The sequence below is a fragment of the Streptomyces corallincola genome (genome assembly GCF_019104725.1).
Lineage (GTDB): Bacteria > Actinomycetota > Actinomycetes > Streptomycetales > Streptomycetaceae > Streptomyces > Streptomyces corallincola.
Genome location: NZ_JAHRXF010000050.1, coordinates 1 through 44,498 on the forward strand (window position 1 = coordinate 1; position 44,498 = coordinate 44,498).

Consider the following 44,498-nt stretch of genomic DNA (forward strand, 5'->3'; position numbering starts at 1 on the left):
GAGATCGAGAAGTGGCTCGCGTTCGCCGAAGCGCCTTCAACGGCTCTTCGCCACCGCCACAAAGCCGAACCTCCACACGCCGCCAACATCCAGCAGCACGGATCTCGCACCGTTCCTCGCGCACAGCAAGCGTTCGCGAACCGCACTTTCCCTCACTCGCAAATGAGGCGATAGCCGACAGCGCTGCACCAACAAGCAACAAAGGCGGGGCGGCAAGACTTCACGCCAGACCCCTGTCATCTGGAGGACTCGCGCCTGACACTCCATGCGTCATTTGAGCGTCAAAAATGCGCACGCAACGCAGATAGAGCCCATCACGCGCACTCGACAAACCGCAGCTCAGGCGCCCTCCTCCACCGGCTCCAGCAACGCCACGCACTCCACATGATGCGTCATCGGAAAGATGTCGACCTGGGCAAGTCGCGAAAACGCCCAGGTCAGAGCCGGATCATCGACTCTCTGCCGCGTCCGCGGGCGCCCAGAGCGTCATGCCCAACGGTCCGACCCTCTCCTTTGGGCGAAAGAGGCCTCCAAGACCAGCTCACCTGCACGAGCCTGCTCCCGCACTCAAGCTGTGGCCGGTGCTGCGCACACTCATCGGCCGCACCGTGCGGAAAAGACGCTTTCCCCAAGCTCGCATCAAGCACCCCAGCGGCTGCCTGGCGACCGACGGCGAGCGCGTGGTGGAGGAGGTCCGCTTCACCTGGGACGGCCTCACCCTGTGCGAACAGACCAGCCACCAGCCGGATGCCGCGAACACGGTCGCCCTCACCTGGGACCACCGCGCCGACGTCCCCCTGGCCCAGACCGAACGCATCCTCACGGCCGACGACCGCCAAGAGGAGATCGACCGCCGCTTCTTCGCCATCGCCACCGACCCCGTCGGCACCCCCACCGAACTGATCGACGAGACGGGCGACATCGCGTGGCGCACCCGGAGCACGCTCTGGGGCACCACGGCCTGGTCCCGGAACAGCAGCACCTACACCCCACTCCGCTTCCCCGGCCAGTACTACGACCCCGAAACCGGCCTCCACTACAACTACTTCCGCCACTACGACCCCGAAACCGGCCGCTACACCTCCCCCGACCCCCTCGGCCTCGCTCCCGCCCCGAACCACGTCGCGTACGTGGACAACCCGCACAGCGAGCGCGACCCGCTTGGCCTCATGCCCAAGTACACGAAGGAGGAGAAGGCCCAGCAGGCTAGGGAAAAAGCCATCCAGACCGCGGACGAGGTCGTCGAGAGGGCCCAGGGCGACCGGATGAGAAAGGCCGGCAACTACCACGCCGATTCCATGCACGGATTCAGTGACGAACGGGTCCTGGAGATCCTCAAGAGCCCGGACGCTGTATACCACTCGACGGCGGGCAGCGGAAGGCTGATCTTCCGGCAGGGGGAGGACATCGTGATCGCGGAGGGTGGCGGCGCCGGGGCAGGAAATGTCATCACAGCGTACGGCCCTTCCGGCATCAGGGGCGACTCCGGCGTGACCGCGCTTGGTGGCCTGCCCACCGATCCAGGTGGGCCGATTACCCACGCAGACGTGGTGGAGGGCAGGATTCCAGCCAGGAACGGCTACATGGCTCCCGGAGTGCAGATTCGATGAGGCGGCATTCACCATGAGACTCACCCTCGATGGCGACTGGAACGCGACAGTGACGGGCGATCCACTGCGCATCACCCCGCGGTTCGACTTCCCGGGCCAATGTGTGCGCATTGCGGAGTTCGCGGACGTGGAGGAATGGCAGCGGTTCCTCGTGGACACTTTCGGCAGCCAGGAATGGCTGTGGGACGATCCCGATGAGCTCCGCTTCGACCCGGACAGCCGGGAACTGATCGGCGCCGGGTTCCGATTGCCGTATGAGTCCGCTCCCGCCGAAGACTGCGCTCGCGTTCTCGTCACACCCCCCGTTCATCCGGGCGGCCTTCGCGCGGACGAGACCCGAGACTTCCGCCTGGAGGCAACCGCAGAACTCTGCCGCGCCCCCGGGGACGCCGTGCTGACCTGCCTGCGCGACCTCGACGTCTTGGACGAGCCGCTGGAGGCCCGCATCGGCATCGCACCCGACGTGGCTCTCCTCGTCCAGCACGGCACCGTTGTCGGCTGGAGCCTGACCGACCCGGCCCGGTACTTGACCACGGGGTTCGCCGCCCCCGATCCCAGCCCGTCCTCTCCCTCCACCCGTCTTCTGCTCACCGAATGTCTGGACCTGACCACCACGCCGCTGCTCTACGAGATCAGGAACCGGAACCCGGCCGCCCTGGCCCGCCTCCGGGCGCTCGACGAGGCCCTGCGCAACCAGCACGAGGACCGGCACCGAGCCGACGCCCTGCTTGCGCTCATCGCCAACCTGGTCGAGGACTACGCCGACCGGCCGACTGGGCAGTAGCCGTGAACCACTGGCCTGCCGGCCGCGCCCAGGCCCGGCCTGGCCATCACGCCGTACGAGCCACCGGGCTTCAAGGACGAATCCGGAGCGGAGGCGGAGTCCGCCTCGGCCGAGGACTCGGCCCGCCTTCCCGTCCCGCCCGAAGTACGCCCGGGCGGGCTCCGCGCGGACGAGGTCAAGGACTTCCGGCACGAGATGTGCACGATGCTGTGCCGCGCTCCCGGCGATGCCGTGCTGACCTGCCCGCGCGACCTCGCCGTCCTCGACGAACCGCTGGAAGCCGGCATCGGCATCGCCCCCGACGTGGCACTCCTCGTCCAGCACGGCACCGTCGTCGGCTGGAGCCTCACGGACCCCGCGCGCTACCTGACCACCAACTTCGCCGCCCCCGACCCTGCTCCCCCCGTCCCGGCCACGCGCCGCGTGCTCACCGAATGCCTGGACCTGGCCACCACGCCGATGGTCGACAGACCGGGTCCATGACCTGTTCCGGCGTTGGCAGCGGGACGGTACCTGGGCGGCACTCTCACCCAGCTCCAAGCCGAGTCGGACGCGAAGGGCCTGATCACCTGGGACGTCAACGTCGACTCCACCGTGCGCCAAGCCCACCAGCACGCCGGCGGAGCGGCGTTAAGGGGTCCCGCAAGCGTCATCCGAGCGTCAAGAAGCTTCCAACCACGTGCGAGGATGTCGCCGAATGCGTACGCCTCCCTCACGAAGTCGCAGGTCAGGCAGCGTTCACAAAGCGTCCAGCCCGCTCGACCCGCCACACGAAAGAAACAGGTCGAGCGACCACAACGCGCTGCAAAACCGCAGCTCAGGCGCCCTTCTTCACCGGCTCCAGCACCGCCACGCACTCCACATGATGCGTCATCGGAAACAGATCGAACACCCGAAGCATCCGCACCCGATACCCCCCCTCCCGGAAGTACCCGAGATCCCGGGCCAGCGCGGCGGGGTCGCAGGCTACGTAGGCGATTCGGCGGGCGCCCAGGGAGGCGAGGTGGGAGACGGTTTTGCGGCCGGCGCCCGCGCGCGGGGGGTCGAGGACGATGAGATCGACCTCGGTGATGCCGGTGCGGGGAAGGACGGACTCGACCTTGCCCTGTTCGACACGGACGCGGGGGAAGTCGGCGAGGTTGTGGCGGGCGTCCTCGACGGCGCGCTTGCCGGACTCGATGCCGAGGACGGCGCCGGTCTCGCCGAGGCGGTCGGCGAGGGCACCGGCGAAGAGGCCGACGCCGCAGTAGAGGTCGAGGGCCATTTCGCCCTTGCGCGGGAGAAGGCCCTGCATGACGGCCTTGACCAGGGTGTCGGCCGCCTGCGGGTGGACCTGCCAGAAGCCGCCGTTGCCGACGCGGTGCGTACGGCCGTCGGCGCGCTCGCGGACGAAGGCCCGGCCGTGGACGCGGTGGACCCCGCCGTCCTTCTCGTCCACGCGCAGCACGGACACCGGACGGTCCAGCTCCACCAGCGGGAGTCGGCCGCCGGGGCGCGGGGTGAGGATGACCTGGCGGTCCTGCGAACCCGTGGCCGCGATCGCCTCCACCGACGCCATACCGGGCCACACGCGCTGCTCCACGCCCAGCTCGCTGACGCCCTCGGCCGCGATCATGCAGTGCTCGATCCGCTCCACGTCGTGGGAGCGGTGGCGGCGCAGACCGGCGTGGCCCTCGGCGTCCACCGCGTACTGCACGCGGGTCCGCCACTGCGGGACCTGGCCCGCCGGGAGCTTGTCGCCCTCCGCGGGCATCACCGTGCCGTCCCAGCCCGCCTCCTCGGGCGTGAGGCCCGCGAGCCGCTGGAGCTGCTCCGCGACGACCTCGCCCTTCAGCCTGCGCTGCGCGCCCGGCTTGGCGTGCTGCCAGTCGCAGCCGCCGCAGCGGCCGGGCCCGGCGTACGGGCAGGGGGCCTCGACGCGGTCCTTGGAGGCGTCCAGCACCTTCACCGCGTCCGCGCGCAGGAACCGCGCGCCCTCCTCGCCCTCGGTCACCCGGGCCACCACCCGCTCGCCGGGCAGCGCGTGCCGTACGAACAGCACCTGGCCCTCGGCGGTACGGGCGATGCAGTGGCCCCCGTGGGCGACGGGGCCGATCTCGACCTCGTACTCCTCGCCCACCAGAGACTTCGTCGGTTCTGCCTGCATGGTGGGAGGGCTCCAGATCAAAGGGGGGTCAGAGAGTCGGGGTGAAGGTCGGGATCGGGGGCGGTGGTCCACAGCCCCGCCGACCCGCCGGTCGTCAACAGCCCACCAGTCTACGGGCTCCCCGCCGCCCCCGCGCCGACCGCCCCCGCGGCACACACCCGACCGACGGCCCCGGCCGCGCCCCGCCCTGCCTCTTGCCCGCCCCCTACCCCTTGCCCGCCCCCTCCTTGTGCCGGTCCGCCGCCGGTCCCCGGCGCACCGCGCCCGGCGCGCTCCACTCCGAGCGCCTGCGCGCCCGCAGACGAGCCGCCTCGGAGGACGCGAGCTGGTAGGGCACCGAGGTCACCATGACGCCCGCGGAGAACAGCAGGCGGCCCTTGAGACGCAGGGCGCTCTGGTTGTGCAGGAGGTGCTCGTACCAGTGGCCGACGACGTACTCGGGGATGATCACGGAGACGGCGTCGCGCGGGGACTCCTTGCGGAGGCCCTTGACGTACTCGATGATCGGCCGGGTGATCTCGCGGTAGGGGGAGTCGAGGACCTTGAGGGGTACGTCGATGCCGCGCCGCTCCCACTCCTCGCGCAGGGCCCTGGTCTCGGCCGGGTCCACGTTGACGGTGAGCGCCTCCAGGGTGTCCGAGCGCATCAGCTTGGCGTAGGCCAGGGCGCGCAGGGTGGGGCGGTGGATCTTGGAGATCAGCACCACCGAGTGGACGCGGGACGGACGGGCCATGTCGTCGGGGCCGGACTCCTCGTCGGCGGCGATCTCCTCGGCGACGCGGTCGTAGTGCTTACGGATCGCGGTCATGGTCGCGTAGAAGATGCACATGCCCAGCAGGGCGACCCAGGCGCCGTGGGTGAACTTGGTGACCAGGACGACGACCAGCACCAGGCCGGTGAAGAACGCGCCGAAGGTGTTGATCGCGCGCGAGCGGATCATGTGACTGCGCTTCGCCTGATCCTTCTCGGCCGCGAGATGGCGGTTCCAGTGCCGGACCATGCCGATCTGGCTGAGCGTGAAGGACACGAAGACACCGACGATGTAGAGCTGGATCAGCCGGGTGGAGTCCGCGCCGTAGATCACCACCAGCAGCATCGCCGTACCCGCCAGCAGCACGATGCCGTTGGAGAAGGCGAGGCGGTCGCCGCGGGTGTGCAGTTGCCGGGGCAGATAGCGGTCCTGGGCGAGGATCGAGCCGAGCAGCGGGAAGCCGTTGTACGCGGTGTTGGCGGCGAGGAACAGCACCAGCGCGGTCGCGGCGGCCAGGACGACGAACAGGAAGCTGCCCTTGCCGAACACCGCCTCCGCGACCTGCGAGATCACCGGGTTCTGTACGTAACCGGAACCGATCGGGGTGCCGCCGCGCAGCAGGTCGGCGGCCGGGTTCTCGGCCATGCGGACGCCCGTGACGGTGGCCAGCACGATGATCCCGCAGAACATGGTGACGGCCAGCAGGCCCATCATGGCGAGCGTGGTCGCCGCGTTCTTCGACTTCGGCTTGCGGAAGGCGGGCACACCGTTGGAGATGGCCTCCACACCGGTCAGCGCGGCACAGCCGGAGGAGAACGCCCGCAGCAGCAGGAAGACCAGCGCGAAACCGGCCAGCCCCTGGTGCTCGGCCCGGATCTGGAAACCGGCCGTCGGCGCGCGCATGGTGTCGCCGAGGACCAGACCCCGGAACGCGCCCCAGGCGATCATGATGAAGACACCGCCGACGAAGACGTACGTCGGAATGGCGAACAGCTTCCCGGACTCCTTGACGCCGCGCAGGTTCATCAGCGTCAGCAGGACGATCACAGCGACCGCGCAGAGCACCTTGTGCTGGACCACGAACGGGATCGCGGAGCCCAGGTTCTCGATGCCGGAGGCGATGGAGACGGCCACGGTCAGCACGTAATCGACGAGCAGGGCGCTCGCCACGGTGAGACCGGCGCGGGGGCCGAGGTTGGTGGTGGCGACCTCGTAGTCACCGCCGCCGCTCGGGTACGCGTGCACGTTCTGGCGGTAGGAGGCGACCACCGTGAACATCAGGACGACGACCGCGAGCGCGATCCAGGGGCTGAAGTGGTAGGCCGACACGCCCGCGATGGACAGGACCAGCAGGACCTCCCCCGGCGCGTAGGCGACGGAGGACAGCGGGTCGGAGGCGAAGACGGGGAGGGCGATGCGCTTGGGCAGGAGGGTTTCCCCCAGCCGGTCACTGCGCAAGGCGCGCCCGATGAGAATCCGTTTGGGCACGTCGGTCAGTTTGGACACGACAGAGGATCGTAGGGCTTCGAACAGGCAGCCGCCCACCCGGTGCCCGCGTTCTGCCTCATGAGTGAAATCACCGGGGCGCGGACTTGCGGATTCCGTGGTGCGCGCTCCGTGCGTGTGTAGATGGCGGACACCGCCCCCACCGCCCGTTCCACCGCACCCCGGAGGTCCCATGCCCCCGACCGCAGAGCTGATCGGCGCCGTGGCCGGCCTCGTCGGCCTCGGAATCCTCACCCTGTACAGCGTGCGCAGCATCACGCGCCGGGACCGGCAGCCGTCCCCGGACCGCCGCTGACATCCCGGGGGCGCCCCGGCCCCCCTGGACGCCCCGGACCCCTTGGGCACCCCGGGCTCGGGAACCCGTACCGCTCATGTGCAGCTTTGTGCGCCGATCTGAGACCCTGATGGCGAGCAGTGACTCTTGGACACCGGAAGGACGGTCGTGCACATCGTCATCATGGGCTGCGGACGAGTGGGTTCCGCACTCGCCCAGACCCTGGAGCAACAGGGCCACACGGTCGCCGTGATCGACCATGACCCCACCGCCTTCCGCAGGCTCGGCCCCGGTTTCGGGGGCCGCCGCGTCACCGGCGTCGGCTTCGACCAGGACACCCTGCGCGAGGCGGGCATCGAGGAGGCCGGCGCCTTCGCCGCCGTCTCCAGCGGCGACAACTCCAACATCATCTCCGCCCGCGTGGCCCGCGAGATGTTCGGCGTGGAGAACGTCGCCGCCCGGATCTACGACCCCCGGCGCGCCGAGGTCTACCAGCGCCTCGGCATCCCCACGGTGGCCACCGTCCGCTGGACGGCCGACCAGATGCTGCGCCGTCTGCTGCCCTCGGGCGCCGAACCGCTGTGGCGCGACCCCACCGGGGGCGTCCAGCTCGCGGAGGTGCACGCCTCCGCGAAGTGGGTCGGACACAAGATCAGCAGGCTGCAGGAGGAGACGGGGGTCCGGGTGGCGTTCCTGACCCGGCTCGGCGAGGCGGTGCTGCCGACCTCGCAGACCGTGCTCCAGGAGGGCGACCTCGTACACGTGATGATGCGGACGGACGAGGTGGACAAGGTCGAGGCGACGTTCGCCGAGGGCCCCGAAGAGGAGGCCGGTCACTGATGAGGGTCGCCATTGCCGGTGCCGGTGCCGTCGGCCGCTCGATCGCGGCCGAACTGCTGGAGAACGGCCACGAGGTACTGCTCGTGGACAAGGCCCCGACCGCCATCTCGGTGGAGCGGGTGCCGCAGGCGGAGTGGCTGCTGGCCGACGCCTGCGAGATCACGTCCCTGGACGAGGCCGCGCTCCAGCGCTGCAACGTCGTGATCGCCGCGACCGGCGACGACAAGGTCAACCTCGTCGTCTCGCTGCTCGCCAAGACGGAGTACGGCGTGCCGCGCGTCGTCGCCCGTGTCAACAACCCCAAGAACGAGTGGCTGTTCAACGAGTCCTGGGGCGTGGACGTGGCCGTCTCCACCCCGCGGCTGATGTCGGCCCTGGTCGAGGAGGCGGTGAGCGTCGGCGACCTGGTCCGGCTGCTGCGCTTCAGCCACGGGGACGCCAACCTGGTCGAGCTGACGCTGCCCGAGGAGTCGGCGCTGGCCGGTACCCAGGTCGGGGACGTGGAGTGGCCCGAGGACACCTCGCTGGTCACGATCATCCGGGGCACCCGGGTGCTCACCCCGTCCCGCGAGGACTCCCTGGAGCCGGGCGACGAACTGCTGTTCGTCGCCGCGCAGGCCCGCGAGGAGCAGCTGGAGGAACTCCTCTCGGTCCGCCGCCCGGAGGAGGACTGACCCTCCCCGGTCCACGTCCACGCTGTGCACGCTGTACGGCGTGGACGACCGGCCGGTCCCTGTACGACGTGTGGGGCGCCGCTGGAGGCCAGGGGCGCCCCACACGTCGTCATCCGTCCTACCGCCGGTGGCGGCCTCCGCGGGCCTCCTCGGCGGCGGCAGCAGCGGCAGCGCCGTCGGGGGCGTCGGCACCGCCCGGCGCACCGGCGGCGGCCCGCTCGCGCTCGGCCTTCTCGGCCTTCTCCGCCTCCTCGGCGGCCTCCATCTCCGCGAACACGTCGATGGGCGCCGGTGCCTTCGCCAGGAAGACCCAGGTCAGCCAGACGGCGAGCAGGAACGGCGGGATCTTCAGGGCGACCAGCACCCAGCCGAGCTGCGCGGTGTTCGCCCACCAGTAGAGCGGGAAGAGGATCGCGCACTTGGCGAGCAGGATCAGCCCCCACGCCCAACTGGCCTTGGCGTACGCCTTCTTGCGGCCGGGGTTGCGGGTCCGCCAGGAGAGGTTCTCCTTGAAGACCGGGCCGAGGATCAGGCCGATCAGCGGCACTCCGGCGAGCGTGGTGATGATGTACGCGAGCGCCAGGCCCAGGGTGTAGATCATGCCGGGCAGGTAGAAGTCCTTGGCGTTGCCCGTGAACATGGCGAACACCACGCCGAAGGCCACCCCGAAGACCCCGCTGAACGCGTGCTTCACGGTGTCCTTGCGGACCAGCCGGACCACGACCAGCACCAGGGACACCGCGAGCGCCGCGATGGCCGAGACGTGCAGGTCCTTGTTGACCGTGAAGATGGCGACGAAGAGCAGGCCGGGCAGGACGGTCTCGACCATGCCGCGGACCCCGCCGAACGCCTCGAACAGCGCGGCCTCGGTGACCGCGCGGGCGTCGTCGTGGCCACTCTGTTCGGTGTCTTCGGTCGGCTTGTCGAGGGACGTCACCGGCTACTCCCGTCCGAGGGGTCGCAGTTCGTATTTCGGGTTGAACAGCACCCGGCGGCCCCGGCTCATGGAGATCCGGCCCGATGCGATCAGCTTGCGCCCCGGCTCGATGCCGACGATGGAGCGCCTGCCGAGCCACACCACGTCCAGGGCGGCGGAGCCGTCGAACAACTCGGCCTCCAGGGCGGGGACTCCGGCGCGCGGGCGCAGGGTGACCGTGCGCAAGGTACCAGTTACGGTCACGATCTGCCGGTCGTGGCAGTCGCCGATGCGGGTGCACCCGGTGGACTCGGCGTCCTCCCGCAGCTCCCTCGACTCCAGATCCTCCTGCGAGGAGGAGAGCCGGTCGAGCATGCGCCGGAACCGGCCGCCCGGCTTGTCGGAACGAGGTGCGGCAGTCATGTCCCCAGCGTACCGGGGCGGGCGGTGCGGGCAGAGCGGGCCGCGGCCCCGATCCCGCCCGCCCCACGCGTCCCGCCCGCCCCGCACGGCACACGTGCCCCACCGGCGCCCGGCACCCCGCTCACTTCTCGAACCGGTACCCCATCCCCGGTTCGGTGATGAAGTGCCGGGGATGCGCCGGGTCGGTCTCCAGCTTGCGGCGCAGCTGCGCCATGTAGACGCGCAGGTAGTTGGTCTCCGTGCCGTACGACGGTCCCCACACCTCCTGGAGCAGCTGTTTCTGGCTGACCAGGCGGCCGGTGTTGCGGACCAGCACCTCCAGCAGGTGCCATTCGGTGGGGGTGAGCCGTACGTCCCGGCCCGCGCGGTGCACCTTCTTGGCGCTGAGGTCCACGGTGAAGGTCTCGGTCTCCACGCTGGTCACGGCGTCGTCGCCGGGCCCGACCGGTTCGGCGCGGCGGACGGCGGCGCGCAGCCGGGCGAGGAGTTCGTCCATGCCGAACGGCTTGGTGACGTAGTCGTCGGCGCCCGCGTCCAGCGCCTGGACCTTCTCGTCGGACGAGTGCCGGGCGGAGAGCACCAGGATGGGCACGCGGGTCCAGCCGCGCAGGCCCCGGATCACCTCGACGCCGTCCATGTCGGGCAGGCCCAGGTCGAGGACGACGACGTCGGGGTGGCGGGAGGCGGCGAGTTCGAGGGCGGTCCTGCCGTCGGGGGCGGCGTCCACCTCGTACCTGCGTGCCCTGAGGTTGATCACGAGCGCGCGGACGATCTGCGGTTCGTCATCGACCACGAGCACCCTGGTGCTGCGCGGGGTGTCCCCGGCCGGGCTCAGCATGGGGTCTGCCTCTCTGCTTCGGTGCCGGGCTCCCCCGCGGGGACCGGCTCGGGGCGCGGGCGGGCGGCGCGCAGGCTGAGGACCATCGTCAGCCCGCCGCCGGGGGTGTCCTCGGCGTTCAGCATGCCGCCCATCGCCTCGGCGAAGCCGCGGGCGACCGCGAGCCCGAGGCCGACGCCCGCGCCGCGCGGTGCGTCGCCGTGGCGCTGGAAGGGTTCGAAGATGCGGTCCTTGGCCTCGTCGGGGACGCCGGGTCCCCGGTCCACGACGCGGATCTCGACGCGTTCGGCCATCGTGCTCGCGGCGACCAGGACGCGCCGCCCGGCGGGGCTGTACTTGACGGAGTTCTCCACCAGATTGGCCACCGACCGTTCCAGCAGGCCGGGGTCCACGGCGACCATCGGCAGCGTCTCCGGCACGTCCAGCTCGACGCTGTCCTCGGGTACGCCGCCCAGCGCCATCGGTACGACCTCGTCCACGTCGATCTCGCGGATGAGCGGGGTGACGGTGCCGGTCTGGAGGCGGGACATGTCCAGGAGGTTGCCGACGAGGTGGTCGAGCCGGTCGGAGCCCTCCTCGATGCCCTTGAGGAGTTCCGCCCGGTCCTCCTCGGACCAGGCCACGTCGGCGGAGCGCAGCGAGGACACCGCGGCCTTGATACCGGCGAGCGGGGTGCGCAGGTCGTGGCTGACGGCGGCGAGCAGCGCGGTGCGGATGCGGTTGCCCTCGGCGAGGGTGCGGGCGCGGTCGGCCTCCTCCTCCAGGCGGCTGCGGTCGAGGACGACGGCGGCCTGGGCGGCGAAGGCGGCCAGTACCCGGCGGTCCTCGGCGGGCAGCACCCGGCCGGTCAGCGCGAGTGCCATGTGGTCGCCGACCGGCATGTCCACGTCGGCGTCCTCGGGCCGCTCGGGCACCCGTCCGGGTCCGGCACCGGCCGCGCGGGTCCAGGGCGCGACGTCGCTCTCCCGTTCCAGCAGGGCCGCGGCGTCCATGCCGAAGGTCTCCCGGACCCGCTCCAGCAGTTCTCCGAGCCCGGTCTCGCCCCGCAGTACGTTGCCCGCGAGGAAGGACAGGATCTCGGACTCGGCGCGCAGCCGGGACGCCTGGTGGGTGCGGCGGGCGGCGAGGTCCACCACGGAGGCGACGGACACCGCGACGCCGGTGAAGATGGCTATGGCGACGATGTTCTTCGGGTCGGCGATGGTGTAGCGGTGCAGCGGCGGTGTGTAGAAGTAGTTCAGCAGCAGCGAGCCGAACGCCACCGAGCCGAGTGCCGGGAGCAGTCCGCCGAGCAGCGCGGCGGCCACCGTGACGCCGAGGAACAGCAGCATGTCGTTGGCGAGGCCGAGATCGACGCTGTTCAGCAGCAGCGCGAGCACCGCCGGTCCGGCCAGGCTCATCGCCCAGCCGCCGATGATCCGGGACCGGCCGAGCCGGGCGCCCCGTGCCACGGGCAGCCCGCGCCCCTTGGCGACCTCCTCGTGGGTGACGATGTGCACGTCCAGGTCGGGACCGCACTCGCGGGCCACGGTGGCGCCGACACCGGGGCCGAAGACGTACTGCCAGGTCTTGCGGCGGGAGGAGCCGAGGACGATCTGCGTGGCGTTGACGCCGCGCGCGAAGTCGAGCAGCGCGGCCGGTATGTCGTCGCCCACCACGTGGTGGAAGGTGCCTCCGAGGTCCTCGACCAGGGTGCGCTGGACGGCGAGTTCCTTCGGGGAGACCGAGGTGAGGCCGTCGCTGCGGGCTATGTAGACAGCCAGTACCTCGCCGCCCGCGCCCTTCTCCGCGAGCCGGGCGGCGCGCCGGATCAGGGTGCGCCCCTCGGGCCCGCCGGTGAGGCCGACGACGATCCGCTCGCGCGAACCCCAGATCCGGGAGACCCGGTGTTCGCTGCGGTACTCGGTGAGGTACTCGTCCACCCGGTCCGCCACCCACAGCAGCGCGAGTTCGCGCAGGGCGGTGAGGTTGCCGGGGCGGAAGTAGTTCGACAGGGCGGCGTCCACCTTGTCGGGCTGGTAGATGTTGCCGTGCGCCATCCGGCGGCGCAGCGCCTGCGGCGACATGTCCACCAGCTCTATCTGGTCGGCCCGCCGCACCACCTCGTCGGGCACCGTCTCGCGCTGCCGCACCCCGGTGATCGACTCCACCACGTCCCCGAGGGACTCCAGGTGCTGGATGTTGACGGTGGAGACGACGTCGATTCCGGCGGCGAGCAGTTCCTCGACGTCCTGCCAGCGCTTGACGTTCCGGGAGCCGGGCACGTTGGTGTGCGCGAGTTCGTCCACCAGGGCCACGGCGGGCGCCCGGCGGAGTACGGCGTCCACGTCCATCTCGTCGAAGACGGCGCCCCGGTGCTCCAGCCGACGGCGCGGGATGCGCTCCAGGCCGTGCAGCATCACCTCGGTGCGGGTTCGGCCGTGGTGCTCCACGAAGGCGACGACGCAGTCGGTGCCCCGCTCGGTGCGGCGGTGCGCCTCGGCGAGCATGGCGTAGGTCTTGCCGACGCCCGGTGCCGCACCGAGGTAGATCCGAAGCTTGCCGCGTGTCATGACCTCATTGTTTCCCGTGACTGCCGTCCGGGCCGCGTGGGACGACGGGCCCGTGCAGCGACGACCCTAACGGCACGGGATCGGGGCATACGGGGCACGGGGGCGGCCCGTGGGCATCCTTGACGCAACCCTGACGGGTCCGGCGGGACACGCGTCCAACAGGGCGGGAAAGGGGCAGGGCTACGCCTGTGGAGAACTTCACCGCACAGGGCAGGGGCCGTACCCGAACGGGTACGGCCCCTGCCCTGTGCGGTGGGTGCGGAGGTCAGCGGACCTCGGTGATCTCCGGGCCGCGCTGGAGCTGGCCCATGCCGCCGGAGAAGCGCGAGGACTCCTCCTGCTGGACCCCTTCGGGGACCATCTGCGCGTCGTTGGGCAGCTTGAGGACGATCGGGTCGCGGGGGGCCATCGGGCCCTCGCCGCGCACCACGACGGTGTCGCGGAAGATCTGCTCCAGCAGCCCGGCGGCCTGCGGCTGCACGGCGCCCTGGCCGGAGATCACCCCGCGCAGGAACCAGCGCGGACCGTCCACGCCGACGAACCGGACGACCTGGTAGCCGCTGGTGCCGTCGGGGAGCTGGACGGGGACCTGCGCGCGCAGCTCCCAGCCGAGGGGACCCTCGACCTCGTCCACGATGCCGCCCTGCTGGGTGATGCCGCCGCCGATCTCCTCGCGGACCTCGCCCCAGATGCCCTCGCGCTTGGGGGCGGCGAACGCCTGGAGCTGCACGGCGCTGTCGCGGAGCACGACGGTGGCGGCGACGATGGCGTCACCGGCGACCTCGACCCGCAGTTCCATGCCGTCCACGCCGGGCACGAACAGTCCGCCGAGGTCCACCCGGCCCTCGCCGGGATCGCGTACCTCGGTGCTGTCCCAGGGGCCCTCGGGACGGGGACCGGGCTCCAGCCGGAGACGCTCCGGCGCCACGGCCTCCCCGTCCGCCTCGTCGCCGACGCTCTCGACGACCTGCTCGGTCTCGCCGGCCGCGTTCTCGGCGGCATCCTTCTTGTTGCGACGTCCGAACACGTCACTGTCCTTCCCGGTCGGATACGACCGAAGCGTATCGATTCCCACTCGCCAGGCCACTGTCGGCGGCCTGACCGCCTGTGCCGCTCCCGTCGCCCACCGAGGCATGGCCCCCGGTGGACCCGAAGCCCCCCTCGGCCCGCGCCGATACGGGAAGTTCCGCGACCTCCTGGAAGCGGACCCTCTCGACCTGCTGGATAACAAGTTGGGCGATCCGGTCGAAGCGCTCGAACCGTACGGGCTCGTACGGGTCGAGATTCACCACGATCACCTTGATCTCTCCACGGTACCCGGCATCGACCGTCCCCGGGGCATTCACCAGGGCGACTCCGCAGCGGGCGGCGAGGCCGGAGCGCGGGTGCACGAAGGCCGCGTACCCGTCCGGGAGGGCGACGGCCACCCCGGTGGGCAGTACGGCACGCTCACCGGGCTTCAGTTCGCACGCCTCGGTGGTGCGCAGGTCGGCACCGGCGTCGCCGGGGTGCTCGTAGGCGGGCAGCGGCACGTCCGGGTCGATGCGGCGCAGCTGTACGTCGAGGGGGGTCACGGGGTCACCTCGCGGGCGCGGGTGCGCCGGGTCGGGGCGGATTCCCGCCGGGCCGCACCCGAAACAGTGTTCGCGGTGGGCAGCGGGCGGCTCGCCGGATGCGCGGCGTGCGGGTGCCGGGCCGGTGCCGTCGCGCCGACGGGAGGCTGAAGGATGGGGGAACTGCCGCTCACAGCCGCAGACCTTACCCGCCCGTCCCGTGAGCGCCACCGCGCGCCCGCGGCGGGGGCGCGCGCGGGGGCCGCCCCGGCTCCGGGAGCCACCGGAACGCGTGGCAGGCTTGACGCCATGCAGCTCTCCTCCGCCCCCTACGACGAACGCCTCACGGCCCCCCGGTCGTGGTGGCTGATCAGCTTCCTCGTGGGGGTCTCGTTCGCCCTGATCCTGCTGCCCTTCGGCGGTCTGCCGATGCTCGGCGGCCTGGTCGGGGGCACCGCGGCGGCGGCCGTGATGGCCAGTGCCTACGGCGCGATGCGCATCCGCGTGGTGGGTGACTCCCTGATCGCGGGAGAGGCCAAGCTGCCGGTGTCGGCACTGGGGGCGTCCGAGGTACTGGACGCCGAGGAGGCGCGCGCCTGGCGCACGTACAAGGCCGACACCCGCGCGTTCCTGCTGCTGCGCGCCTACATCCCGACGGCGCTGAAGGTCGAGGTCACCGACCCGGCGGACCCGACGCCCTACCTGTACCTCTCGACGCGCGAGCCGGAGAGGCTCGCGGCGGCGATCGAGGCGGCGAAGGCGGCGCGCACGACCGCGTAGCGCGGTGCGGCGGCGCGCGGTGCGGCGCGGTCAGCCGTCCAGGCCGCCGGGGAGTTCGCGCAGCCGCAGCGGATCGGCGGGCTCCTCCAGCGCGGGCTGCTCGGGCAGTTCGTCCCAGGGGACCTGCGTCCGGCGCAGGTCGGCGCGGATCTTCGCGGCGAGGCGTCGGGTGTCGCGGCGGTTCATCACCGCTCCGACGGCGGCGCCCACCATGAAGGGCATCAGGTTGGGCAGGTTCCGGACCATGCGCTTCATGATCTGCTGGCGCATCTCGCGCTTCATCCGCCCGCCGAGGGCCGCGTCCACGGTGGCGGGTTTCCTGACGTCGATGCCGCGCTCCTCAGCCCAGGAGGAGAGATACGCGGTGGTACGGGCCTTCAGGCCGCCCGGTGGCCGTGCGCCGTAGACCTCGTGGAGTTCGGCGATGAGCTTGAGCTCGATGGCGGCGACGCCGGTGATCTCGGCGGCCAGTTCGGTGGGCATGGCCGGGGGCACCGGAAGCATGGCCGCGGCACCGATCCCGGCGCCCACGGTGGACGTCCCGGCCGCCGCGCCGGCCACGAGCTTGTCGGCGAGCTGCTCCGGGCCGAGGCCGGGGAAGTGCCGCCGCAGTGTGGCGAGGTCGCGTACGGGGACACGCGGGGCGATCTCGATGACCCGGTCGGTGAGGTACGCCAGGCCCGCGCGAGCGCGGCTGCCGCCCCTACGGGCGCCTTCACGGGCCATGTCCCGCACGGCCGCGGCCCGCCGTCGGGCGAGGGGCGCGGGGTGGGGGGCGGGAACGGCCGTTCCGCCCTGGTCCCGAGCGGCGCCGTCCTGTTCGTGGTGCTGGTCGTGGTGCTGGTCCGGGACCGGCCCGTCCTGGCCGGGGGCCGGTCCGAGCGAGGCTCCCGTTTCGGGAGAGCCCCGCCCGTCGTCACGCGTGTCGTACGGGCCGTCCAACGGCCCCTGGTCCGCCTTCCGCAGGGAAAAGCGGCGCTTCCGGGGAGGGGTCGAGCCAGTCACGGCCGACCCGCCCTCAGTCGCAGTCGCGGCAGATCGGCTGGCCGTTCTTCTCGCGGGCCAGCTGGCTGCGGTGGTGCACCAGGAAGCAGCTCATGCAGGTGAACTCGTCCTGCTGCTTGGGCAGCACTCGGACGGCCAGCTCCTCGTTCGAGAGGTCGGCGCCCGGGAGTTCGAGGCCCTCTGCGGCCTCGAACTCATCGACGTCCACCGCGGAGGTGGACTTGTCGTTCCGCCGTGCCTTGAGTTCCTCCAGGCTGTCGGAATCGACGTCGTCGTCGGTCTTTCGTGGGGTGTCGTAGTCGGTTGCCATGTCGCTCTCCCCCTCTGGGTGTCTGCGGTGTCTCCAGCGCACGTAACGCGTGAGAGGCCGGACTTGTGCCCGACCTGAGGCGGAGATTTTGCCTCACATCAAGGTCTGTTACTCAATCGACACCCAATCCGATCTCCCGTGGGTGATCGGCTTGGATGGCGGTGAGGACCGTACACGGTTCGAATGCCGCACCTCAAAGGCGCCTCACCGTGTACTTCCCGTGATCAGGAGTACCGAAAACCCGGATTTTCCGGGCTTTGCGGAGCCTGTCATGATCACAGAGAGTAGATGACTAGAAATCCCTTCATGTGATCGATCACACAGGGAAAACCGGGCACGGGGGTTCTAAAATTCCGCGCAAAGCGAACACCCCCCGCGTGTGTCCGTCCGTGCCCGGCCGGTCACAGCGGGAGAGTGACCCGCATCACCAGCCCGCCCCCCTCGCGCGGTACGGCCCCGATGTGACCGCCGTGCGCGCGGGCCACCGAGCGCACGATGGACAGGCCGAGGCCCACGCCCTTGTCGCTGCCGGTGCGCTCCGTACGCAGCCGGCGGAACGGCTCGAAGAGGTTGTCCACCTCGTACGCGGGCACCACCGGACCGGTGTTGGAGACGGTGAGCACCGCCTGCCCGTGCTCCACGTCGGTGGACACCTCGACCCATCCGTTCTCGGCCACGTTGTAGCGCACCGCGTTCTGTACGAGGTTCAGCGCGATCCGCTCCAGGAGCACACCGTTGCCGCGCACCACGGCGGGCTTGCGCGCGCCCCGCAGGACGACACCCTTGGCGTCCGCCTCGGAGCGCACCTGGTCGATCGCGCGGGTGGCCACCTCGGCGAGATCGACGGGCTTGCGCTCGACGATCTGGTTGTCGCTGCGGGCCAGCAGCAGCAGGCCCTCCACCAGTTGTTCGCTGCGTTCATTGGTGGCCAGCAGCGTCTTGCCCAGCTGTTGCAGTTCCACCGGCGCGCCGGGGTCGGACAGCTGCACCTCCAGCAGCGTGCGGTTGATCGCCAGCGGGGTGCGCAGTTCGTGCGAGGCGTTGCCGACGAACCGCTGCTGCGCGGTGAACGCCCGCTGGAGCCGCTCCAGCATGTCGTCGAAGGTGTCGGCCAGTTCCTTCAGCTCGTCGTCCGGACCGTCCAGCTCGATCCGCCGGGACAGATCGGATCCGGCCACCTGACGGGCGGTGCGGGTGATCCGGCCGAGCGGTGAGAGCACCCGGCCTGCCATCGCGTAGCCGAACGCGAAGGCGATCACGGCGAGGCCGAGCAGCGCCAGCAGCGAGCGGCTGAGCAGGTTGTCCAGCGCGGCCTGGCGCTGGTGGTCCACGCACCGGCTGATGGCGTCGTTGAAGTCCTGGAGCGACAGGCTGGAGGTGTTGATCGCCGGGCAGTTGTCACTGGCGACCTTGAGCTGCGAGAAGCTCACGATCTTGAACAGCGGCTGATTGCCCGTGCTGATCGCCTGCGCGGCCAGCAGATAGATGATCGACAGCAGCAGGATCCCGGCGATCAGGAACATGCCGCCGTACAGCAGGGTCAGCCGTATGCGGATGGTGGGACGCAGCCACGGGAACGGCGGCTGCGGGCGGTCCGGGTCCCAGGTGGGCTTCGGGGGCGCCTGCGGTGGTGCGGGGGACGCGGCCACGGCGCGTCAGATCCGGTAGCCGGAGCCGGGCACGGTGACGATCACGGGAGGTTCGCCGAGCTTGCGGCGCAGCGTCATGACCGTGACCCGTACGACGTTGGTGAAGGGGTCGGTGTTCTCGTCCCAGGCCTTCTCCAGCAGCTGTTCGGCGGAGACGACCGCGCCCTCGCTGCGCATCAGCACCTCCAGGACCGCGAACTCCTTGGGCGCGAGCTGGATCTCCCGGCCCTCGCGGAAGACCTCGCGGCGGTTGGGGTCGAGCTTGATCCCGGCCCGCTCCAGGACCGGCGGCAGCGGCACGCTGGTGCGTCGGCCCAGCGCGCGCACGCGGGCGATCAGCTCGCTGAAGGCGAACGGCTTGGGCAGATAGTCGTCGGCGCCGATCTCCAGGCCCTCGACGCGGTCGCTGACGTCGCCGGAGGCGGTGAGCATCAGCACCCGCGTGGGCATGCCGAGTTCGACGATCCGGCGGCACACGTCGTCGCCGTGCACGAGCGGGAGGTCCCGGTCGAGGACGACCACGTCGTAGTCGTTGACACCGATGCGCTCCAGGGCGGCGGCGCCGTCGTAGACGACGTCCACGGCCATCGCCTCACGGCGCAGTCCGGTGGCCACCGCATCCGCGAGGAGCTGCTCGTCCTCGACGACGAGTACGCGCACGTCGCTTGTCCTTCCTGCTGTCCGCCCGCGGGGCGCCGGAGCGGGCGCGGGCAGAGGTGTCTTGCGTGGTTGGGACCCCCATCCTGCCCGTTTCGGCCATAAGTCGGCGGTAAGCCGTGGTTCGGGGCGCGCGACCCGTTCACCGGCGGCGCTTCCGGGGGGAGCGCGGGCCAAGTTCGCGGGGCCCGTGAGGTTTCCCCGGCGGGCAGCGGGGGGAGGACGGGTTTACACCCCACGATCACGCTCCGCGCGTGCCGTCGCACCTTGCGGCATCCCGTCATCCGCTTCCGCGGGCGGGCGTGGGAGGTCCGGCACCGTCGCCGCCCGGCGTCCGGCGCTGGGCACCCGCGAGCGATGTGATCGACCTTCCGTACGGCACTTCCCGTGCCACCGACCCACGACCCAGGACGAGGGGGCGCAGCATGGACGCTTTCACCGCAGGACTTCTGCAGCGCATAAAGACGACCGAGTCCGACCTGTCGCGGGCCCGTGACGAGGGCGACGACTTCCTCGTCGAGGTGGAGCAGGGAGAGCTGGACGACCTGCGCCGCCTCGCCGCCGAGCACGGCGTGGAGGTCAGCACGTCACGCGCCTGACGGCCGCGCACGCACCCGCACGGCGGGGCCCCGGCGAATCCAGTGCCGGGGCCCCGCCGTGCGTCCCGCGCCGGTCCGTACGGCGTGCGGACGGCCGCGCGGACGGGCCGTCAGTCGTGCCAGGCGCCGAAGTCCTCCAGGAGCCGCTGGAGGGGCTCGAAGACGCCGGGCGGTGCAGCCACCGTCAGCTCGCGCGACAGGGGCTCTCCGGGCCGTCCGCCGGTCAGCGCGCCCGCCTCCCGGGCAATGAGGTCACCGGCCGCGAAGTCCCACGGGTTGAGGCCGCGCTCGTAGTAGCCGTCCAGCCGCCCGCAGGCCACGTCGCACAGGTCGATCGCGGCCGAGCCGCCGCGCCGGACGTCCCGCAGCAGCGGGATCAGCCGGGCGGCCACGCCTGCCTGGTGGGCGCGGACGTCGGTGACGTAGTTGAACCCGGTGGAGACCAGGGCCTGCTCCAGCGGGGGCGCGGTCCGGCAGGCGAGGGCGCGCTCGCCCTCCCAGGCACCGGTCGCCCGGGCGCCGCCGCCCCGCACCGCGTGGTACGTCTCGCCGCGCATCGGCGCCGCGACCACCCCGACGACGGTCTCGCCGTCCAGCTCGGCGGCGACCGAGACGGACCAGGTGGGCAGCCCGTAGAGGTAGTTCACGGTGCCGTCGAGCGGGTCGATGACCCAGCGGACGCCGCTGCTGCCGGGGGTGTCGGCGCCCTCCTCGCCGAGGAAACCGTCGTCGGGGCGGCGGGCGGAGATCAGATCGGTGATCAGTTTCTCCGCCGCGATGTCCATCTCGGTGACGACGTCGATCGGGCTGGACTTGGTGCGGGCGACCGCCAGGTCGGCCGGGCGGCCGTCGCGCAGCAGTTCACCGGCGCGGCGGGCGGCCTCGCGGGCGAGGCCGAGCAGTTCCGCGTACGGGGCGTCGGTCACGGTTCTCCTCAGGCGTAGGGGCTGTCGGCACCGGCGGCGGCCGGGCGGGGGGCGCGGGCCGGGCAGCAGCCGACGGGGCAGACGTCGTGGCTCGCGCCGAGGGCGCCGAGGGCGCACGGGCTGGTCTTCTGCCCGCGCTCGGTGGCGGCACGCTCCCCGATCAGCTCGCGGACGGCGGCGGCGAACCGGGGGTCGGCGCCGACGGTGGCCGAGCGGCGCACCGGGAGGCCGAGTTCGGCGGCCTTGGCGGTGGCCTCGGTGTCGAGGTCGTAGAGGACCTCCATGTGGTCGGAGACGAAGCCGATCGGCGCCATCACGACGGCCGGGACGCCCGCCGCGTGCCGCTCCTGGAGGTGGTCGCAGATGTCCGGCTCCAGCCACGGGATGTGCGGGGCGCCGGAACGGGACTGGTAGACGAGCTGCCAGGGGTGGTCCACGCCGGTCCGCTCGCGCACCGCGTCCGCGATCAGCCGGGCCACGTCCAGGTGCTGTGCCACGTAGGCACCGCCGTCCCCGTGCGCCTCAGACGGGCCGGAGGCGTCGGCGGCGGCCGTCGGGATGGAGTGGGTGCTGAACGCGATGTGGGCGCCGTCGCGGACCTCGGCCGGGAGGTCGGCCAGCGAGCGCAGCACACCGTCGATCATGGGCTCGACGAAGCCGGGGTGGTTGAAGTAGTGCCGCAGTTTGTCCACGCGTGGCGGCTCCAGGCCCTCCTCGCGGAGCGCGGCCAGGGAGTCGGCGAGGTTCTCGCGGTACTGACGGCAGCCCGAGTAGGAGGCGTAGGCACTGGTGGCGAGGACCAGGACGCGGCGGTGGCCGTCGCGGACGATGTCGCGCAGGGTGTCCGTCAGGTACGGCGCCCAGTTGCGGTTGCCCCAGTAGACCGGGAGATCCAGCCCGGCCGCCGCGAAGTCGGTGCGGAGGGCGTCGAGGAGGGCGCGGTTCTGGTCGTTGATGGGGCTGACCCCGCCGAACAGGAAGTAGTGCTGCCCGACCTCCTTGAGGCGTTCCGTGGGGATGCCCCGGCCGCGCGTGACGTTCTCCAGGAACGGGACCACGTCGTCGGGTCCTTCGGGGCCGCCGAAGGAGAGCAGGAGCAGGGCGTCGTAGGGGGTGGGATCGAGCTCGTCTGGCATGGTCCCGATCCTGCCACCCGGCACCGACAAACCGGACGCGCGGGGTCCGGGTCGGGTCGCGGCGGGTCCGGACCGGCGGACGGACCGGGGCGGGCGATCCGGACCGGCGGCCGGACGGCGGTCGCGGGACCGCACGGCCGCAGGGGCACAGGGGCACAGGGGCACAGGGGCACAGGGGCACAGGGGACGCGATTCATCCGACTCGTAATCTTTATCCGCGACTGTCGTCCCCGACAGCCGCGGATCTCACAGAATCGCCGAACCGCCCCGCCCCCGAGCCACCCCGCAGAAGCCTCCCGGAGACCCCGTGCCCAGCCCTTACCGCGCCCTGTTCGCCGCACCCGGCGCCCTGGCCTTCTCCGCGGCCGGTTTCCTCGGCCGGCTGCCGATCTCCATGACCGGCATCGGCGTGGTCACGATGGTCTCCCAGCTCACCGGCCGCTACGGGCTCGCCGGGGCGCTGACCGCGACGCTCGCGCTGTCCGCCGCCGTGCTGGGCCCGCAGGTGTCCCGGCTGGTGGACCTGCACGGGCAGCGCCGGGTGCTGCGCCCGGCCACCCTGATCGCGCTGACGGCCACCGCCGGGCTGCTGCTCGCGGCGCGGTACGGGCTGCCGGACTGGGTGCTGTTCGTGTGCGCGGCCGGGGCGGGCACGGTGCCGAGCCTGGGCGCGATGGTGCGGGCCCGCTGGGCGGCGCTGTACCGGGGCACGCCCCGACTGCACACGGCGTACTCGTTCGAGTCGGTGGTGGACGAGATGTGCTTCGTGGTCGGGCCGATCGTCTCCATCGGGCTCTCCACCTCCTGGTTCCCGGAGGCCGGGCCGCTGGTGGCCGCCGTCCTGCTCGCCGCCGGGGTGTCCTGGCTGACCGCGCAGCGCGCCACCGAACCGGCCCCGCACCCGCGCGGCCCGCAGCGCGGCCCCGGCCTGCTCCGCTCCCCCGCGCTGCGGGTGCTGGTGGCGGCCTTCACCGCGACCGGCGCGGTGTTCGGAGCGGTGGACGTCGTCACCGTGGCCTTCGCCGACGAACGCGGCCACAAGGGCGCGGCCAGTGTGGTGCTGGCGCTGTACGCGGCGGGTTCCTGCGCGGCCGGGCTGGTCTTCGGGCTGCTGCGGCTCTCGGGGGCACCGGAGCGGCGCTGGCTGCTGGGCATGGCGGCGATGGCCGTGAGTATGATCCCCCTCCTACTGGTCGGGAGCCTGCCGCTGCTGGCCGTGGCGCTGTTCGTTGCGGGGCTGGCCATCGCACCGACGATGATCACGACGATGTCCCTCATCGAGGAGCACGTACCTCGCGCGCGGCTCACCGAGGGCATGACCTGGGTGAGCACCGGCCTCGCGGTCGGTGTGGCGCTCGGCTCGTCGGTGGCCGGCTGGGTGATCGACGCGGCCGGGGCACGGGCCGGGTACGGCGTCCCGGCGGCGGCCGGGGCGGTCGCGGTGGCGGTCGGTCTCCTGGGTTTCCGCCGGCTGCGCAGGCCGGCCGCGGTTCGGGGAGGCACCGTTGGGCAGCACGCCACGCATACCGAGCACGATGCGCACACCGAGCACGACGCGCGCGAGGAAGGGAACCTGGCGTAACTGGGGCGGCAATGTCACCGCCCGGCCCGCACGGCAGGTCGCGCCCGCCTCGGTGGCGGAACTGGCGGCCGAGGTGCGCCGCGCCGCCGAGGACGGGCTGCGGGTGAAGGCGGTCGGCACCGGCCACTCCTTCACCTCGCTGGCCGCGACGGACGGGGTGCTGGTCCGGCCGGACCTGCTGACCGGTGTCCGCGCGCTGGACCGGGACGCGATGACGGTGACGGTGGAGGCGGGCACCCCGCTGAAGCGGCTCAACGCGGCGCTGGCGCGGGAGGGCCTGTCGCTGGCCAACATGGGCGACATCATGGAGCAGACAGTGGCCGGGGCGACCAGCACCGGCACCCACGGCACCGGGCGGGAGTCCGGCTCGATCGCCGCGCAGATCAGGGGCCTGGAACTGGTCACCGCCGACGGCACGGTCCGTACCTGCTCCGCGACCGGCACGCCGGAGGAGCGGGAGCTGTTCGCCGCCGCGCGGATCGGGCTCGGCGCCCTCGGCATCGTCACCGCGCTCACCCTCGCCGTGGAGCCGCTGTTCCTGCTGACCGCGCGTGAGGAGCCGATGCCGCTGGAGCGGGTGCTCGCGGAGTTCGACCAACTGTGGGCGGAGAACGAGCACTTCGAGTTCTACTGGTTTCCGCACACCGGCAGCACCAACACCAAGCGCAACAACCGCAGCGCGGGCCCGGAGAAGCCGGTGGGCCCGTTGCGGGGCTGGTTCGAGGACGAGTTCCTCTCCAACGGGGTCTTCCAGGCGGCCCAGTGGGTGGGCCGCGCGGCCCCGGCGGCCGTCCCGGCCCTCGCCCACGTCTCCAGCCGCGCGCTGTCCGCGCGGACGTACACCGACATCCCGTACAAGGTGTTCACCTCGCCGCGCCGGGTGCGGTTCGTGGAGATGGAGTACGCCGTGCCGCGCGCCGCGCTGGCCGACACCGTGCGGGAGCTGAAGGCGGTGGTGGACCGGTCGGGGCTCCGGGTGAGCTTCCCGGTGGAGGTGCGCACCGCCCCGGCCGACGACATCACGCTGTCCACCGCCTCGGGCCGGGACTCCGCGTACGTCGCCGTGCACATGTACCGGGGCACGCCGTACCAGGCGTACTTCACCGCCGCCGAGCGGGTCTTCACCGCGCACGGGGGCCGCCCGCACTGGGGGAAGGTGCACACGCGGGACGCCGCGTACCTGGCGGACGCCTATCCGCGCTTCGCCGAGTTCACGGCGTTGCGCGACCGCCTCGATCCGGAACGGCTGTTCCAGAACGACTACTTGCGGAGGGTGCTGGGGTCGTAGGCGCCGTCGTGGGGGTGGCGCCGTCCGTGGGAGTGGCGGTGGGCGCCGGGGCCGTGGCCGGCCGCGTGGTGCCGGGCCGCCCGGTCGGGCCGGGGTCCGGCGCGGTGTCGCGGGGCGTGGGGCTCGGGCTGGCGGTGTCGCCGGGCGTCCCGGCACCGTCGCGGGCCACGCCGTACGAGGGGTACGCGGGTGCCGGGCGGGTGGTCCTCGGGGTGCCGCCCGCCACCGCGTCGCCCACCGTGGTGCCGGTGCCGCCGCTGAAGCTGCTGCCGGAGACCGTCTCGTAGACCGTGATGCCGGTCATGGTGACGCCGAAGACCAGGACGGCGGCGAGGAGCGGGCGTCTCCGGCTCCGGGTGCGGGAGCGGTACACGGTGCCGGCGCCGAACTCGCCCGGCGCGGGCGCCGGTCCGGCCGCCCGGCCTGCGCGCGGCGGGCGGGGCGTTGACGTCGCCTCGCGGAGCTGTTCGCCGGTGTGCCGGAAGAGGTGCTGGAACAGGGTGCCGCCGCAGGTGGCCACGACGCTGACCACCCCGGCGCCGAGGATCGTGCCGTACACCCCGAAGTACGCGGCGAGTTTGGCCGCCACCACGGCCGCCAGGGCACTGCCCGCGACCTGGGGCACGTTCAGGTCGATCCGCCGACGACCCCGTTCGGGCTTCTCACGCATACCCGGAGCTTTCCGTCCCTTCCCGTACGTAGGTGACACGACCGTCCTGATCGTCCTACCGCACCGGAAAAGGACGTACCGGCGAAACCATTGGTTCCGATTCCGGCGAATGCGTGAGGTTGCCCACGTTTGGGGAACTGGTCATCGGGTGACGCCCGCCGAAGTCCGTTCCTGGACGAGAAGTTGAGCGGCGCGCCATCCACGCACATGGTCCAAATGGAGTAGTGTGACGAGCCCTGGGTCCGGACTCCCACCAGGATGTCCGCGGCCTCGCTGGACCGCCTGGAGGGGGCCAGTTGCTCAGGGTGAGGAAGTTCGTCACTCACCGTGGCGAACGGGTAACCGTGACATGACGGCGCATCAGGGCCCATGCCCGACACGCCGGGCAACTCGGCAAGGTTGTGGCAGGCTGCACCCGGGCAGGCCACACTCGACTAGCGGAAGCAGCGACGCACGTGACGTCGGCAGGCACCATCCGGGAGGTCCCCATGCCCGAACTGCGTGTCGTGGCCGTCTCGAATGACGGCACACGGCTGGTGCTGAAGGCTGCCGACGCGACGGAGTACACACTCCCGATCGACGAACGGCTGCGTGCCGCCGTGCGCGGCGACCGTCCGCGCCTCGGACAGATCGAGATCGAGGTGGAGAGCCATCTCCGCCCGCGCGACATCCAGGCACGTATAAGAGCGGGCGCCACCGCCGAGGAGGTCGCGCAGCTCGCCGGTATCCCCGTCGATCGGGTCCGGCGCTTCGAGGGCCCCGTGCTGGCCGAACGCGCCTTCATGGCCGAGCGCGCCCGCAAGACCCCGGTCCGCCGTCCCGGTGAGAACTCCGGCCCGCTGCTCGGCGAGGCCGTGCAGGAGCGGCTGCTGCTGCGCGGGGTGGAGAAGGACACCGTGCAGTGGGACTCCTGGCGCCGGGACGACGGCACCTGGGAGGTCATGCTCGGCTACCGCGTCGCGGGCGAGGTGCACACCGCGAGCTGGACGTACGACCCGCCCCGGCGGCTCGTACAGGCCGTGGACGAGGAGGCGCGCTCGCTGATCGGCGAGTCCGAGGACCTCGCCGCGCCCGAACCCAGCTTCCCGTTCGTGCCGCGCATCGCCCGGCTGCCGCGCGAGCGCGGGATGGACCGCGCGCTCGACCGGTCGGACCGGGAGCGTCCGGCGCTGACCTCGCAGGCGGCCGACCCGGCCGAGGAGAGCGGCGAGCGGGACTCGCTGACCAGCCTCCTGGAGGCGGTGCCCAGCTTCCGGGGCGATCTGGTGGTCCCCGAACTCCCCTCCGCCGAACCGGACGAGGAGACCGTGGAGGAACCGGCGGCCGAGGAGCCCCCGGCGCCCGCCGCGTCGGCCGGGTCCGCCTACGCCGACGTGCTGATGCCCCGCGCGGTCACCAGCCACCGCGACCGGCTGATCGGCGCGACCGACCGGCAGGCGGAGGCCGACGGCGTCCGCCCCGGCCGCCGCGCCGCCGTGCCCAGCTGGGACGAGATCGTCTTCGGGACGCGGCGCAAGAAGCAGGAGTAGGCCGGACACCGGCCGCGACCGGCGGCCCGAGCGGGCCGGGACACCTCCACGGCGTCCCGGCCTCTTCGCTGTCCCGGCCCGTTCTCCCCGCCTCCCCTGTCCCTCTGATCCGGCCGCTTCGCGTGCCGCCCGCCCGCCGTACGACGGCTCAGCGGGGGTCCGGGCCCACCGCCACCGGGCGGGCGGGGTCGCGCGACCACTCCGACCAGGAACCCGTGTACAGCTCCGCGTCGATGCCCGCCACGGCCAGCGCCAGCACCTCGTGCGCCGCCGACACGCCCGAGCCGCAGTAGACGCCGACGGGTGTCCGGTCGGAGACGCCGAGCGCCCGGAAGCGGTCCCGCAGGTCCGCCGGGGGCAGGAACAGGCCGTCCGGGCCGACGTTCTCACCGGTCGGCGCCGACAGCGCGCCCGGAATGTGCCCCGCCGCCGGGTCGATGGGCTCCGTCTCGCCCCGGTACCGCTCCCCCGCGCGCGCGTCCAGCAGCACGCCGGTGCGGGCCAGCGCGGCGGCGCCGTCCGCGTCCAGGACGCCCCGCTTCCCCGGCACCGGGACGAAGTCGCCCTCGGCCGGGGCGGGCCGATCGGTCGTCAACGTGCCTTGCCAGGAAGGCAACCCGCCGTCCAGCACCCGCACGTCCGGGTGACCCGTCCAGCGCAGCAGCCACCAGGCGCGCGCGGCGGCCCAGCCCTGCCCGCCGTCGTACACGACGACCGTCCGGGACGGCGACACGCCCGCCCGGCGCACGGCCGCGCCGAACTCCGCGAGATCCGGCAGCGGATGGCGGCCCCCCGCGCCGGGGGCCCCTGCCAGCTCGCGGTCCAGGTCCACGAAGACCGCGCCCGGCAGATGGCCCGCCGCGTACGCCGCGCGTGCGTCGAAGGCGGGGGCGCCCGCGCCCGGCACGCTCAACTGCCAGCGCACGTCCAGCAGGACGGGCGGCTCCGCGCCGTCGAGCCGGGTGGCCAGTTCCGATGCGGTGATGAGTGCTGTCATGCGTCCATCCTTACGTCAGGGGTGGCCGTGGCGTCCAGGTACGGCTACTCTGCTCCGCCGAGCGGTCTCGATCACGAGGCGTACGCGGTCGGGCACGTGCTGTACTTCCGGCGGACCTCCGCCGGTCATCGTAGGAAGCGGCGGGAAACGGCAGAACGAGCATCCTCGCGCAGACGGCGCCGGTCGTCCGGCACGCCACGGCTGCGGCACGCGGATGCGGACACCGGCGGGGGCGCGCGCGTACGGGCGCGGCGCGGACGCCGGGAGCGGAAGCGACACGGCCACCGCGAGGGGCCGGGGAGAGAGTGATCGATGACCGAGGCACCGGAGTCGGCCGGTCCACGTGCGCGACGCGCACCCGGAACGCCCTGCTGGGTGAGTCTGATGGCGCACCGCCTGGCCGACACCGAGCGGTTCTACGGCGAGCTGTTCGGCTGGGAGTTCCGGCCCGGCCCGCAGCAACTCGGGCCGTACGTGCGGGCGCTGCTGGACGGGGAGGAGGTGGCGGGCATCGGGCAGCTGCCGCCGGACCACCGGCTGCCGGTGGCCTGGACGCCGTATCTGGCCTCCGACGACGTGGACGCGACGGCCCATCAGGTGCGGCTGTGCGGCGGAACGGTGGCGGTGGGCCCGCTGGACGCGGCCGAGGCGGGGCGGATGGCCATCGCCTCCGACCCGGCGGGCGCGGTGTTCGGCATCTGGCAGGGCTCGGCGCACTTCGGCGCCTCCATCGGCGGTGTCCCCGGCACCCCGGCCTGGAACGAGCTGCTGACGTTCGAGACGGCCAGCGTCGCCAAGTTCTACGAGGCCGTGTTCGGCTACGAGGAGGAACCGGCCCTCGCCGCCGGGCCCGACCATGTGACGCTGCGCGTCGCGGACCGGCCGGTCGCCGTGGTGCACGGGGTCGGGCGCGGACTGCGCCGGGACGGCGGCCCGCACTGGCTGACGTACTTCGAGGTCGCCGACGCCGACGCGACGGTCCGTCAGGTCGCCGCGCTGGGCGGCCGGGTGGTGGACGGCGTCCACGACGACGAGCACGGCCGTATCGCCACGGTCGCGGACCCGGAGGGCGCGGTGTTCTCGGTGATCCAGAACCCGCACTGACGCGGCGGAAGCCCTGCCCGGCCGTGCCCGGTGACCCGGAGGAGAAGCGCCTGGGGCGTGCCGTCGGCGCGCACCGGCGCCGGGCGGGCGGGGCGGCGCGGTCGGGGCGAGGGTCAGGGGGAGGTCACCGGCAGGACGTCCGGTGAGATGGACGCCGCCCGCGCCGTCGCCGCCGTCATGCGGCGCCGGTGGTGGCGGCGGCACAGCACCTCGTAACCGACCTCGCCCGCCGACTGGTTGACGTCCCCGATGACGACCTGGGCGCCCTCGACCACCATCGCGCCGCCTATCGTGCGGGCGTTGTGGGTGGCGCGGGCGCCGCACCAGCACAGCGCCTCCACCTGGAGCACCTCGACCCGGTCGGCCAGCTCCACCAGGCGCTGCGAGCCGGGGAAGAGCTTGGAGCGGAAGTCCGTGGTGATGCCGAACGCGTACACGTCGAGCGCGAGGTCGTCCACCACACGGGCGAGCTGGTCGATCTGGCCGGGGGCGAGGAACTGCGCCTCGTCGGCGATGACGTAGTCCGCGCGGCGCCCCTGCGAGAGGTGGTCCACCAGATACGCGTACAGGTCCTGGCCGTCCTCGACCTCGACGGCGTCGGTGACCAGGCCGAGCCGGGAGGACAGCTTGCCCTGGCCCGCGCGGTCGTCCCGCGTGAAGATCATGCCGACCAGGCCGCGCGCGGAGCGGTTGTGCTCGATCTGGAGAGCCAGCGTTGACTTCCCGCAGTCCATCGTTCCGGAGAAGAACACCAGCTCGGGCATGAGGGGCAGAGCACCTTTCGGCGAGGGGGACGCGGTGGGGGGTCAGGAGCGTACTTCGAGGAGCGGGACGAACTGTTCGGCGGGGGTCATCGAGCCGTGGTTGCCGACCAGCGCGGACTCCTTGGGCTCCCGCCGGGAGGCGGTGATCAGCACGTCGTCGTGGGCGGCGGCGATCACGTCCCCGAGGCGCGCGTACACCCGCTCGTCGCAGAAGCCGGGCGGGCCGAACCAGCCCGCGTCGATCGCCTCGTCCCGCGAGGCCACCCAGAACCGGTCCCCCAGCACCTCGCGCCACACCGTCAGCACGTCGCTCGCGGCGCCCGGCACCGCGTACACGTGCCGGGCGCGCCCCTCGCCGCCGAGCAGCGCGACACCGGCGCCCAGCTCCCAGTCCTCGTCGAAGTCGATGCGGCTGTCCTCGTCGAAGGGCACGTCCACCATGCCGTGGTCGGCGGTGACGTACAGCGCGCTGCGCGGCGGGAGCTGTTCCGCGAGGCGCTGCGCGAGCCGGTCCACGGTCATGAGCTGGCCGCGCCAGGTGTCGGAGGCGACGCCGTAGCGGTGCCCGGCGCCGTCCAGCTCGGAGTAGTACGTGTAGACCAGGGACCGGTCCCCGGCGGCGAGCTGGGCGGCGGCCAGGTCCATGCGGTCCTCGCCGGTCAGGCGGCCCCGGAAGGTGCCGCCGCTGAGCGCCACCTTGGTCAGCGGGGTGTGCTCGAACTGCGGCGAGGACACCTGGGCGGCGTGCACGCCCGCCGCGTCGGCGAGCTGGAACACGGTGGGGTACGGCTGCCAGGCGTGCGGCGGGGTCCAGGGCTGCCAGCGGAGCTGGTTCATCAGGTCGCCGGTGGCCGGGTCGCGCACCGCGTAGCCGGGCAGGCCGTGCGCGGCGGGCGGCAGGCCGGTGCCGACGGAGGCGAGGGAGGTGGCGGTGGTCGCCGGGAACCCGGCGGTGAGCGGGTGCCCGGTGCCGCCGCGCGAGCTGCCGAGCAGTGAGGTGAGGAACGGTGCCTCGCCGGGGTGGGCGCGCAGCTGCTCCCAGCCGAGTCCGTCCACCAGGAAGACACAGACCCGGTCGGCGGGGGCGAGTTCGGTGATGGTGGCGGTGGTGCCGGGCACGCCGAGTCCGGCGGCGAGGGTGGGCAGCAGGTCGGCGAGCGAGCCGGTGCCGTACGCGGGCAGGGGGGCCGATTCCAGGGCGAGCGGCTCCGGGTCGTCCCAGGCGGAGGGCTGCGCCATCAGCGCGTGGTCTCCGCGGTCGCCTCGGAGACGGCCTGCGCGAAGGCGAGCGCCTGGCGCACGGTCTCCGGGCCGTCCCCGGCCTCGCTGACGCGCAGGCTGAGGTCGTCGGCGGTGGAGCTGCCCGTGTACCCGTGGTCGGCCTCGCAGTTGGGGTCGCCGCAGGCGGCGGGCTCCAGGTCGATCCGGCTGACGGCGCCCCAGCCGATGGTCAGCACGACCTCGCGGGGCGTGGTGCCCGGCTTGTACTTCTCGGGGTTGGCGACCACCCGGCTGACCACGACGGACGAGATCCGGTCGAGCTTCACGGACTCGGTGGACGTGGTGGCGTACGGCGTCGGGGAGGTGGTGTCGGCGGCCTGCTCGTCGGTGTGGCTGACGATGAACCGGCTGCCGGTGAGGACCAGGACGGTCACATGGCGGCGGACCTCGTTCTGGTCGAACGTGGTCTCCTGGTGGACCAGATACGAGCGGACGGGCTCCCCGCCCACGGCGGCCTCCACCGCCTCGGCAACGAGGGCCGGGTAGTAGCCGCTGCGCTCGATCGCCGCGCGCAGCCCCTGGGTCGTCGTACTGGTCTTGGCCATGACGGCCATTCTAGTCCGTGGACACAGCGGGTCGGGGCCGCGCCCGGGGCCCCGCGCGGGCGGGCCGGGCGGGCGGGTCCGGGCGCCGGGCGCGGGGCGGTCAGTAGGCCGGGAGGGTGCGCGGGCCCAGGTCGTCGCGGGCGGGCGGCGGGGCGAGCCGGACGGTGGCGCCGAGGACGCTCACCCCGCGCGGGGCGACGACGACGGGCTCCAGGGTGACGGCCACCACCTCGGGGTGGTCGTCCACCAGCCGGGAGACCCGCAGCAGCAGTTCCTCCAGGGCGGGGGTGTCCACAGGGGTGGAGCCGCGCCAGCCGAACAGCAGCGGGGCGGTGCGGATGGAGCGGACCAGTGAGGTCGCGTCGCGGTCGGTGACCGGGATGAGCCGGTGCGCGGTGTCGTCGAGGAGCTGCGAGGCGGCGCCCGCGAGCCCGAACGACAGCACGGCACCGGCGGCCGGGTCGATGACGGCGCGGACGACGGTGTCCACACCGCGCGGTGCCATGCCCTGCACCACCGGCCGCAGTTCCTCGGGCTTGCCGAACAGCTCGGTCAACTCGGCGTAGGCGCGGCGCAGTTGTTCCTCGTCCGCGAGGTCGAGGCGGACCCCGCCGAGGTCGGCGCGGTGCCGCAGGTGCGGTGCGGTGGCCTTCAGGGCGACCGGGTAGCCGAGGGTGCGGGCGGCTTCGGCGGCGGCCTCCGGGTCGGGGGCGGGCAGTGCGCGGCGGACCCGGATGCCGTACTTCTCCAGCAGGTCGCAGGTCTCGTTCTGGCCGATGGTCAGGCCCCGGCCGCGCGCGAGGAGGGTACGGATGAGTGCGGCGGCGCCCTTCTCGTCTATGCCGTACTCGGGCACCTTGCCGGGATCGGCCGCCTCGCGCCGCCACTGCGCGTACCGCACGGCTTCGGCGAGGGCGCGTACGGCGCGCTCGGCGGCGGGGTAGGCGGGGATGAGGCGAGGGGTGGCCGGTTCGCCGGGCCGCGCGGGGTCGCCGGGGGCGGTGAGGGGCGCGGGGTCGGGCGTGCGGTCGCGGCCGGGGTTCGGCGCGGTGGTGGGGGTGGCCGGGGTACCGGGCGGTCGCGGGGTGGTGGGGGTGGCCGGGGTGTCCGGAACCCGGTCAGCGGCAGGGGTGGCCGGAGCACCCGGTGCCTGGGGGGCGGCAGGGGTGGCCGGGGTGCCCGGTGCCTGCGGTGCCGTGCTCGCGGCGGCGGACAGCGCCTCGGCGAGGCCGCCCAGTTCGACGTGGACGACCAGCACCGGTTTGCCGGGGGCCCCGGCGGCAGCCGAGCGCAGGGCACCGGCGAGTTCGGCGTCGCCGGGCGAGCGCTCCCCCACGGCCGGGATGGCGGTGACGACGACGGCGTCGCAGGAGTCGTCCGCGAGCGCGCGGGACAGCGCCCGGTGGAAGTCGTCCGCCGTGGCGGCGGTGGTCAGGTCGATCGGGCGGGCCGGGCGCAGCCCCTCCGCGAGGCAGCGGTCGTAGGTGAGGACGCCCAGGGACTCGGAGTTGCCGAGGATCGTGACGCGCGGTCCGGCGGGCAGCGGCTGGCGGGCCAGCAGCAGTCCGGCGTCCACGAGTTCGGTGATGGTGTCCACCCGGATCACCCCGGCCTGCCGCAGCAGCGCGGAGACCGTGGCGTGCGGCAGCCGGGTGGCGCGCACCGCGTGCCCCTGCGGGGCGGAACCGACGCCCTGCACCACGACCAGGGGTTTGGCGGCGGCGGTGCGCCGGGCGAGCCGGGTGAACTTGCGGGGGTTGCCGATGGACTCCAGGTACATCAGGGCGACGTCGGTCTCGGTGTCGTCGAACCAGAACTGCAGGACGTCGTTGCCGGAGACGTCGGCCCGGTTGCCGGCGGAGACGAAGGTGGACACCCCGGTGAAGCCGGTGACGCCGCCGCCGCGCCGGTGCAGCCGGGACAGCAGGGCGATGCCGATGGCGCCGGACTGCGAGAACAGCCCGGTGCGGCCGGTGCGGGGCATGTCGGGCGCCAGGGAGGCGTTCAGGCGGACACCGGGCGCGGTGTTGATCACACCGAAGGAGTTGGGGCCGATGATCCGCATGCCGTACGCGCGTGCCTGGTGGACCAGGGCGCGCTGCCGCTGCCGTCCGTCGGAGCCGCTCTCGGCGTACCCGGCGGACAGGACGACCAGTCCCTGCACGCCGTGTTCGCCGCACTCCGCGACCACCGCGGGCACGAACTCGGCCGGGACGGCGACGACCGCGAGGTCCACGGGTTCCGCGATGTCCCGCACCGAGCCGAACGCGGGCACCCCGTCCACCTCGTGGACGCCGTCCGGGAAGGCGTGGTTGACGGCGTACAGCCGTCCCGCGTACCCGGCGTCGCGGATGTTGCCGAGCACGCTGCGGCCCACCCCGCCGGGGGTGCGGCCGACACCGACGACGGCGACGGAGCCGGGCGCGAGCAGACGGCGCACCGAGCGCGCCTCGGCGCGCTGTTCGCGGGCCCACTGCACGGCGACGGAGCGGTCGGTGGGTTCGAGTCCGAACTCCAGGCGTACGACGCCGTCCTCGAAGCTGCGTTTCTGGGTGTAACCGGCGTCGGTGAACACCTTGATCATGCGGGAGTTGGCGGGCAGCACCTCGGCGGCGAACCGGCGGATGCCGCGCTCGCGGGCGACGGCGGCGATGTGCTCCAGCAGGGCGGAGGCGACGCCGCGCCCCTGGTGGGCGTCCTGGACGAGGAAGGCGACCTCGGCCTCGTCACCCGCGGCACCCCCGTCCTTGCCGGTGCCGAGCCGGTCGTAGCGGACGGTGGCGATGAACTCGCCGCCCACGGTGGCCGCGAGGCCGACCCGGTCCACGAAGTCGTGGTGGGTGAAGCGGCGGACGTCCTTGGCGGACAGGCGGGGGTAGGGCGCGAAGAAGCGGTAGTACTTCGACTCGTCGGAGACCTGCTCGTAGAAGCTGACCAGCCGTTCGGCGTCGTCCACCGTGATGGGCCGGACGCGGGCGGTGCCCCCGTCGCGCAGCACCACGTCCGCCTCCCAGTGGGCGGGGTACTCGTGCCGGTCCTGCTGCCGGTCCGCCGGGCTCTGCATGGGGCCAGCGTACGGCTCGCGTACGACAACGCCGCGAGGCAGGCTGAGGGGGCGCGGCGGTGTCGGGGAGCCGTGTGGGAAACTGGTCTAGACAACTTGAGTCACTGAAGGGCAGCAACACATGGCTGAGCGCCGCGTCAACGTCGGCTGGGCCGAGGGCCTCCACGCCCGACCCGCCTCCATCTTCGTCCGGGCCGCCACGGCCACCGGCGTGCCGGTGACCGTCGCCAAGGCCGGGGGCACGCCGGTCAACGCGGGCTCCATGCTGGCCGTGCTGGGGCTGGGCGCCCGTGGCGGCGAGGAGATCGTGCTCGCCTCCGGGGCGGACGGCGCGGAGGCCGCGCTGGAGCGGCTGGCGAAGCTGGTCGCGGAGGGCCTGGAGGAACTGCCCGAGACGGTCTGAGAAGGACCGTGGAATCCGTGCCGCCCCGTGGAGGGTGGCACGGATTTCTCTTTTCGGGCGCGTCCGAATTTCCGGGCGGGTTCGTTTTCCCGGCGCATTCGAGATCCGAGCGCATTCGAGATCCGGGCACGTCCGATTTTCGGGCGCGTTCGAGAGGCCGGACGGGCGCGCGTTCCGCGACGCACATTCCCTTCGTCACGGAAACCGCTTCTCCGCGCGGGAAAGTAATGCGCGCCGAATATCTTCTCTTTGTATACGGTGCCCGTGTTAAGGGCGCGGACCCGTTGTGTTTACGGCATGTTGCGAGGTCCTCACCTGCCCGGCGCGGTCGTTCCCGGCGGCCCGGCGCAGGCGGTGCGCGGCGGTCGCGCGCTCGGCGTGCAGCGCGGTGACCGCGCGCGCCCGGTCGGCGTCGCCGCGGGCCACCGCGTCCGCGATGGCCCGGTGTTCGGCCCACGCCTCCCGCGGGTCGGGCGGGACGTCCACGGCGTACATCCACGCGATCTTGTGCCGCAGCCGGTTCAGCGTGGCGGTCAGCGAGGGGCTCCCGGCGGCCTGCGCGAGCGTCTCATGGAACCACACCCCCAGGGCCCGGAGATCCTCCGTGGCGCCGCGCGCGGCCCGCTCCTGACCGAGTCCGACCAGGCCACGCAGGACTTTCACATGGGCCTCGGTGCGCCGCTGGGCGGCACGGGCCGCGCCCAGGGGCTCCAGCAACCGGCGCATCTCCAGCAGGTCGGCGGCCTCCTGCTCGGTGGGCTCGGCCACGCAGGCGCCCGCGTGGCGCCGGGTCACGACGAACCCCTCGGCCTCCAGCGTGCGCAGCGCCTCGCGGACGGGGACGCGCGAGACGCCGTAGCGGCGGGCGAGGACCTCCTCGGTGAGTCGCCCGCCGCGCACGTGGACCCCGGCGACGATGTCGTCCCGGATCGCCGTGCACACCGAGTGCGCCGGAATACGCATGACCGACCTCCGTGTGATTCCCGCGAAACACCGGCGAGGGACACCCGTATCGCGCACCGTCCGTCCCGCGACTCTATGACAGAGGGGCGGAATTTCCGATGGCACGGAGAAATCCGGGGATATTTTTTGGCCAGGTCGTGGGATGGGCGGGGCGTACGGCGCATGCGGTCGCGCGGAGTTCCCGGAAAGCGGAAAAGCCCCGGAAGTCCGGGGCTTTCGCGTACTCCTCGCACACTCCTCGCGCGCCGCTCCCGTACGCCGCTCGCGCGCCGGTGGGTCAGACGGCCACGCCGTGCTCGCGGAGGTAGGCGACCGGATCGACGTCCGAACCGTAGTCCGGGCCGGTACGGGCCTCGAAGTGCAGGTGCGGGCCGGTGACGTTGCCGGTCGCCCCGGAGAGGCCGATGCGCTGGCCCGGTGCCACCGTCTGGCCCACCGTGACGCCGATGGACGACAGATGGCCGTACTGGGTGTACATGCCGTCGGCCATCCGGAGCACGATCTCGTTGCCGTACGCGCCGCCCCAGCCGGTGGAGACGACGGTACCGGCACCGGCCGCGCGGACGACGGTGCCGGTCGCGGCGTGGAAGTCGATACCGGTGTGCGAGCCGGAGGACCACAGGGTGCCTCCGGTGCGGTAGCCGGTGGAGACGTGGGAACCGGCGACGGGCGCCACGAAGGCGTTCAGCCTGCGGCGCTCGGCCTCGCGGGCGGCGCGCGCCCTGGCCTCGCGGGCCTCGGCCGCCGCCCTGGCCGCCGCGGCCTCGGCCGCCTTGCGGTCGGCGCTCGCCTGCTGGGCCCGGGCCTGGGCGTCGATCTGCGCGGCCACGGTGTCGCCGGTGGCGACCACCGGGGCGAGCCCGGCGGCCGGGGCGTCGTTCTCGGCGGCGAACGCCGGGGCGACCGCGAGGGTGCCGACGACGCCGGTGGTGGTGAGGGCCACGACGCCCGCCGCCGAAGCGGTGGTCCGTCTGACCCGTCCGGGCTTGCGATGCTTCCCGGTGGCGCAGTTGAACGCCATGAAGTGGCCGGTCCTTTCCTTCCCTCTCGCCTACCGGGTTAGCTGACGGGTTCGGAGCAGGAAGGTCTCCTACGGAACTCCCGCGCGGGCGCGGGCCGTTCCGATTCACCCCAGGGACTGCACACGGGTCCCCGGCTCCCCCGGCTCGCGCCGTACGGGGACTCGGCGATGGCTGTCCGGTGCCGCGGGTGCGGCGCACTGCCCGACGAACAGCCCGGAAGACGCTAAGCGGGACGGACGGCGCCTCTCAAACCGAACCGGTCGTTTGTAACGCTTGCCACAGGGCAGAAGGGCGTGCTTCCGGTCAATTCGGGCGCCGCTGAACGCCCGTACGAAAAGGCCGCCCGGCCGCGAAGGCGGCGGGAACGGAACGTGGGGTCCTGACGGCCTGTCGGCCGCCGGACCCCACTCACCACTGCCGTCGGGCGCGGCTACTCGGCCGTCACCACGGTGACCTCACCGATGCCGAGCGCGCGGACCGGCTCAGCGATCTGCGCGGCGTCACCGACGAGCACGGTGACCATGCGGTCCTCGGGGAACGCGGCCACGACGGCGGCGGTGGCCTCCACCGTGCCGGTGTCCGCGAGGCGCTGATACAGCGTCGCCTGGTAGTCGTCGGGCAGATACTGCTCGACCTGGTCGGCCAGGGTGCTCGCCACGGCCGCCGCCGTCTCGTACTTCAGCGGGGCGACCCCGACGAGGTTCTGCACGGCCACGTCGCGCTCGGCGTCGGTCAGGCCGCCCGCCTTGAGGGTGCGCAGCACCGTCCACAGGTCGTCCAGCGCCGGGCCGGTGTTCGGGGTGTCCACCGAGCCGCTGATGGCGAGCATGGAGGCGCCGGTGCCGTCCGGGGCGGAGCGCAGCACCTGCCCGAAGGCGCGCACGCCGTAGGTGTAGCCCTTCTCCTCGCGCAGGACGCGGTCCAGGCGGGAGGTGAGGGTGCCGCCGAGGCAGTAGGTCCCGAGGACCTGCGCGGCCCACACCCGGTCGTGCCGGTCGGAGCCGACGCGGCCGATCAGCAGCTGCGTCTGCACGGCTCCGGGACGGTCCACGACGACCACGCGGCCGGTGTCGTCGGCGGTCACCGGCGGTACCGGGCGCGACTCGCCGGGCGTGCCCGTCCAGGCGCCCAGGGTCTCGCCGAGCAGCGTGTCGAGGTCGATGCCGGTGAGGTCCCCGACGACGACCACGGTGGCCGTGGCGGGCCGCACATGGCGGTCGTAGAAGCCGCGTACGGCAGCCGCGTCGATCTTCTCGACGGTGTCCTCGGTGCCCTGGCGGGGGCGGGACATCCGGGCGGTCGCGGGGAACAGCTGCCGGGACAGCTCCTTGGCGGCACGGCGGGCCGGGTTGGCCGTCTCGTGCGGGATCTCGTCCAGGCGGTTGCGGACCAGGCGCTCGATCTCGCTCTCCGCGAAGGCGGGGGCACGCAGGGCGTCCGCGAGCAGACCGAGCCCCTTGGCGAGCCGGGAGGCCGGGACCTCCAGGCTGATGCGGACGCCGGGGTGGTCGGCGTGCGCGTCCAGGGTGGCACCGGCCCGCTCCAGCTCGGCCGCGTACTCCTCGGCGGAGTCGCGGTCGGTGCCCTCGGTGAAGGCGCGCGCCATGATCGTGGCGACGCCGTCCAGACCGGCGGGTTCGGCGTCCAGGGGCGCGTCGAGCAGCACCTCGACCGCGACGACCTGCTGGCCGGGGCGGTGGCAGCGCAGCACGGTCAGGCCGTTGCCGAGCGTGGAGCGCTCGGGCGCGGGGAACGCCCACGGCCGGGCCTCCCCGGCCTCGGGCCGGGGGTGGAACTGCATGGTGGCGAGCTGCTCGGTCACTTGGCCGTCTCCTCGTTCTCGTCGCGGCCTGCGGCGGCCTCCACGGTGGCTTCCGACTCCGGGTCCTCGGGCACCTCGGCGTCCTCGACGGTCTCCGGGGACTTGGGCTCGTAGACCAGCACCGCGCGGTTGTCGGGCCGCAGGCGGGCCTGGGCGACCGCCTTGACCTCGTCCGCGGTGACCTCCAGGACGCGCTGTACGGCGGTCAGCGCGAGCTGCGGGTCACCGAACAGGACGGCGTAGCGGCAGAGTTCGTCGGCGCGACCGGCGACCGTGCCGAGCCGGTCCAGCCACTCGCGCTCCAACTGGGCCTGCGCGCGCTCCATTTCCTCCGGGGTCGGACCCTCGGCGGCGAAGCGGGCCAGCTCGTCGTCGATCGCGGCCTCGATGACCGGGACCTCGACGTCGCCGGAGGTCTTGACGTCGAGCCAGCCGAGCGAGGGCGCGCCCGCCAGCCGCAGCAGACCGAACCCGGCGGCCACGGCCGTACGGTCGCGGCGCACCAGGCGGTTGTAGAGCCGGGAGGACTCGCCGCCGCCGAGGACGGTGAGCGCCAGGTCGGCCGCGTCGGACGCGCGGGTGCCGTCCTCCGGGAGCCGGTAGGCGGCCATCAGCGCGCGCGCCGGGACCTCCTCCACGACGACCTCGCGCAGCTGTTCACCGATGACCTCCGGCAGCGAGCCGTCGCGCGGGGCGGGCTTGCCGTCGTGGGCCTCGATGGAGCCGAAGTACCGCTCGATCCAGGCGAGCGTCCGCGCGGGGTCGATGTCGCCGACCACGGACAGCACCGCGTTGTTGGGCGCGTAGTAGGTGCGGAAGAACTGGCGGGCGTCCTCCAGGGTGGCCGCGTCCAGGTCCGCCATCGAGCCGATCGGCGTGTGGTGGTACGGGTGGCCCTCGGGGTACGCCAGGGCGGTCAGCTTCTCGAACGCGGTGCCGTAGGGCACGTTGTCGTAGCGCTGGCGGCGCTCGTTCTTGACGACGTCGCGCTGGTTCTCCATCGACTCGTCGTCCAGGGCGGCCAGCAGCGAACCCATGCGGTCCGCCTCCAGCCACAGCGCGAGTTCGAGCTGGTGGGCGGGCATCGTCTCGAAGTAGTTGGTGCGCTCGAAGCTGGTGGTGCCGTTGAGCGAACCGCCCGCGCCCTGCACGAGTTCGAAGTGGCCGTTGCCCTTGACCTGCGCCGAGCCCTGGAACATCAGGTGCTCGAAGAGGTGCGCCAGACCGGTGCGGCCCTTCACCTCGTGGCGTGAGCCCACGTCGTACCAGAGGCACACCGCGGCCACCGGGGTCAGGTGGTCCTCGGAGAGCACCACACGCAGACCGTTGGCCAGCCGGTGCTCGGTCGCTGTCAGGCCCCCGGAGCCTGCCTCGGCCGTGGTCGTGTGACCCATGCGCATTACGTCCCTTCACGAGCGGAGGCGGTCCTCACGACCGCCGGCTTCCTGCCGGTCCTGCCACTGTATGCACAGCGTGCGGGACCTCGGTGAAGTTCCCGCACGACGTACGCCCACAGCGGATCGCGTAGCCTGCTCGACGCGCGCCGCGGGGGCGGCCCCCGGCACCGGGCCGGGCCGCGCGGAACCGGGTCGTGGCACGGGTTGTCGGTGCCTCGGTCCACAATGGTCCGCGTCAGTACCGCTCCGCGAGCGACCAGGAACCAGGAGGAGCCGGCAGCGATGGCCCGCCGCAGCACGAAGACCCCGCCCCCCGACGATGCGTACGAGGAGAGGATCCTCGACATCGACGTCGTGGACGAGATGCGCGGCTCCTACCTGGAGTACGCGTACTCGGTCATCTACTCGCGCGCCCTGCCGGACGCCCGTGACGGTCTGAAGCCGGTGCACCGCCGGATCGTCTACCAGATGAACGAGATGGGCCTGCGCCCCGACCGCGGCTACGTCAAGTGCGCGCGCGTCGTCGGCGAGGTGATGGGCAAGCTGCACCCGCACGGCGACTCCTCCATCTACGACGCCCTGGTGCGCATGGCGCAGCCGTTCTCGATGCGCGTGCCGCTGGTGGACGGGCACGGCAACTTCGGTTCGCTGGGCAACGACGACCCGCCCGCCGCGATGCGGTACACCGAGTGCCGGATGGCTTCGGCGACGAGCCTGATGACCGAGTCCATCGACGAGGACACGGTCGATTTCGCGCCCAACTACGACGGCGCGGAGGAGGAACCGGTGGCGCTGCCCGCCGCGTTCCCCAACCTGCTGGTCAACGGCGCCTCCGGGATCGCGGTCGGCATGGCGACCAACATGGCGCCGCACAACCTGCGCGAGGTCGTCGCCGCCGCCCGCCATCTGATCCGCTTCCCGAACGCGGACCTGGACGCGTTGATGAAGCACGTCCCCGGCCCCGACCTGCCCACCGGCGGCCGGATCGTCGGCCTGGACGGCATCCGCGACGCGTACGCCACCGGGCGCGGCTCCTTCAAGATGCGTGCCACGGTCGCGGTGGAGACGGTCACCGCCCGCCGCAAGGGCTTGGTCGTCACCGAACTGCCCTTCACCGTCGGCCCGGAGAAGGTGATCGCGAAGATCAAGGACCTGGTCAACGCCAAGAAGATCCAGGGCATCGCGGACGTCAAGGACCTCACCGACCGCGAGCACGGCCTGCGTCTGGTCATCGAGATCAAGAACGGCTTCGTGCCGGAGGCGGTCCTGGAGCAGCTGTACAAACTGACGCCGATGGAGGAGTCCTTCGGCATCAACAACGTCGCCCTGGTGGACGGCCAGCCGCTGACCCTGGGCCTCAAGGAGCTGCTGGAGGTCTATCTCGACCACCGGTTCACCGTGGTGCGCAGGCGCAGCGAGTTCCGCCGCACCAAGCGCCGGGACCGGCTGCACCTGGTCGAGGGTCTGCTGACCGCGCTGCTGGACATCGACGAGGTCATCCGGCTGATCCGGTCCAGCGAGAACTCCGCGGAGGCCAAGCGGCGTCTGATCGAGCGGTTCGCGCTGAGCGAGGTCCAGACGCAGTACATCCTGGACACCCCGCTGCGCCGTCTCACCAGGTTCGACCGCATCGAGCTGGAGGCGGAGAAGGCGAAGCTCACCGAGGAGATCGCGGAGCTGACCCGCATCCTCGACTCGGACACCGAGCTGCGCAAGCTGGTGTCGGCCGAACTCGCCGCCGTGGCGAAGCAGTTCGGCACCGACCGGCGCACCGTGCTGCTGGAGTCGGCGGGTACTCCGGTCGCCTCCGTGCCGCTCCAGGTCGCGGACGATCCGTGCCGGGTGCTGCTGTCCTCCACCGGCCTGCTCGGCCGTACGCTCGATGCCGCGCCCTTCCCGAAGCAGGCCGCCGCCAAGCGGGTGGCCCACGACGTGATCCTCTCGGCGGTCGCGGCCACCGCGCGCGGCGAGGTCGGCGCGGTGACCTCGACGGGACGGCTGCTGCGGATCAACGTCGTGGATCTGCCCCAACTGCCCGCGCCCTCGGGTGCGCCGAACCTGTCGGGCGGTGCGCCGCTCGCGGAGTTCCTCTCCCTGGACGGCGACGAGACACTGGTCTGCCTGACCACCCTGGACGAGTCCTCGCCGGGTCTCGCGCTCGGCACCGAACAGGGCGTGGTCAAGCGGGTGGTGCCCGACTACCCGTCCAACAAGGACGAGTTGGAGGTCATCACCCTCAAGGAGGGCGACCGGATCATCGGCGCGGCGGAGCTGCGCACCGGCGACGAGGACCTGGTCTTCATCACGGATGACGCGCAACTGCTGCGTTTCCAGGCGTCGATCGTGCGTCCACAGGGGCGCCCGGCCGGGGGCATGGCGGGCATCAAGCTCGCCGACGGCGCGAAGGTCATCTCGTTCGCGGTGGTCGATCCGGCCGCCGACGCCGCCGTGTTCACCGTCGCGGGCTCGCGCGGCACCCTGGACGACTCCGTGCAGACCACGGCCAAGCTGACACCGTTCGACCAGTATCCGCGCAAGGGCCGCGCCACCGGCGGTGTCCGCTGCCAGCGCTTCCTGAAGGGCGAGGACTGCCTCTCTCTGGCCTGGGCGGGCCCTGTTCCGGCCCGCGCCGCCCAGAAGAACGGCACCCCGCTCGACCTGCCGGAGTTCGACCCGCGCCGGGACGGCTCGGGGATCTCGCTGGGGAAGACGGTGGGGATCGTGGCGGGGGCGCTGTCCTGACGGAGGCGTCGCGGAGGCGGCGCGGAGGCGGCGCGGAGGCGGCGCGGAGGCGGCGCGGAGGCGTTGCCGGGATGAGCGGGGCGGGGGTCGGGGCGCGGCGCCGCCAGGCGGTGAGCGGATCAGGTGGCGAGCGGATCACCTGATGGGCCATCAGGTGATGAGCGGGTCCGGCGGGTCCTCCACGTCGGCCTCCTCCGCCCCGGCCGGTCCCTGTACGTACCTCAGGACGCCCCACATGCCGTGTTCGTCGGTGTGTGGGGCGTCGTCGTTCGCGCACTCCGTGAGTGCGGCGGCGAGCGCGTCGGTGTCGATGCCGGAGCCGATCAGCACGAGCTGGGTGCGGCGGGGGCCCGCCGCGCTCGGCCAGGGCTCCGGGTAGAACCGCAGGAAACGGCCGACGGCATGGACGGCGTACCGGTTCACCGGGTCGTACGGCCCGAAGTCAACGTATCCCTTGATCCGGTACAGACCGTCGGGACGACTGTCCAGGAATCGCATCAACCTGCGCGGATCAATGGGGACTTCGGTGGTGTGGGAGAGGCTGTCGTAGGCGGCGTGCAGGTGCGGGGCGTGAGCGGGCCCGTCGGCGTCGCCGCTGTCGTCGTCGGCATGGGTGTGGAGGTCGTCGAAGGAGAGCTGGCCCACGCGTTCCTCGCTCGGGCGGCAGTCGAAGAGGAACTCCGGGTCGATCCGCCCGTAGGTGGCGGGTACGACGGCCGCACGACCGGTGAGGGTGCGGACGAGCCCGAGGACACGGTCGCCGTCGGGCACCCGGTCCAGCTTGTTGACGACGACGAGGTCGGCGAGCGCGAGGTGCCGGTCGATCTCCGGATGCCGGGCACGGGTCTCGTCGAACTCCGCCGCGTCCACGACCTCCACGAGCCCGCCGTACACGATGCCGGGGTGCTCGCTGGCGAGCAGCATCCGTACGAGTTCCTGCGGCTCGGCCAGCCCGCTCGCCTCGATGACGACGACATCGGTTCCGGCGGCGGGCGAGGCGAGCTTGGCGAGGTAGGTGTCGAGTTCGGTCGCGTCCACCGCGCAGCACAGGCAGCCGTTGCCGAGCGAGACGGTGGAGTCCCCGAGTGCGCCCGCGACGGCCATCGCGTCGATCTCGATGGCCCCGAAGTCGTTGACCAGCGCGCCGATCCGGCTGCCTCCGCTGCGGTGCAGCAGATGATTGAGCAGGGTCGTCTTGCCCGAGCCGAGGAACCCGGCGAGCACGACGACCGGGATCTGCCGGGGACCTGCGACCCCCTCCGCACGGTCCGCCTCACTGCCGAGCATGCTCTTCCCCACCGGACGGCCCCTCTCCCGGCGTGCGCCGCCCGGCTCGCGGCCCGGTGCGCACGGGTGGACGTTCTGGACGACCAGGATACGAGGAACACACCTGCTC

Annotated in this window: 39 protein-coding genes, 1 pseudogene and 1 riboswitch; of the genes and pseudogenes, 14 read left to right on the forward strand and 26 right to left on the reverse strand. The window is 72.5% G+C overall.

Annotated features, from left to right (window positions below):
• Positions 1–575: 575 nt before the first annotated feature.
• The 3 genes and pseudogenes from KUM39_RS24055 to KUM39_RS24065 all read left to right on the forward strand — a co-directional run.
• A pseudogene (locus tag KUM39_RS24055) lies at positions 576–1,610 on the forward strand (RHS repeat-associated core domain-containing protein); the annotation flags it as partial.
• Between the two features lie 13 nt (positions 1,611–1,623).
• Positions 1,624–2,394 (forward strand): hypothetical protein, encoded by a 771-nt coding sequence (locus tag KUM39_RS24060; RefSeq protein WP_217787853.1) that lies wholly within the window; start codon positions 1,624–1,626, stop codon positions 2,392–2,394.
• 195 nt (positions 2,395–2,589) lie between these two features.
• A complete protein-coding gene (locus tag KUM39_RS24065; RefSeq protein ID WP_308288225.1) occupies positions 2,590–2,877 on the forward strand; it encodes a hypothetical protein in 288 nt (95 codons plus the stop codon).
• 334 nt (positions 2,878–3,211) lie between these two features.
• Here the strand turns inward: KUM39_RS24065 and KUM39_RS24070 are convergent, their stop codons facing one another.
• Both KUM39_RS24070 and KUM39_RS24075 read right to left on the reverse strand, forming a co-directional pair.
• Complete coding sequence (locus KUM39_RS24070; protein WP_217787854.1) at positions 3,212–4,540, reverse strand: class I SAM-dependent RNA methyltransferase; 1,329 nt, start codon at positions 4,538–4,540, stop codon at positions 3,212–3,214.
• Between the two features lie 205 nt (positions 4,541–4,745).
• Positions 4,746–6,797, reverse strand: coding sequence for an APC family permease (locus KUM39_RS24075; protein ID WP_217787855.1), 2,052 nt, complete (start codon positions 6,795–6,797; stop codon positions 4,746–4,748).
• A 172-nt stretch (positions 6,798–6,969) separates the two neighbouring features.
• On the opposite strand from KUM39_RS24075, the gene KUM39_RS28630 reads away from it, so the two are divergent.
• The 3 genes from KUM39_RS28630 (at position 6,970) to KUM39_RS24085 (ending at position 8,585) form a co-directional block, all read left to right on the forward strand.
• Entirely contained in the window at positions 6,970–7,092 is a 123-nt protein-coding gene (locus KUM39_RS28630; protein ID WP_281425748.1) for a hypothetical protein, read from the forward strand.
• A 147-nt stretch (positions 7,093–7,239) separates the two neighbouring features.
• The gene (locus KUM39_RS24080; protein ID WP_217787856.1) at positions 7,240–7,911 is read left to right on the forward strand and encodes a potassium channel family protein; all 672 of its coding nucleotides are present in this window, start codon (positions 7,240–7,242) and stop codon (positions 7,909–7,911) included.
• The gene (locus tag KUM39_RS24085) at positions 7,911–8,585 is read left to right on the forward strand and encodes a potassium channel family protein (protein ID WP_217787857.1); all 675 of its coding nucleotides are present in this window, start codon (positions 7,911–7,913) and stop codon (positions 8,583–8,585) included. Before KUM39_RS24080 ends, KUM39_RS24085 begins: the two co-directional genes overlap by 1 nt.
• Positions 8,586–8,703: 118 nt before the next feature.
• Here the strand turns inward: KUM39_RS24085 and KUM39_RS24090 are convergent, their stop codons facing one another.
• The 7 genes from KUM39_RS24090 to KUM39_RS24120 all read right to left on the reverse strand — a co-directional run bounded on the left by KUM39_RS24090 (position 8,704) and on the right by KUM39_RS24120 (position 15,061).
• Complete coding sequence (locus KUM39_RS24090) at positions 8,704–9,522, reverse strand: DUF3159 domain-containing protein (RefSeq protein ID WP_217787858.1); 819 nt, start codon at positions 9,520–9,522, stop codon at positions 8,704–8,706.
• Between the two features lie 3 nt (positions 9,523–9,525).
• Positions 9,526–9,924 (reverse strand): OB-fold nucleic acid binding domain-containing protein, encoded by a 399-nt coding sequence (locus KUM39_RS24095; RefSeq protein WP_217787859.1) that lies wholly within the window; start codon positions 9,922–9,924, stop codon positions 9,526–9,528.
• Between the two features lie 121 nt (positions 9,925–10,045).
• Positions 10,046–10,762: a response regulator gene (locus tag KUM39_RS24100; RefSeq protein ID WP_217787860.1), complete on the reverse strand. Its 717-nt coding sequence runs from the start codon at positions 10,760–10,762 to the stop codon at positions 10,046–10,048.
• Positions 10,756–13,314: an ATP-binding protein gene (locus KUM39_RS24105; protein ID WP_217787861.1), complete on the reverse strand. Its 2,559-nt coding sequence runs from the start codon at positions 13,312–13,314 to the stop codon at positions 10,756–10,758. Before KUM39_RS24105 ends, KUM39_RS24100 begins: the two co-directional genes overlap by 7 nt.
• Before the next feature lie 265 nt (positions 13,315–13,579).
• Positions 13,580–14,341: a DUF3710 domain-containing protein gene (locus KUM39_RS24110; protein ID WP_217787862.1), complete on the reverse strand. Its 762-nt coding sequence runs from the start codon at positions 14,339–14,341 to the stop codon at positions 13,580–13,582.
• 1 nt (position 14,342) lies between these two features.
• Positions 14,343–14,888 carry a dUTP diphosphatase gene (gene dut / locus KUM39_RS24115; RefSeq protein WP_217787863.1) on the reverse strand — a complete coding sequence of 182 codons (546 nt, stop codon included), beginning with the start codon at positions 14,886–14,888 and terminating at the stop codon, positions 14,343–14,345.
• Positions 14,885–15,061, reverse strand: coding sequence for a hypothetical protein (locus KUM39_RS24120; RefSeq protein WP_217787864.1), 177 nt, complete (start codon positions 15,059–15,061; stop codon positions 14,885–14,887). The genes dut and KUM39_RS24120 overlap by 4 nt, the downstream gene beginning before the upstream one ends.
• A 115-nt stretch (positions 15,062–15,176) precedes the next feature.
• Between KUM39_RS24120 and KUM39_RS24125 the strand changes: the two genes are divergently transcribed.
• Positions 15,177–15,647, forward strand: coding sequence for a DUF3093 domain-containing protein (locus tag KUM39_RS24125; protein WP_217787865.1), 471 nt, complete (start codon positions 15,177–15,179; stop codon positions 15,645–15,647).
• A 30-nt stretch (positions 15,648–15,677) separates the two neighbouring features.
• Here KUM39_RS24125 and KUM39_RS24130 read toward each other — a convergent pair whose 3' ends face one another.
• The 4 genes from KUM39_RS24130 to KUM39_RS24145 all read right to left on the reverse strand — a co-directional run bounded on the left by KUM39_RS24130 (position 15,678) and on the right by KUM39_RS24145 (position 19,271).
• Positions 15,678–16,652, reverse strand: a complete 975-nt coding sequence (locus KUM39_RS24130) for a hypothetical protein (RefSeq protein ID WP_217787866.1) — start codon at positions 16,650–16,652, stop codon at positions 15,678–15,680.
• 13 nt (positions 16,653–16,665) lie between these two features.
• Entirely contained in the window at positions 16,666–16,962 is a 297-nt protein-coding gene (locus KUM39_RS24135) for a DUF4193 domain-containing protein (RefSeq protein ID WP_005481602.1), read from the reverse strand.
• Between the two features lie 401 nt (positions 16,963–17,363).
• The gene (locus KUM39_RS24140; RefSeq protein WP_217787867.1) at positions 17,364–18,611 is read right to left on the reverse strand and encodes a sensor histidine kinase; all 1,248 of its coding nucleotides are present in this window, start codon (positions 18,609–18,611) and stop codon (positions 17,364–17,366) included.
• A gap of 6 nt (positions 18,612–18,617) precedes the next feature.
• Positions 18,618–19,271: a response regulator transcription factor gene (locus KUM39_RS24145; RefSeq protein WP_217787868.1), complete on the reverse strand. Its 654-nt coding sequence runs from the start codon at positions 19,269–19,271 to the stop codon at positions 18,618–18,620.
• Between the two features lie 422 nt (positions 19,272–19,693).
• Between KUM39_RS24145 and KUM39_RS24150 the strand changes: the two genes are divergently transcribed.
• The gene (locus KUM39_RS24150) at positions 19,694–19,867 is read left to right on the forward strand and encodes a hypothetical protein (RefSeq protein WP_217787869.1); all 174 of its coding nucleotides are present in this window, start codon (positions 19,694–19,696) and stop codon (positions 19,865–19,867) included.
• Between the two features lie 110 nt (positions 19,868–19,977).
• Here KUM39_RS24150 and KUM39_RS24155 read toward each other — a convergent pair whose 3' ends face one another.
• Together KUM39_RS24155 and KUM39_RS24160 are read right to left on the reverse strand one after the other, a co-directional pair.
• On the reverse strand, positions 19,978–20,793 hold the full coding sequence (locus KUM39_RS24155) for an inositol monophosphatase family protein (protein WP_217787870.1): 816 nt from the start codon (positions 20,791–20,793) through the stop codon (positions 19,978–19,980).
• A gap of 8 nt (positions 20,794–20,801) precedes the next feature.
• A complete protein-coding gene (locus KUM39_RS24160; RefSeq protein ID WP_217787871.1) occupies positions 20,802–21,929 on the reverse strand; it encodes a ferrochelatase in 1,128 nt (375 codons plus the stop codon).
• Between the two features lie 307 nt (positions 21,930–22,236).
• On the opposite strand from KUM39_RS24160, the gene KUM39_RS24165 reads away from it, so the two are divergent.
• Together KUM39_RS24165 and KUM39_RS24170 are read left to right on the forward strand one after the other, a co-directional pair.
• Positions 22,237–23,511 carry an MFS transporter gene (locus tag KUM39_RS24165; RefSeq protein ID WP_217787872.1) on the forward strand — a complete coding sequence of 425 codons (1,275 nt, stop codon included), beginning with the start codon at positions 22,237–22,239 and terminating at the stop codon, positions 23,509–23,511.
• Entirely contained in the window at positions 23,465–24,799 is a 1,335-nt protein-coding gene (locus tag KUM39_RS24170; RefSeq protein WP_217787873.1) for a D-arabinono-1,4-lactone oxidase, read from the forward strand. Before KUM39_RS24165 ends, KUM39_RS24170 begins: the two co-directional genes overlap by 47 nt.
• Here KUM39_RS24170 and KUM39_RS24175 read toward each other — a convergent pair.
• Positions 24,723–25,469, reverse strand: coding sequence for a hypothetical protein (locus KUM39_RS24175; RefSeq protein ID WP_217787874.1), 747 nt, complete (start codon positions 25,467–25,469; stop codon positions 24,723–24,725). The two genes, KUM39_RS24170 and KUM39_RS24175, sit on opposite strands and share 77 nt — an antisense overlap.
• Before the next feature lie 488 nt (positions 25,470–25,957).
• Between KUM39_RS24175 and sepH the strand changes: the two genes are divergently transcribed.
• On the forward strand, positions 25,958–26,998 hold the full coding sequence (gene sepH, locus KUM39_RS24180; protein WP_217787875.1) for a septation protein SepH: 1,041 nt from the start codon (positions 25,958–25,960) through the stop codon (positions 26,996–26,998).
• 148 nt (positions 26,999–27,146) lie between these two features.
• Here the strand turns inward: sepH and KUM39_RS24185 are convergent, their stop codons facing one another.
• Positions 27,147–27,995, reverse strand: coding sequence for a sulfurtransferase (locus tag KUM39_RS24185; protein ID WP_217787876.1), 849 nt, complete (start codon positions 27,993–27,995; stop codon positions 27,147–27,149).
• Positions 27,996–28,307: 312 nt separating this feature from the next.
• Here KUM39_RS24185 and KUM39_RS24190 point away from each other — a divergent pair, with 312 nt between their 5' ends.
• Complete coding sequence (locus tag KUM39_RS24190) at positions 28,308–29,099, forward strand: VOC family protein (RefSeq protein ID WP_217787877.1); 792 nt, start codon at positions 28,308–28,310, stop codon at positions 29,097–29,099.
• A gap of 113 nt (positions 29,100–29,212) precedes the next feature.
• Here the strand turns inward: KUM39_RS24190 and KUM39_RS24195 are convergent, their stop codons facing one another.
• From KUM39_RS24195 to KUM39_RS24210, 4 genes are all read right to left on the reverse strand, one after another.
• Positions 29,213–29,863, reverse strand: a complete 651-nt coding sequence (locus tag KUM39_RS24195; protein WP_217787878.1) for a thymidine kinase — start codon at positions 29,861–29,863, stop codon at positions 29,213–29,215.
• A 42-nt stretch (positions 29,864–29,905) separates the two neighbouring features.
• Entirely contained in the window at positions 29,906–31,102 is a 1,197-nt protein-coding gene (locus KUM39_RS24200) for an alkaline phosphatase family protein (protein WP_217787879.1), read from the reverse strand.
• Positions 31,102–31,698 carry a DUF5998 family protein gene (locus KUM39_RS24205; RefSeq protein ID WP_217787880.1) on the reverse strand — a complete coding sequence of 199 codons (597 nt, stop codon included), beginning with the start codon at positions 31,696–31,698 and terminating at the stop codon, positions 31,102–31,104. Before KUM39_RS24205 ends, KUM39_RS24200 begins: the two co-directional genes overlap by 1 nt.
• A gap of 91 nt (positions 31,699–31,789) precedes the next feature.
• A complete protein-coding gene (locus KUM39_RS24210; protein ID WP_217787881.1) occupies positions 31,790–34,753 on the reverse strand; it encodes a bifunctional acetate--CoA ligase family protein/GNAT family N-acetyltransferase in 2,964 nt (987 codons plus the stop codon).
• Positions 34,754–34,874: 121 nt separating this feature from the next.
• On the opposite strand from KUM39_RS24210, the gene KUM39_RS24215 reads away from it, so the two are divergent.
• Positions 34,875–35,156 (forward strand): HPr family phosphocarrier protein, encoded by a 282-nt coding sequence (locus tag KUM39_RS24215; RefSeq protein WP_217787882.1) that lies wholly within the window; start codon positions 34,875–34,877, stop codon positions 35,154–35,156.
• Positions 35,157–35,423: 267 nt separating this feature from the next.
• Here KUM39_RS24215 and KUM39_RS24220 read toward each other — a convergent pair whose 3' ends face one another.
• From KUM39_RS24220 to KUM39_RS24235, 4 genes are all read right to left on the reverse strand, one after another.
• Positions 35,424–36,119, reverse strand: coding sequence for a GntR family transcriptional regulator (locus tag KUM39_RS24220; protein ID WP_217787883.1), 696 nt, complete (start codon positions 36,117–36,119; stop codon positions 35,424–35,426).
• A gap of 277 nt (positions 36,120–36,396) precedes the next feature.
• Positions 36,397–37,140, reverse strand: coding sequence for a M23 family metallopeptidase (locus KUM39_RS24225; protein ID WP_217787884.1), 744 nt, complete (start codon positions 37,138–37,140; stop codon positions 36,397–36,399).
• A gap of 12 nt (positions 37,141–37,152) precedes the next feature.
• Positions 37,153–37,318: riboswitch (cyclic di-AMP (ydaO/yuaA leader) on the reverse strand.
• A 253-nt stretch (positions 37,319–37,571) separates the two neighbouring features.
• A complete protein-coding gene (locus KUM39_RS24230; protein ID WP_217787887.1) occupies positions 37,572–38,942 on the reverse strand; it encodes a M16 family metallopeptidase in 1,371 nt (456 codons plus the stop codon).
• 17 nt (positions 38,943–38,959) lie between these two features.
• Positions 38,960–40,357 (reverse strand): M16 family metallopeptidase, encoded by a 1,398-nt coding sequence (locus KUM39_RS24235; protein WP_217787885.1) that lies wholly within the window; start codon positions 40,355–40,357, stop codon positions 38,960–38,962.
• A gap of 285 nt (positions 40,358–40,642) precedes the next feature.
• On the opposite strand from KUM39_RS24235, the gene KUM39_RS24240 reads away from it, so the two are divergent.
• On the forward strand, positions 40,643–43,102 hold the full coding sequence (locus tag KUM39_RS24240; protein ID WP_217787886.1) for a DNA gyrase/topoisomerase IV subunit A: 2,460 nt from the start codon (positions 40,643–40,645) through the stop codon (positions 43,100–43,102).
• Positions 43,103–43,252: 150 nt separating this feature from the next.
• On the opposite strand, the gene KUM39_RS24245 is transcribed toward KUM39_RS24240, so the two are convergent.
• Complete coding sequence (locus tag KUM39_RS24245) at positions 43,253–44,389, reverse strand: CobW family GTP-binding protein (RefSeq protein ID WP_217787888.1); 1,137 nt, start codon at positions 44,387–44,389, stop codon at positions 43,253–43,255.
• Positions 44,390–44,498 lie beyond the last annotated feature (109 nt).

Coding starts and splice junctions, on each gene's coding strand:
- KUM39_RS24060 (WP_217787853.1), top strand. CDS start 1,624: ATGAGACTCACCCTCGATGGCGACTGGAACGCGACAGTGACGGGCGAT.
- KUM39_RS24065 (WP_308288225.1), top strand. CDS start 2,590: ATGTGCACGATGCTGTGCCGCGCTCCCGGCGATGCCGTGCTGACCTGC.
- KUM39_RS24070 (WP_217787854.1), bottom strand. CDS start 4,540: ATGCAGGCAGAACCGACGAAGTCTCTGGTGGGCGAGGAGTACGAGGTC.
- KUM39_RS28630 (WP_281425748.1), top strand. CDS start 6,970: ATGCCCCCGACCGCAGAGCTGATCGGCGCCGTGGCCGGCCTCGTCGGC.
- KUM39_RS24085 (WP_217787857.1), top strand. CDS start 7,911: ATGAGGGTCGCCATTGCCGGTGCCGGTGCCGTCGGCCGCTCGATCGCG.
- KUM39_RS24095 (WP_217787859.1), bottom strand. CDS start 9,924: ATGACTGCCGCACCTCGTTCCGACAAGCCGGGCGGCCGGTTCCGGCGC.
- KUM39_RS24100 (WP_217787860.1), bottom strand. CDS start 10,762: ATGCTGAGCCCGGCCGGGGACACCCCGCGCAGCACCAGGGTGCTCGTG.
- KUM39_RS24105 (WP_217787861.1), bottom strand. CDS start 13,314: ATGACACGCGGCAAGCTTCGGATCTACCTCGGTGCGGCACCGGGCGTC.
- KUM39_RS24125 (WP_217787865.1), top strand. CDS start 15,177: ATGCAGCTCTCCTCCGCCCCCTACGACGAACGCCTCACGGCCCCCCGG.
- KUM39_RS24135 (WP_005481602.1), bottom strand. CDS start 16,962: ATGGCAACCGACTACGACACCCCACGAAAGACCGACGACGACGTCGAT.
- KUM39_RS24150 (WP_217787869.1), top strand. CDS start 19,694: ATGGACGCTTTCACCGCAGGACTTCTGCAGCGCATAAAGACGACCGAG.
- KUM39_RS24160 (WP_217787871.1), bottom strand. CDS start 21,929: ATGCCAGACGAGCTCGATCCCACCCCCTACGACGCCCTGCTCCTGCTC.
- KUM39_RS24170 (WP_217787873.1), top strand. CDS start 23,465: ATGCGCACACCGAGCACGACGCGCGCGAGGAAGGGAACCTGGCGTAAC.
- KUM39_RS24175 (WP_217787874.1), bottom strand. CDS start 25,469: ATGCGTGAGAAGCCCGAACGGGGTCGTCGGCGGATCGACCTGAACGTG.
- sepH (WP_217787875.1), top strand. CDS start 25,958: ATGCCCGAACTGCGTGTCGTGGCCGTCTCGAATGACGGCACACGGCTG.
- KUM39_RS24185 (WP_217787876.1), bottom strand. CDS start 27,995: ATGACAGCACTCATCACCGCATCGGAACTGGCCACCCGGCTCGACGGC.
- KUM39_RS24190 (WP_217787877.1), top strand. CDS start 28,308: ATGACCGAGGCACCGGAGTCGGCCGGTCCACGTGCGCGACGCGCACCC.
- KUM39_RS24195 (WP_217787878.1), bottom strand. CDS start 29,863: ATGCCCGAGCTGGTGTTCTTCTCCGGAACGATGGACTGCGGGAAGTCA.
- KUM39_RS24200 (WP_217787879.1), bottom strand. CDS start 31,102: ATGGCGCAGCCCTCCGCCTGGGACGACCCGGAGCCGCTCGCCCTGGAA.
- KUM39_RS24205 (WP_217787880.1), bottom strand. CDS start 31,698: ATGGCCGTCATGGCCAAGACCAGTACGACGACCCAGGGGCTGCGCGCG.
- KUM39_RS24210 (WP_217787881.1), bottom strand. CDS start 34,753: ATGCAGAGCCCGGCGGACCGGCAGCAGGACCGGCACGAGTACCCCGCC.
- KUM39_RS24215 (WP_217787882.1), top strand. CDS start 34,875: ATGGCTGAGCGCCGCGTCAACGTCGGCTGGGCCGAGGGCCTCCACGCC.
- KUM39_RS24220 (WP_217787883.1), bottom strand. CDS start 36,119: ATGCGTATTCCGGCGCACTCGGTGTGCACGGCGATCCGGGACGACATC.
- KUM39_RS24225 (WP_217787884.1), bottom strand. CDS start 37,140: ATGGCGTTCAACTGCGCCACCGGGAAGCATCGCAAGCCCGGACGGGTC.
- KUM39_RS24230 (WP_217787887.1), bottom strand. CDS start 38,942: ATGCAGTTCCACCCCCGGCCCGAGGCCGGGGAGGCCCGGCCGTGGGCG.
- KUM39_RS24235 (WP_217787885.1), bottom strand. CDS start 40,357: ATGGGTCACACGACCACGGCCGAGGCAGGCTCCGGGGGCCTGACAGCG.
- KUM39_RS24240 (WP_217787886.1), top strand. CDS start 40,643: ATGGCCCGCCGCAGCACGAAGACCCCGCCCCCCGACGATGCGTACGAG.
- KUM39_RS24245 (WP_217787888.1), bottom strand. CDS start 44,389: ATGCTCGGCAGTGAGGCGGACCGTGCGGAGGGGGTCGCAGGTCCCCGG.